At 49.0% G+C, this 49,526-nt stretch carries 49 protein-coding genes; 28 read left to right on the plus strand and 21 right to left on the minus strand.

Features of this window, described 5'->3' with window-relative positions; genetic code table 11:
- A partial coding sequence (locus tag ACXLDX_RS03685) for a hypothetical protein (RefSeq protein WP_457575840.1) occupies positions 1 to 402 on the plus strand: 402 nt, incomplete at its 5' end.
- A gap of 179 nt (positions 403 to 581) precedes the next feature.
- The gene (locus ACXLDX_RS03690) at positions 582 to 1,832 is read left to right on the plus strand and encodes a 3-deoxy-D-manno-octulosonic acid transferase (protein ID WP_457575841.1); all 1,251 of its coding nucleotides are present in this window, start codon (positions 582 to 584) and stop codon (positions 1,830 to 1,832) included.
- 4 nt (positions 1,833 to 1,836) lie between these two features.
- Here ACXLDX_RS03690 and ACXLDX_RS03695 read toward each other — a convergent pair whose 3' ends face one another.
- Together ACXLDX_RS03695 and ACXLDX_RS03700 are read right to left on the minus strand one after the other, a co-directional pair.
- Positions 1,837 to 2,910, minus strand: a complete 1,074-nt coding sequence (locus ACXLDX_RS03695; RefSeq protein ID WP_457575842.1) for an O-antigen ligase family protein — start codon at positions 2,908 to 2,910, stop codon at positions 1,837 to 1,839.
- Between the two features lie 128 nt (positions 2,911 to 3,038).
- On the minus strand, positions 3,039 to 4,241 hold the full coding sequence (locus tag ACXLDX_RS03700) for an iron-containing alcohol dehydrogenase (RefSeq protein ID WP_457575843.1): 1,203 nt from the start codon (positions 4,239 to 4,241) through the stop codon (positions 3,039 to 3,041).
- A 135-nt stretch (positions 4,242 to 4,376) separates the two neighbouring features.
- On the opposite strand from ACXLDX_RS03700, the gene ACXLDX_RS03705 reads away from it, so the two are divergent.
- From ACXLDX_RS03705 to ACXLDX_RS03725, 5 genes are all read left to right on the plus strand, one after another.
- Complete coding sequence (locus tag ACXLDX_RS03705) at positions 4,377 to 4,610, plus strand: hypothetical protein (protein WP_457575844.1); 234 nt, start codon at positions 4,377 to 4,379, stop codon at positions 4,608 to 4,610.
- A 116-nt stretch (positions 4,611 to 4,726) separates the two neighbouring features.
- Positions 4,727 to 6,415, plus strand: coding sequence for an acetolactate synthase large subunit (gene ilvB, locus ACXLDX_RS03710; protein WP_457575845.1), 1,689 nt, complete (start codon positions 4,727 to 4,729; stop codon positions 6,413 to 6,415).
- Positions 6,416 to 6,433: 18 nt separating this feature from the next.
- The gene (locus ACXLDX_RS03715) at positions 6,434 to 6,712 is read left to right on the plus strand and encodes an ACT domain-containing protein (RefSeq protein WP_457575846.1); all 279 of its coding nucleotides are present in this window, start codon (positions 6,434 to 6,436) and stop codon (positions 6,710 to 6,712) included.
- Between the two features lie 274 nt (positions 6,713 to 6,986).
- The gene (locus ACXLDX_RS03720; protein WP_457575847.1) at positions 6,987 to 7,112 is read left to right on the plus strand and encodes a hypothetical protein; all 126 of its coding nucleotides are present in this window, start codon (positions 6,987 to 6,989) and stop codon (positions 7,110 to 7,112) included.
- Between the two features lie 77 nt (positions 7,113 to 7,189).
- A complete protein-coding gene (locus tag ACXLDX_RS03725) occupies positions 7,190 to 9,826 on the plus strand; it encodes a PEGA domain-containing protein (protein WP_457575848.1) in 2,637 nt (878 codons plus the stop codon).
- Here the strand turns inward: ACXLDX_RS03725 and ACXLDX_RS03730 are convergent.
- Positions 9,815 to 10,012, minus strand: a complete 198-nt coding sequence (locus tag ACXLDX_RS03730; RefSeq protein ID WP_457575849.1) for a hypothetical protein — start codon at positions 10,010 to 10,012, stop codon at positions 9,815 to 9,817. The genes ACXLDX_RS03725 and ACXLDX_RS03730 overlap by 12 nt on opposite strands.
- 277 nt (positions 10,013 to 10,289) lie before the next feature.
- Between ACXLDX_RS03730 and ACXLDX_RS03735 the strand changes: the two genes are divergently transcribed.
- The 19 genes from ACXLDX_RS03735 (at position 10,290) to ACXLDX_RS03825 (ending at position 27,657) form a co-directional block, all read left to right on the plus strand.
- Positions 10,290 to 10,568: a hypothetical protein gene (locus ACXLDX_RS03735; RefSeq protein ID WP_457575850.1), complete on the plus strand. Its 279-nt coding sequence runs from the start codon at positions 10,290 to 10,292 to the stop codon at positions 10,566 to 10,568.
- Positions 10,569 to 10,577: 9 nt separating this feature from the next.
- A complete protein-coding gene (locus tag ACXLDX_RS03740) occupies positions 10,578 to 10,790 on the plus strand; it encodes an HRDC domain-containing protein (RefSeq protein ID WP_457575885.1) in 213 nt (70 codons plus the stop codon).
- Complete coding sequence (locus ACXLDX_RS03745) at positions 10,774 to 11,817, plus strand: reverse transcriptase domain-containing protein (protein WP_457575851.1); 1,044 nt, start codon at positions 10,774 to 10,776, stop codon at positions 11,815 to 11,817. The genes ACXLDX_RS03740 and ACXLDX_RS03745 overlap by 17 nt, the downstream gene beginning before the upstream one ends.
- A gap of 5 nt (positions 11,818 to 11,822) precedes the next feature.
- On the plus strand, positions 11,823 to 12,017 hold the full coding sequence (locus tag ACXLDX_RS03750) for an SUMF1/EgtB/PvdO family nonheme iron enzyme (protein WP_457575886.1): 195 nt from the start codon (positions 11,823 to 11,825) through the stop codon (positions 12,015 to 12,017).
- Between the two features lie 162 nt (positions 12,018 to 12,179).
- Entirely contained in the window at positions 12,180 to 12,707 is a 528-nt protein-coding gene (locus ACXLDX_RS03755) for an REP-associated tyrosine transposase (RefSeq protein ID WP_457575852.1), read from the plus strand.
- A 4-nt stretch (positions 12,708 to 12,711) separates the two neighbouring features.
- Complete coding sequence (locus tag ACXLDX_RS03760) at positions 12,712 to 12,837, plus strand: hypothetical protein (RefSeq protein WP_457575853.1); 126 nt, start codon at positions 12,712 to 12,714, stop codon at positions 12,835 to 12,837.
- Positions 12,838 to 12,876: 39 nt separating this feature from the next.
- Positions 12,877 to 14,505 carry a caspase family protein gene (locus ACXLDX_RS03765; protein ID WP_457575854.1) on the plus strand — a complete coding sequence of 543 codons (1,629 nt, stop codon included), beginning with the start codon at positions 12,877 to 12,879 and terminating at the stop codon, positions 14,503 to 14,505.
- The gene (locus ACXLDX_RS03770) at positions 14,502 to 15,254 is read left to right on the plus strand and encodes a PP2C family protein-serine/threonine phosphatase (RefSeq protein ID WP_457575855.1); all 753 of its coding nucleotides are present in this window, start codon (positions 14,502 to 14,504) and stop codon (positions 15,252 to 15,254) included. Before ACXLDX_RS03765 ends, ACXLDX_RS03770 begins: the two co-directional genes overlap by 4 nt.
- A 13-nt stretch (positions 15,255 to 15,267) precedes the next feature.
- Complete coding sequence (locus tag ACXLDX_RS03775; protein ID WP_457575856.1) at positions 15,268 to 16,215, plus strand: DUF4384 domain-containing protein; 948 nt, start codon at positions 15,268 to 15,270, stop codon at positions 16,213 to 16,215.
- Between the two features lie 4 nt (positions 16,216 to 16,219).
- Positions 16,220 to 16,828 (plus strand): OmpA family protein, encoded by a 609-nt coding sequence (locus ACXLDX_RS03780; protein WP_457575857.1) that lies wholly within the window; start codon positions 16,220 to 16,222, stop codon positions 16,826 to 16,828.
- Between the two features lie 48 nt (positions 16,829 to 16,876).
- Positions 16,877 to 18,130: a DNA cytosine methyltransferase gene (locus tag ACXLDX_RS03785; protein WP_457575858.1), complete on the plus strand. Its 1,254-nt coding sequence runs from the start codon at positions 16,877 to 16,879 to the stop codon at positions 18,128 to 18,130.
- On the plus strand, positions 18,120 to 19,034 hold the full coding sequence (locus ACXLDX_RS03790; protein WP_457575859.1) for an HNH endonuclease: 915 nt from the start codon (positions 18,120 to 18,122) through the stop codon (positions 19,032 to 19,034). The genes ACXLDX_RS03785 and ACXLDX_RS03790 overlap by 11 nt, the downstream gene beginning before the upstream one ends.
- Positions 19,035 to 19,515: 481 nt before the next feature.
- A complete protein-coding gene (locus tag ACXLDX_RS03795) occupies positions 19,516 to 20,685 on the plus strand; it encodes an ABC transporter substrate-binding protein (protein WP_457575860.1) in 1,170 nt (389 codons plus the stop codon).
- Positions 20,686 to 20,865: 180 nt separating this feature from the next.
- Entirely contained in the window at positions 20,866 to 21,777 is a 912-nt protein-coding gene (locus tag ACXLDX_RS03800) for a branched-chain amino acid ABC transporter permease (protein WP_457575861.1), read from the plus strand.
- 12 nt (positions 21,778 to 21,789) lie between these two features.
- Complete coding sequence (locus tag ACXLDX_RS03805) at positions 21,790 to 22,815, plus strand: branched-chain amino acid ABC transporter permease (protein ID WP_457575862.1); 1,026 nt, start codon at positions 21,790 to 21,792, stop codon at positions 22,813 to 22,815.
- Positions 22,816 to 22,817: 2 nt separating this feature from the next.
- Positions 22,818 to 23,612, plus strand: a complete 795-nt coding sequence (locus ACXLDX_RS03810; protein ID WP_457575863.1) for an ABC transporter ATP-binding protein — start codon at positions 22,818 to 22,820, stop codon at positions 23,610 to 23,612.
- A complete protein-coding gene (locus tag ACXLDX_RS03815; RefSeq protein ID WP_457575864.1) occupies positions 23,612 to 24,337 on the plus strand; it encodes an ABC transporter ATP-binding protein in 726 nt (241 codons plus the stop codon). The genes ACXLDX_RS03810 and ACXLDX_RS03815 overlap by 1 nt, the downstream gene beginning before the upstream one ends.
- Positions 24,338 to 24,356: 19 nt before the next feature.
- Positions 24,357 to 25,958, plus strand: coding sequence for a sigma 54-interacting transcriptional regulator (locus tag ACXLDX_RS03820; RefSeq protein ID WP_457575865.1), 1,602 nt, complete (start codon positions 24,357 to 24,359; stop codon positions 25,956 to 25,958).
- A 352-nt stretch (positions 25,959 to 26,310) separates the two neighbouring features.
- A complete protein-coding gene (locus ACXLDX_RS03825; RefSeq protein WP_457575887.1) occupies positions 26,311 to 27,657 on the plus strand; it encodes an alanine/glycine:cation symporter family protein in 1,347 nt (448 codons plus the stop codon).
- A 263-nt stretch (positions 27,658 to 27,920) separates the two neighbouring features.
- Here the strand turns inward: ACXLDX_RS03825 and ACXLDX_RS03830 are convergent, their stop codons facing one another.
- From ACXLDX_RS03830 to ACXLDX_RS03915, 18 genes are all read right to left on the minus strand, one after another.
- Positions 27,921 to 28,361: a CBS domain-containing protein gene (locus tag ACXLDX_RS03830; RefSeq protein WP_457575866.1), complete on the minus strand. Its 441-nt coding sequence runs from the start codon at positions 28,359 to 28,361 to the stop codon at positions 27,921 to 27,923.
- Positions 28,362 to 28,576: 215 nt separating this feature from the next.
- Complete coding sequence (locus ACXLDX_RS03835; protein ID WP_457575867.1) at positions 28,577 to 29,986, minus strand: NADH-quinone oxidoreductase subunit N; 1,410 nt, start codon at positions 29,984 to 29,986, stop codon at positions 28,577 to 28,579.
- Between the two features lie 17 nt (positions 29,987 to 30,003).
- Positions 30,004 to 31,533, minus strand: coding sequence for a complex I subunit 4 family protein (locus ACXLDX_RS03840; protein WP_457575868.1), 1,530 nt, complete (start codon positions 31,531 to 31,533; stop codon positions 30,004 to 30,006).
- A gap of 13 nt (positions 31,534 to 31,546) precedes the next feature.
- Complete coding sequence (gene nuoL, locus ACXLDX_RS03845; RefSeq protein ID WP_457575869.1) at positions 31,547 to 33,466, minus strand: NADH-quinone oxidoreductase subunit L; 1,920 nt, start codon at positions 33,464 to 33,466, stop codon at positions 31,547 to 31,549.
- A 4-nt stretch (positions 33,467 to 33,470) separates the two neighbouring features.
- The gene (gene nuoK / locus ACXLDX_RS03850) at positions 33,471 to 33,767 is read right to left on the minus strand and encodes an NADH-quinone oxidoreductase subunit NuoK (RefSeq protein WP_457575870.1); all 297 of its coding nucleotides are present in this window, start codon (positions 33,765 to 33,767) and stop codon (positions 33,471 to 33,473) included.
- The gene (locus tag ACXLDX_RS03855; RefSeq protein WP_457575871.1) at positions 33,764 to 34,318 is read right to left on the minus strand and encodes an NADH-quinone oxidoreductase subunit J family protein; all 555 of its coding nucleotides are present in this window, start codon (positions 34,316 to 34,318) and stop codon (positions 33,764 to 33,766) included. The genes nuoK and ACXLDX_RS03855 overlap by 4 nt, the downstream gene beginning before the upstream one ends.
- A complete protein-coding gene (locus ACXLDX_RS03860) occupies positions 34,278 to 34,802 on the minus strand; it encodes a NuoI/complex I 23 kDa subunit family protein (RefSeq protein WP_457575872.1) in 525 nt (174 codons plus the stop codon). The genes ACXLDX_RS03855 and ACXLDX_RS03860 overlap by 41 nt, the downstream gene beginning before the upstream one ends.
- A gap of 14 nt (positions 34,803 to 34,816) precedes the next feature.
- The gene (locus tag ACXLDX_RS03865; protein ID WP_457575873.1) at positions 34,817 to 36,103 is read right to left on the minus strand and encodes a complex I subunit 1/NuoH family protein; all 1,287 of its coding nucleotides are present in this window, start codon (positions 36,101 to 36,103) and stop codon (positions 34,817 to 34,819) included.
- A complete protein-coding gene (locus tag ACXLDX_RS03870; protein ID WP_457575874.1) occupies positions 36,090 to 37,652 on the minus strand; it encodes an NADH-quinone oxidoreductase subunit G in 1,563 nt (520 codons plus the stop codon). The genes ACXLDX_RS03865 and ACXLDX_RS03870 overlap by 14 nt, the downstream gene beginning before the upstream one ends.
- Positions 37,645 to 37,806: a hypothetical protein gene (locus tag ACXLDX_RS03875; protein ID WP_457575875.1), complete on the minus strand. Its 162-nt coding sequence runs from the start codon at positions 37,804 to 37,806 to the stop codon at positions 37,645 to 37,647. The genes ACXLDX_RS03870 and ACXLDX_RS03875 overlap by 8 nt, the downstream gene beginning before the upstream one ends.
- A 133-nt stretch (positions 37,807 to 37,939) precedes the next feature.
- Positions 37,940 to 39,187: an NADH-quinone oxidoreductase subunit NuoF gene (gene nuoF, locus ACXLDX_RS03880; RefSeq protein ID WP_457575876.1), complete on the minus strand. Its 1,248-nt coding sequence runs from the start codon at positions 39,185 to 39,187 to the stop codon at positions 37,940 to 37,942.
- A gap of 87 nt (positions 39,188 to 39,274) precedes the next feature.
- A complete protein-coding gene (locus ACXLDX_RS03885) occupies positions 39,275 to 39,781 on the minus strand; it encodes an NADH-quinone oxidoreductase subunit NuoE family protein (RefSeq protein ID WP_457575877.1) in 507 nt (168 codons plus the stop codon).
- Entirely contained in the window at positions 39,778 to 41,493 is a 1,716-nt protein-coding gene (locus ACXLDX_RS03890) for an NADH-quinone oxidoreductase subunit D (protein ID WP_457575878.1), read from the minus strand. Before ACXLDX_RS03890 ends, ACXLDX_RS03885 begins: the two co-directional genes overlap by 4 nt.
- A gap of 1 nt (position 41,494) precedes the next feature.
- On the minus strand, positions 41,495 to 42,007 hold the full coding sequence (locus tag ACXLDX_RS03895; protein ID WP_457575879.1) for an NADH-quinone oxidoreductase subunit B: 513 nt from the start codon (positions 42,005 to 42,007) through the stop codon (positions 41,495 to 41,497).
- Entirely contained in the window at positions 41,998 to 42,357 is a 360-nt protein-coding gene (ndhC, locus tag ACXLDX_RS03900; RefSeq protein ID WP_228854913.1) for an NADH-quinone oxidoreductase subunit A, read from the minus strand. Before ndhC ends, ACXLDX_RS03895 begins: the two co-directional genes overlap by 10 nt.
- Positions 42,358 to 42,981: 624 nt before the next feature.
- Complete coding sequence (locus tag ACXLDX_RS03905) at positions 42,982 to 43,737, minus strand: enoyl-CoA hydratase/isomerase family protein (protein WP_457575880.1); 756 nt, start codon at positions 43,735 to 43,737, stop codon at positions 42,982 to 42,984.
- Between the two features lie 243 nt (positions 43,738 to 43,980).
- Positions 43,981 to 45,393 carry an NADPH-dependent glutamate synthase gene (gene gltA, locus ACXLDX_RS03910; RefSeq protein ID WP_457575881.1) on the minus strand — a complete coding sequence of 471 codons (1,413 nt, stop codon included), beginning with the start codon at positions 45,391 to 45,393 and terminating at the stop codon, positions 43,981 to 43,983.
- A gap of 132 nt (positions 45,394 to 45,525) precedes the next feature.
- Positions 45,526 to 46,362 (minus strand): sulfide/dihydroorotate dehydrogenase-like FAD/NAD-binding protein, encoded by an 837-nt coding sequence (locus ACXLDX_RS03915; protein WP_457575882.1) that lies wholly within the window; start codon positions 46,360 to 46,362, stop codon positions 45,526 to 45,528.
- Positions 46,363 to 46,665: 303 nt separating this feature from the next.
- On the opposite strand from ACXLDX_RS03915, the gene ACXLDX_RS03920 reads away from it, so the two are divergent.
- Positions 46,666 to 47,550: a class I SAM-dependent methyltransferase gene (locus ACXLDX_RS03920; RefSeq protein ID WP_457575883.1), complete on the plus strand. Its 885-nt coding sequence runs from the start codon at positions 46,666 to 46,668 to the stop codon at positions 47,548 to 47,550.
- Between the two features lie 177 nt (positions 47,551 to 47,727).
- On the plus strand, positions 47,728 to 49,305 hold the full coding sequence (locus ACXLDX_RS03925) for an MBL fold metallo-hydrolase RNA specificity domain-containing protein (protein WP_457575884.1): 1,578 nt from the start codon (positions 47,728 to 47,730) through the stop codon (positions 49,303 to 49,305).
- Positions 49,306 to 49,526: the final 221 nt, after the last annotated feature.

Below are 49,526 nucleotides of genomic sequence, written 5' to 3' on the forward strand. Positions count from 1 at the left end.
AATAACAGGCTCCAGTTCCGGTGTCCCGGCTGTGGGACAAAGAAAAATATAACAGTTCCGCCCAGTTTGCGAAGAAGAAATATTCGTTGTCACAGGTGTGGAGAAATCACCAGGTGTGTGTTTAACAGGAGAGCCCTTCTGCGGGAACTGCAGAGCGGAAAGGCTGTTCTGGTAACGAATTCCGGGAGAGAACTGGATATAAATCTTTTTGATATTTCGCCAAGGGGAATCGGTTTTGAACTGGCAATAGGGGCGGTCCGAACCAGGGCAGTATCCGTGGGGGACCAGATCCGCCTGCGGTGCAGCTGGAACCAGAGATTACTGGGAGGGGGTCGATTTGTGGTCCAGAATATCAGGGGGCAGCGGGTCGGGGTGAAAAAGATGATGGTTAACATAATATAACCTGAATCCGGCACCTCAGAAAATGGGAAATGATCACACCTGACTTATGCTGAGTCTTTTATTATCCGGTTACCTGTTTTGCAGGAAATTACTCAATTCCGGATGGGCACTGACTATTCACAGGATCCGGCAACTTTATCATTTTATTTCCTGTGAGTAGCTCAAAATAATCGAATTGTATGAGAGAAACATTTCTATTTCGTCTGGTTTTCCTGCTGTACCGATTTCTGTGGAGTTGTGCCATTCCCTTTCTCCTTCATTCGCGTCGCCTGAAGGAGGGGAGTGCGGAGCGTACCCTGAAAAATGTGCTTTTTTCCAGGGTGGATCTCTGGATTCACGCAGCTTCTGCCGGAGAAGCCTATCTGGCCGGGCAACTGGTTGGTGGACTCGAGGTCGGGCGGACGCTGGATATCCTCATCACAACCAATACGTTTCAGGGCAAGGAAATCCTTAAAAAAGTTGCTGCTGACCGGAATCACAGGGTTACCGTCGCCTACATGGTTTTTGATAGTCCGGCACTGGTTCGCAGGGCAGTAAAAATTGCCGACCCCAAACTTCTTATATTGATTGAGCTGGAGATCTGGCCGGCACTTCTGGCGGAAATAGTACGTGTCGGCAGGAAATATATCATTGTCAATGGTCGAATGACTGAAAAGAGTTACGGTGGGTATAAAAGGATCGGTTTCCTCTGGAAAAGACTCAAGCCTGCAGCAGTTCTGGCCATTTCGGAAAATGACAGAGCACGGTTTGCAGACCTTTTTGACCTTGGTCCAGAAAGGGCGCTTCATGTGCCTAACCTTAAATTTGATCGCATCGGAACTTGTCGCTGTCCGGTTGAACATACTGAAAAGCAGAAGATGTCCCTGGTGTTGGCCTCGGTTGGTCGGGATGAGGAGGAGGATATTCTTTTTCTGATCAAAGCGCTGCTGGAAAAATTTCCCGGCCTTCTAATCCATCTCTTTCCCCGTCATATGCACCGTGTTCAGGGATGGATGGAGCGGCTGGAGGAGAATAATATCAGTTGGGTCCTGCAGTCTTCCAAAGAGGATACGGACAATTTTTCTGTAGTGATCCGTGATGTATTCGGGGAACTGGTGGAGGAGTACAGGAGGGCGAACAGTGTTTTTGTCGGTGGCAGCCTTGCCCCCATAGGCGGGCAGAATTTCATGGAAGCCTTTATGAACGGGGTTGTGCCGGTGACCGGTCCGTTTCTTTCTGATTTTTCCTGGGTTGGGGAGGAGGTTTTCAGGGAGGGGCTGGTAAAAATGGGAAACAACCGCGAAGATGTTCTGGATCTGCTGGTGGAGTCCCTTGAAAATCCGGTGGACAAGGCTGCTTTTGCAAAAAAGGTGAATCGTTATATTGTCGGGAAACAGGGGGGGACTGAAAAAACCTGTGAATTTATCAAAAATTTTCTGAAAGAATCATGAACTCTCAAGTTTTCATGATCACGTCATGTTTTGAAAACGTTAATGAATGATGCTGGGTAGTAGCCAGAAGAGCGGCGGCCATAAAGGCAAAAAAATGACCCTGCTGGGAATCGTAGAGAAACGAATTGAGCAGGCATCCTGTAGCCATACTGATGATAACACCCTGCAACAGCCAGCCATCCGGTCTGGGCATTTTTGATGATTTCAGCAGGGCGAGGAAGAAAAGAAGCAGAAACAGCAGGAGTCCAACGCTTCCCAGTTGAACTGCAATGAAAAGATATTCGTTATGGGGATTGTCGGTTCGCTTGACTCCGGTTCCCTTGATCAGTTTGTCATGAGCCACCCCGAAGCCACCTGTTCCATATCCGAAAAGCGGTCTGTCCTGGAAAAGTGTTATGCAGTCAATATACCAGTCGAGCCGCATACCCATTGATGTTCGCGAGCATCCGTGTTCATGTTCGTAGGCACGGACTTCGGCAATGGCCTTGTTTATTCTTGAAGAAATATTTGCCGAAGAAAAATAGAGTGCCGAACAGAGGCCGACCAGCATGAGCATGGCTGCAGCCTGCATCCTGAAAGAGAAACGCTGGGTGCAGAAAAGCAGGCCGAGAACGATCAGGACCAGCATGCCGATTCTGCCCGGGGCGACATAGCCGATATTGGCCAGGGCCGCAAAAGTGATAATAAGCCAGAAATACCTGTATTGTTTTGAATCGGCTGTTCTATGGGCAGACCAGAAAGCCAGCACAGCCATGAAAAATGAGTGTGTAATATGATAGACCAGAGAATTACCGTATCTGTCCGAAGGGATGACTCCAAATTTCATGAAAAATGAAACGATCATCAGGACAATACAACCTGCGACAAAACTGTTTATGGCGTTTATTCGTGCTCCCGGCCTGCCGTCGAGGAGTGAAACAACAATGGGCAGCAGGATCAGTTCCCGGTATTTCTTCAGGTTGGCAAGACCATCAGACAGTTCTGCCGGTGAGTAGAGCAGCCCTATGATAAAGAGGAGAAAGAGGAGTAGCGAGACCAGTGCTGCCGGGTAGTTCCTCAGTATTTTCGGTAAGTTCATGAACCTTCCTGACAGAAACCAGAAGAGTACGGCCATGATGGAGAAAAGTGCGGTAAAGGCTGTGGATAGAGGTATGAAAAAGCAGGTTGCGGTGAGCGAAAAGATACTTGCCCGGGTGAAAAAGGAAATCATTGTAATCTGGAGGAGAGAATGTGCAGAAGATCTTCACGGGTCAGCTGCACAGGATTAAATTTGTTGTTCGAGGCGGAGATTATTCTTTCTAGATCATTGGAATTCATGCCGAAGATATTGAATGTCGGCAGTTTGAACAGTTCGGTCAGCCGAACCAGCTCATCTATGAAGAAGTCCTGGAACCAGTTGTCGGTCTTTTGGGATTTTTTACTGAAAATTTTACCCAGGTTCGAGTATTTCCGCAGGCCATTCTCCTCAATATCCGTTTTTTCTGCAGACGCTCTCAATGCGTAAAGTGTGGTTTGGTTGGTTGTCGCCATCAGAGAGCCGCAGACTGTTCCGTGGGGAATATTAAAAAAACCGCCGATGGTTCCCGCCAGCCCATGAACGGTTCCCAGGCCGGCATTGCTCAGAACAATACCGGAAAGCAGGGCTGCATAAGCCATGTCTGATCTGGCCTGAAGGTTGGAACCATTGAGAAACGCAGTTTCCAGGGACCTGGCAATGGCATGGAGACCATCAAGGGCCAGGCAATCCGTCATGGATGATGCACGGGTGGAGAGATATGCTTCAACCAGCTGGCTGAAACAATCCATGCCGCAGGAGGCAGTAAGAGATGGCGGGCAGGTGATGGCGAGTTCCGGATCCACAAGGGCAAGGTCAGGAAAATAGTTTGAATGACGTAAAGATTTTTTAAAACCGTTTTGGCCGGGAGATCGGATCACCGCGTTATTTGTCGTTTCACTTCCTGTTCCGGCTGTTGTCGGGATGGCAATAAAGGGCAGTTTTCGACCGGTGGGCTGTCTGTTGCCTACTCCTTCAAGAAAGAGGGTAATGGGCTCCTGTTCAACCAGCATGGCGGAAATGGCTTTACCCGCGTCAAGAACACTACCGCCTCCGACCGCGATAACCATATCAACAGGGGAATCCTGAAGTCGGGAGACGGCTTCGTCTACCAGGTCCGGCGTGGGTTCTGAGGAAATCCGAATGACAGGTGTTTCCCCGGATCCGGTATAGTCACTCATTCTGTCCATGACTTTTTGCCAGGTGCTGTTGTTTTCCAGAGATGCGGAGCCGAGGACAAAAATCGGTTTCATGCCAAAAGAATCATACAGATCAGGCAGTTCAGATATTTTTCCCGGACCGAATGAAACAGGAGGGATTGCTGTAAAATGAAAAGGAGAAACCATTTTTCTCATAACCTGTCGAAGGATTTTGGTATGAATTGTTCTACAATACCTTTTGCGATTCTTTTCGCAACCGTAATCTCCTCGTGGCCTGAATCCAATCTGAATGACTGCTTGGTCGAAAAGGCCCTTTTGGTACAATAAGTAATGAAAGTTTCCTATGCCGTATACTTCCGGCCACCTGAATTTATACTTAAGAAAAAGCTTGACTGGCACGGATTCTTCTGCTATCAGAAAATCATAGACGACTGTTTCGTCATTTTTATCTTACTTACGGCGTATATGATTTCACCTCTTTCCACCATCAGCGTTTTTATTCTCGCAGTGCTGGTCCTCAGCGTGGTGGTCGTGGTCCGAAAGGTTGAAGGCGGAGTGCCGTGAGGGGATAAAATCCAGTAAAATAAATCACTTAAACCCCTGTTGGCGCTCCGCCGGCGGGGGTTTTTCTTTTCCTCCGTGCAGAAAACCAACGGGATAAACAACAGGAGGAGAAAATCATGGAAACGATGAATGGAGCTCAGCTTATCATCAAAATGCTGGAGCGTCAGGGAATCAATATAATTGCCGGTATTCCAGGCGGTGCCAATCTTCCCCTTTATGATGCGTTGCAGAAAAGTAAAAGTATCAGGCATATTCTCTGTCGGCATGAACAGGGGGCCGGCTTTCTGGCTCAGGGAATCGCACGATCCACCGGGAAGGCCGGTGTCTGTTTTGCCACGTCAGGGCCCGGAGCCACCAATATTCTGACAGCCATTGCCGATGCCTATCTCGATTCTATTCCGGTTGTCTGTATAACCGGGCAGGTTCCGGCATCCCTTATTGGTACGGATGCCTTTCAGGAGGTTGATACCTATGGCATGAGTATTCCCATCACCAAGCACAACTATCTGGTGAGAGAGGTTGAAGAACTTCTGGAGATTATACCGAAGGCTTTTGAACTTGCCCTCTCCGGTCGTCCCGGACCGGTATTGATTGATGTGCCGAAGGATGTTCAGACTGCATCAATCAGTTTCTCTGATTTACCGAAACCTGGCCGAAGGGCCGCGGGGCCGAGGGCGGAAGATTGGCAGCTTCGGGCGGCGGCAACCCTCATAAACAGGGCAAAACGGCCGATTCTCTGTCTGGGTGGAGGTGTTATTCTGGGAGAAGCTGCAGTTGAAGCGCGGGCACTGCTGGAAAAAAATTCTCTGCCTGCCACCATGACCCTTCTGGGACTGGGCAGTCTGCCGGAGAATCATCCCCTCTCCCTTGGAATGCTCGGTATGCACGCGGCCCGCTCAACCAACATGGCCCTGCAGGAGTGTGATCTTTTTATTGCCGCCGGAGCCAGGTTTGACGATCGGGCCACCGGCAGGATTGTCGAGTTCTGTCCGGACGCCCATGTTATCCATATGGACATTGATCCCAGTGAAGTTTCCAAATTAAAAAGCGCCAATGTTGGCCTGGTTGGTGATGTGAAGGAATCTCTTAAGGCATTGCTGCCGCTGGTAGAACGCAACGAAAGGACAATCTGGCGAAACCAGATCGAGGTCCTGCAGGAGATGTATCCCATGACGTCACCCGATGCCATTGTTCCGGAAAAACCCTACGGTCTGATTCTGAAAATTTCAGAACTGATGGGGAAAAACTGTTTTGTGGCGACGGACGTGGGCAAGCATCAGATGTGGACTGCCCAGGTCTATCCGTTAGAGAGGCCGCGTCAGCTTCTGACATCGGGCGGGCTGGGCACCATGGGATTTGGGCTGCCGGCGGCTATCGGAGCGGCCCTTGCAAATCCTGACAGTCAGGTGGTCCTTTTTACCGGAGACGGCAGTTTGCAGATGAATATTCAGGAACTGGCGACCGCTGTTGAGCAGCAGGTGAACATCAAAATAATCGTCATGAACAACAAATCTCTGGGGCTCGTACGTCAGCAGCAGAACCTGTTCTATGACCGGAATTGTTTCGCTTCGGATTTTCAGATCGATGTTGATTTTGCGGCCATAGCCAAGGGGTTCGGCATGAAGGCTTTTCATACCGGTCCCGGATGTGATCTTCCCTACCTTCTGTCGAGAATATTGAATGAAGAGGGACCGTGTCTGATCAATGTTCCTGTTGCCGTGGAGGAGGAGGTTTACCCGATGGTGCCTCCGGGGGCGGCCAACAGTGAGATGCTGGGCGGATACAATGCTGAAAAATGTGAATAGTAAAGCGAGGAAAAACCGATGAAAGAAGCAATTACCGTATTGGAGCTGACAGTGAACAATCATCCGGGAGTCATGTCCCATATCTGTGGTCTTTTTTCACGCAGGGCATACAATCTTGAGGGAATAGTCTGTGTTCCTGAAAAGAGCGGGAAAACGAGTCGGATGTGGCTGCAGGTTGTGGAACAGGTGAAACTGGATCAGGTTATCAAGCAAATTCAAAAACTGCCAGATGTGCTGCTGGTTGAAAAGCACGGGGCGGAACATGAGGCCTTTGCCGGAGTCAAGTCTCTGGTCTGACAGTTCGAGAGAAAATTCTGATTGTCCGTGAAACTCAGCTGGAGTGGTGTCAGGCTGAGTTTTGTCCGTGATTGGAAAAAACTTGCGTCCTGCTCGGTGGCAGGTGATTTTTATGGTTTCATAGTTACCATGCTCCAGCGTGGGAACCTGGCCGGAACGCTCCGCGTGCCAAAGCCCGCAACGGCAGGAAACTGTAAATACAGTGTGGCTGCCAGTATGCAATGTTGGGCATTTTGAGACACGAAACATCCGGTATTTGTTCCCACGCCGGAGCATGGGAACTATGGTGGTGCCGGAGCATGGGAACTATGGAGGTGCCGGAGCATGGAGACTATGCTGGTGCCGGAGCAGGGATACTGCCTTTGCCGGAGTCAGGTCTCTGGCCCGACAGGAGACTTGACGTGGGGTTGATTTGGTGTTAGGTGTCATTTTTAAAATTTAAAATTTAAAAATTTCCCTAAACCCAGTCGGAGAACTATGCAGACATGTTGGAAATGCAGCAAGGAAATTCCCGAAGGCAGCCCCTCCTGCCCGCACTGTAAAGCCCCTTTAAGCCGGGACGCGGTAGACAATATGGCAACCATCGGCCCCGGCGGGGCGCCGGATATCCAGATAGTGGTCGGTGTTGTTGTTAAAGAGCGTTACGAGATACAAAGAGAGATAGGCCGTGGCGGTATGGGGATCGTCTATCTCGCCCATGACCGGATGATGGACAAACAGGTAGCTCTCAAGGTTATCCCCCAGGAGCTCTGCATGGATCCGCGCGCGGTTGGTGACCTCAAGCGGGAAACGGGTATAGCCATGGGACTGACCCATGAAAATATCGTCCGCCTGCATACCCTCGATACCTGGGAAGGCCAGGCCTTTGTGGTAATGGAATACGTGGGCGGTGGTACCCTGGCCCATCTCCAGGCCGGAGTTACTCTCGGCCTTGAAGAAATACTGCCTGTTGTCCGGCAGATTGCCAAAGCCCTTGACTACTCCCATTCCGCGAGTCCCGCGGTGATCCATCGTGACCTGAAACCGCTCAATATCCTGCTGACCGAAGACGGTACACCCAAGATAGCCGATTTCGGCCTTGCCCGGGTAATGCGTGACTCCGCCACCCGCATTTCCGGCCATGACAGTGCCGGCACCCTTGCCTATATGGCGCCGGAACAGTTGCGTGGCAAGGGTATTGGCAAGGCAACGGATATCTACGCCTTTGCGGCTATAATCTACGAGCTGCTGTCGGGTAACCCGCCCTTTTATACCGGTGACCTGCGCTGGCAGATAATGCATGAGGAAGTTGAACCGATTGCAGGCCTGCCGGATTATGTCAACGCAGCGCTTTTGGCAGGGCTTGCAAAAGAGCGTGAAGATCGTCCGCAGTCCGCCGGGGAGCTTGTGGGGATGTTGACCGGTGAAAAGCAAGTGGTGCAGGGCAGAAAAAGGCAGCAGAAGAAAAAGAAAAAACCGGCAGGACGCAAGCAGGCAGGACGCAGCAAATATCTCTTTGCCGGTTTGGGCTTTCTGCTGGTGGCTGCTCTGGCCGTGGGGGGCTATTACTATTCTTTCGATGTTGGGCAACTTGTTCGGGGCGGGCCGATCCTCAGTGTGGAAAGTGAGCCACCCGGAGCCCTGCTCTTTGTCGATGACGGCCGGGTGGAAAAAACACCCACAGCCGTCTCCGATCTGGCCAACGGCACCCATACCGTTCGTCTGGAACTGGAGAAATATCTGGTTCACACGGAAAAGATCTTTATTCAGCAGGATAAACCCATCCACCTGACTGCAAAACTTGTTCCCGAACCCTTTGGTGATCTCCGCTTTGAGAGCACACCGGCTGGTGCGGAGATATTTATTGAAAAGAAAGCAGTTGGCACCACACCAGCAACAGTGGAACATATTGATGCCGGTAACCATCTAATAGAATTGAAAAAGAAAGGTTTTGACCCGTGGCAGCGTAAGGTGGAAGTCAAACCGCTTGTAACCGGTGAGGTTGTTGCCGATCTGGTTTCCATTTATGGCGGCCTGCAGATTACAAGTAAACCTGCCGGGGCAACTGTGCTGCTTGACGGCCAAAAACTGGGGAAAACACCCTACGGTTTTTCCCAGGTTCTTAAAGGACAATATAAGCTTGGTCTGCAACTGAAAAAATATAAGCCCTGGCAGAAAAACATAGAAGTAGAAGCCTCGCAGACAGTAATCCAACATGTTGAACTTGATGAACTAAAGCAGGGTCAGGTTAAATTGAGTTCTGTACCTTCCGGGGCAAGAGTTTCGGTGGATGGAAAACCTGTTGGCACAACACCGCTGGTAGTAGATCATTTGCCGGGTCGGATTGATGTCGCAATGACATTGCCTATGTACAAACCGTGGCAAAAACAGGTCAAGGTCCTGGCTGGTGAAACGGTATCCGCCCATGCTGGTTTGGCGCGGGTAACACAGTTTAAAGATACAGTAACCGGTATGGAGTTCACATGGGTAAAAGGCGGCTGTTACCGGATGGGTGATACCTTTGGCGGTGGATACAGCGATGAAAAGCCCGTCCATAAAGTGTGTGTGGATGGTTTTTATATAGGGAAATACGAAGTAACCCAGGGAGAGTACAAGAAGATTATGGGGGGCAATCCATCCAGATTCAAAAAAGGTGATCGCTATCCGGTGGAAAGAGTGAGTTGGAACGATGCCCAGGCGTTTATTAAAAAGCTGAACAACCGAACAGGCAAAAAATACAGACTGCCAACGGAAGCCGAGTGGGAATATGCGGCCAGAAGCGGAGGCAAAAACGAGAAATACGCAGGTGCAAACAGGCCGGAATCTGTTGCCTGGTTTGATGATAACAGCGGCAGCTCAACCCATAGGGTAGGCACGAAATCCGCCAACGGTTTGGGTCTTTATGATATGTCCGGCAATGTCTGGGAATGGTGTCAGGACTGGTACGACAGTGGTTACTATGGTAAGAGTCCAGAGAATAACCCCGGGGGGCCATCGTCAGGCTCGAACCGCGTGAATCGCGGCGGCAGTTGGAACTACGCGGCCAGGGGCGTGCGTACTGCGAACCGTGACAGGGATTCGCCGGGCAATCGGATCGGCAATCTGGGTTTCCGTCTTGTTCTTTCAGGACAGTAGTGTGCCGGGTACGGCAAGGACCATCGCCATCCGGCCGGGGCTGCCGGGGCGGCCTGGCGTCACCCGACGGGTCGGGTGCGTCGGTCCGTCACGCTGCTCCGGACGCATGGCGATGAAAAGGGGAGGGGGGGGGAATAGTTCCCACGCTCCAGCGTGGGAACCTGCTAAGGACGCTCTGCGTCCCAAAGTCCACAATGACAGGCAACCGCATTCCCTGCATGTACAATGTAGAGTGGTGGCCAATGTTCAATGTTGGCATCCTTTTGGAAGCATGACGTTACCATGGTGAGGTTATGACGCGGAGCGTCCGATATATGTTCCCACGCCGGAGCATGGGAACAATGTTGGCGCCGGAGTGTGGAAACAATGCTGTGTACCCACGCCGTAGTGTGGGTACAATGTATGCCTGGCGTTTATGGTTCCCACGCTCCAGCGTGGGAACTAAAGTGAACAGTGAAGAATAATGATGGGCATTGGATATCGTTTTTTTACCATAAATACTCGTGACAGCGAGATTGGCGAGGAGAGGCTGAACAATTTTTTATGCACTGTTACCGTAGTGTCGGTACGAAGAGAATTTGTTGCCGACGGCGGCAATTCCTTCTGGTCTGTCTCTGTTGAGTATATGGAGTCTGCAAAAAATGATGGAGAAGGGAAAAGGAAGTCTGTCAAGTCAAGGGTGGATTATAAAAAAATCCTGTCTCCGGATGATTTTACTCTTTTTGCAAAGCTGAGAGACTGACGGCGTGAGATTGCCGATAAAACCGGGTTGCCCCTTTATAACATAATGAATAATGAACAGTTGGCCGGGCTTGCGAAACGGCGGCCCGCCAACAGGGCGGAACTGACGGCTATCGACGGTATCGGTGAGGGCAGGGCGGATAAATACGGTGAAACCGTTATTGCAATAGTGGCAGAATATAATCAAGGCAGAGAAGTCGAACAGGATGAAAAGAGCAGGTAATCTCTATGACCTGGTACATACTTACGAAAATATATGTCTTGCCTATGTAAAAGCCAGGAAGGGTAAACAGAGCAGGCAGTATGTCGTCGAGTATGCAAAACATTTACAAAAAAACCTGCAGGCACTGCGACAGCAGTTGCTGGAAGAGAACTGTTCGGTTGGCAATTACCGTTTTTTTTACGTGTTTGATCCCAAGAAACGGCTGATCTGCGCAGCACCCTTTGCCGAGAGGGTACTGCACCATGCAATTATGAATATCTGCGAACCTGTTCTGGAGCAGAGTGCGATCCATGATTCCTACGCCTGTCGCAGGGGCAAAGGATTGTACGCAGCCATTGAGAGATGTCAAAAATTTTCCAGGCGCTATCACTATTATTTACAAATTGACATCAAACACTATTTTGATACCATAGATCATGACACCCTGCTGGAGCTTTTACAGAGAAAAATTAAAGACAGGCGATTATTGGACCTTTTCGGGAAGATTTTTGCCACCTATTCCATCACACCGGGAACTGGTTTACCGATCGGCAACCTGATTTCCCAGCATTGTGCCAATTTTTATCTTGCTGTCTTTGATCACTGGATAAAAGAACAGCGGAAAATACCTGGGTATATACGGTATATGGATGATTGCCTGTTGTTCAGTGACAGTCGTGAAGTTTTGCGCGGAGAGTTGAAGAATTTACGTATTTACCTGGCTGAGACACTTGGTCTTACTGTGAAAAACTCCGTTCAGCTTCATCGATGTTCACTTGGAATTGCGTTTTTAGGGTATGTTATATTTCCAGGGCGTATCCTGCTTGGCAAACGGAGTCGAAGGAGGTTTGCAGCCAGGCTTGATGAGTATGAGCAGCAATGGCTGGCGGGTAAGTGGGATACACCCACATTGGTCGCCCATGTTGAGCCGTTGATTGCGTTTACCCGGCAGGCGGATGCTCTTGGCTTTCGGCAGAAATTTTTTGCCGGGAGACAGAATATGGTAGAACAGATTATGGAGAGAGATTTTACCGGTTACGATCGGTGAAGAGGGTGCAGCCCATAAGCTCGAACCGCGTGAATCGCGGCGGCAGTTGGAACAACACGGCCAGGAACGTGCGTACAGCGAACCGTAACAGGAATTCGCCGGGCAATCGGAACAACAATCTGGGTTTCCGTCTTGTTCTTTTCAGCACACAGGGAGGCGGAGTCTCCCGATGTCCAGGGTTGTATCCTGCTCAGATGTGAGCGAAAACAGCAGTAAGCCTTCCGGGGCTGGTAGCACCGCAGTCGGATGACAGGTGCGAAGGTCCCGGTTGAGGTTTGAATACTGTATAATTATAATTGTTCCCATGCTCCGGCGTGGGAACCCGCTGCGGACGCTCCGCGTCAAAAAAGCAATCAACCACAATGGGAAGAAGCCGCTACCTGATAACCGAACCTGACAAACCGCACTTCCTGACGTGTACGGTTGTAGAGTGGTTGCCGGTGTTCACCCGCCCGGAAACGGTGGACATTCTTCTGGAAACATGGCGCTATCAGAGGCAGAACGGGTTGAAGTTGTACGGTTATGTTATCCTGGAGAACCATTGTCATTTTATTGCCCGGGCGGAGAGGCTGGATAAATGTGTTAGCAGCTTCAAGTCATTTACGGCTCGCAAGATTATTGATGCTCTGCACTCACGACGGGTGGAGATACTGCTGTCTCGTCTGCGTGGTGCAAAAAAGAAGCATAAGCACGATCGGCAATACCAGTTCTGGCAGGAAGGAAGTCATGCTGAATTGATTCTTGACGAGAAAATGATGCGTGCAAAACTTGATTATATCCATGGTAACCCGGTTAAACGCGGCTATGTTGGACAGGCTGAACATTGGCGCTATTCGAGTGCCGGGAATTACTTTCGTGGAGAGGGTTTGCTAGATATTGACTGCTGGTGAGTTTGTGACGCGGAGCGTCCGGGGTTGTGTTCCCACGCTGGAGCGTGGGAACAATGCTGATGCTGGAGCGTGGGAACAATGTCAGGCCGAAGCATGGGGAACAATGCTGGAGCAACAGGTAGTCGGCTGACGGATAAAAAGTAGTTGTCAACAACTTTATGAAAAAAGGATGAAACTGAAAAAAATATTTATTTCTGTTATTCTGTTTCTTGTTACTCCCTGTATTGTCGCCGCTGCAGACCAGGGGACCTGGAAGGCCCTGATTATTGGTATAGGTGATTACCAGGACAGGCGTGTAACCGATCTGCGCACGCCGGTGTCGGATGGCCGGGAGTTGGCAAAAATATTGTCGGAGGGATATGGTTTTGAGGTAACCACCCTGTTTGATCGGCAGGCCACCTGGGACAATATTGATACCGCTCTGCGCAAACTGATTGTTGAAAGCACTGAGGACGATTCGGTGCTGATATACTATGGCGGCCATGGTGATCTTGACGAGGAGCTTGGTGAGGGCTGGTGGTATCCGGTTGACGCGGTGCCCGGCAAAAGACAGACCTATCTAAAGAACAGTGATCTGAGAGAGCTCATCAAGAGAATGCCCGCCAGGCATGTACTGCTTGTTTCCGACTCCTGCTTTGCCGGTTCCCTGTTCGGGGATTACCGGTCTTTTTCCGCGAAGATTGATGATCGATATCACCAGCGTCTCTACCGGAGCAAAAGTCGCCAGGGCCTGACCTCCGGCGGCAAGGAGCCGGTGCTGGACGGGGGCAGTGAGGGCCATTCCATCTTTGCCTATCATTTTCTGAAATTTCTGCGAACCACAGACCGGGATATCTTCTCGGTTGGAGAGTTGTTTACGCAGATCGCTCCAGTGGTCACCAATAATTCCATCCAGAAACCGGAATGTCTGCCCATTCTCTTTACCGGCCATGAGCAGGGTGAGTTTGTTTTTGTCCGCAGCGGCGCGGATATTAAAAATTATGTTTCCAGTACAGTTGTTACATCGCTTCCCCGGGTGAAGCAGGCAGGTAATGGTCTTAAACAGCTCCGGTTTGGTTCTGGTCTGGCTGTCGGTTTTGTGCTGCTTTCACTGTTTCTTCTGCCCCGGGTGTCTTCCCGCAGGAAGGAAAAGCATTTGGCCAGGGCCATTGCCAAAAGAGACGGCGGGGAAATTATGCGGATGCTTAAAAGCAAATCCTGTAGAAATGAAGATCTGCTGGCTGAAGCAAAGGAGCTTGTCCGCCCGGCTGCCGGTTTGATGCTTGAAGGGATCAGGCAGGTTATTGTTATTGCGCCCGGCCCCAGGCAGGGTGTCGGGCGGGGAGAACGCTGGCCTCTTTCCGTCAGTGACCCGCATGTGTCGAGAAAACCCCACGGGTGGCTGCTGCTGAGTGATGGCGGATTTTCCATCAACAGTGATGGAGGGGAAATAATGGTGAATGATGAGCCTGTGTCAACATCGCCACTAAAGGAAAAGGATTGTATCGCAATCGGTCCGGTAACTGTTCTGGTTGTCGAAAGGGCTGTTCATGGTAAAGGAATGGTACTGGCAGTTCGGAGCGGACCGGAAAAAGGAAAAAGGCTGGTTTTGCTTGGCGGTTCTGCGCCCCTGCACTGGATAACCGGACAGCGGGAAAGCAGCGGAAGTCTGAGCTGGCGGCAGGGACGGCCGTGTATCAGTGTGAAGGAGAATGATAGTCACCCTCTGGCTGCCGGAACCGGGTGCTCGGAATTTTTACTGGCAGTTGGAGATGTATTGAGGGTTGATGAACAGGACTGGATGGTGAAGATTCTATGATTTTGAACAGACTGGCCGGGTTATTTTTTCGCGGTGGGTCACGTGGGGAAATAACACCAATAGCAGCCGGCAGAAGCGATATCGGCAGGTTGCGGAAGAATAATGAAGACAGTCTGCTGATCGCGGAGGAGATCGGGTTATACCTGGTCAGTGATGGTATGGGCGGGCACAGAGGTGGAGAAACTGCCAGCAAATGTGCGGCGGATACCATTGCCGCTGAAATCCGGGCCGGAAAAACGCTGAAGGATTCTCTGCTTGCCGCACACAGGGAAATTGCCGGGCTGGGAACGGGAAAGGAGGATACGCATTCAAGGCCGGGCAGCACGGTTGTGGCATTACTGCTAACGTGTAACTCCTGGCAACTGTGCTGGGTTGGTGACTCCAGGGGCTGGTTATTGCACAAGGGGAACCTGCAGCAGCTCAGTGTTGATCATACCGTGGTGCAGCAGATGGTGAACTGGGGGGATATCAGTGAGAAAGAGGCCCTGACACACCCTGATCGAAATCAACTCAGCCAGGCGCTCGGTTCCCGTGATGTGCCCCCTGTGGTTGGTTGTGTTGACGGCCGCCTGGAGCGGGGAATGCGTTTTTTACTGGCAACCGACGGTATGGCCTTGTGGAATGAGCCCGGGAAACTGGCAGAAATACTTGGTTCCGGTGATGGGAATACTGTTGTTGATCGGTTGATTGAGTTGAGCCTGGCTGAAGGTGGCAGGGATAATGTGAGTTGTGTGGTGGTGAGCTGTTAAGAGGAATAAAAATATGAAAACAAAAAACCGTATTGTGCGGCTGATTATACTGATTTTTCTGGCGTTGCCGGCAATATTCTTTCCGGCTGCCGGTTGTCTGGCCAGACAGACGTTTTATGGCGCAGCCGAACGGCTGTTTCAGGGTGTGGAACAGGGCAGGGTGGTAGGTTTCGTTGAGCTGACCGGAAGCAACGGTGAGAGCTCGAAACTTTCTGCCGAAATATTTCAGCAGATTGAACCTGTTCTTATCCGTGTGGGCATGAAGAGGAAGTTGTCATTTATAGAGAAAAAGAATCTGAAACTGATTTTCGATGAATGGGCGCTTAATTTATCGGGTGCCACTGCCGATGCCGGGGCGGGAACACTGCTCGGTACCGATTATATCATTACCGGTAAGGTTCGGCTTGATGGCGGTTTTGTTCAGTGCAGTCTGAAACTTATCGACCTCAAAAACGGGAAGATAGTTGCGGTGGCAGAAGGGTATTTAAAGGCGCAGCCGTATTATTATCAGTGGGAAGACCTGGAAAAAGACATGGTGGCCGGGGACTCGCGGACGGCATCGAACAGAGGGGAAAGTTCCGATGGTATGCTGCGTTTCTGGACGGACAAAGAACAGTATTTTCCGGGTGACACCATTAAGATATTTTTCGAGGTCACTGAGCCGTTGTTTGTGCAGATTATCGATGTAACTCCGGATGGTGAGGTAACGGTAATTTATCCCAATGTGTATCAGCCCGGCAGGCTTTGTGAGCCCGGCAGGATATACCGTGTTCCACCGGAGAATGGAGAATTTATCCTGGAAGTTACACCTCCTGCCGGAGTTGACAGGCTTAAGGCACTGGCGAGCACTTCACCTTTTCCGAAAAATTTTACTGCCGGGACACGGGGAATCCGCTTGACGAAAAAAATTGTCGATTCCGCAGCGGTCAGGGCCGCATTATCATTTAAGATTGGGGAGTAGTGACATGCGATCATTGATTGTGATGATGTTCATCCTGATATTTTCTTTTGTTACGGTCTGTCTGGCTGAAGATGCTGGTTTTGTCGACAACAGCGATGCGATGGTTCGGCAGATGCTGGGAGGTAAAAAACGGTACGGTCTTACCCGCAGTTTTGTAGTGAAACAGGTACCCACACGGGGTATTCGGATACGGGCCAGAAATAAGCAGGGTGAGGAGGTAACCGTAGATGTGGAAGTGGCAGTGGCCGAAGAGAAAAACGCAGCCCGGTTGAAGGTGGAATTTGATGTGAACTCGGCTGTCCTGCGCCCTTCAGCCTATCCACTTCTGGCAGAACTTGGCAAAGCCCTGGGAGATGAACGTGTGGCGGGAAGCACAGTGTGCATAAAAGGGCACACCGACAGTGACGGGGAGGCTGATTATAATCTCAAGCTGAGTTTTGACAGAGCCAGGGCCGTACTTGGCTACATCCAGGGTGTCATAGGGTTGGACGCAGATAGAATCAGAATTTTTGGTTACGGTGAAAGCATGCCGCTGGTGGCCAATGACAGCAGGCAGCACAAACAGTCCAACCGCAGGGTTGAAGTCTCGCTTAATTGTCCTGAAATGGAGTAATTATCTTTTTCGTTTCTTGATCACCCATGAAACACAGCCGAATTGACTATGTACCGACTTGAAAACACTATAAAAATCAACAAAGCATTTATTGTAAATGAAGATGAAGTGACTTATCATTTGCGTTGTTCTGGTGAGTTGCTGCAAAATCCAAGACGTTATCGCCTCATAGATTTATTTTCCGGTGCTGGCGGCATGTCATTGGGATTCTCAGAAGTTTTCGGTCAACCATTTCAATCTGTCTGGGCAAACGACTTTAATCAATTCTGTGTTGATACATACAATGAAAATTTCGGCCCACATTGTGTTGGAGGAGACATTGTTGAGATATTGGCACAGGACAAAATCGAAATACCGGGAGCTGATGTTGTGATTGGCGGCCCCCCTTGCCAGGGGTTCAGTCTTTTAAATAAAAATCGTAAAAACGACTCTCGTAAAGAGTTGTGGCGGCCATATTTAGATGTTGTCGAGAGATCCGGAGCCTCAATTTTTGTCATGGAGAATGTTCCACAGTTACTAGGAACATCCGAACATCGTGAAATTGTTCGAGCTGCAAAATCTCTTGGTTTTCAAGTATGGCAAACTAAATTAACGGCCGCGGATTACGGAGTCCCGCAAACTCGTACCAGAGCTTTTATCATAGGGTGTAAATTTGCAGACCCTTCCGTTTTGTTTCCTCCACGAAAAACTCATTTTAATCCAAATAGTAATGGAAAGCTGTTGACTCTCCCTTCTCTCAGGGAAGAGTATTTATCAACACCTGCGAGATGGAAAACCGTTAGAGACGCTATTGCCGACCTGCCTCCTCCTGCAGGAACGGAAATCAGAAAGATTGATCCACCACTGGATTTACATTTTGGGAGAAATCCAACGGAACTCAGCCGCAAACGATATAGAGCAATACCGTTTGAAGGAATGAATCGTTTTGACTTGCAACGTATTGCGCCTGAGTTAACGCCGAAATGCTGGATAAGAAAGAAGTCAGGGGGCACTGATCTGTTCGGCCGGCTTTGGTGGAACAAGCCTTCCGTTACGATACGCACAGAATTTTTTAAACCGGAAAAAGGCCGTTATTTACATCCGGAACAGCATCGGCCCATTACACACAGGGAAGCCGCGCGGTTCCAAAGTTTTCCTGACAGTTTCAGATTTATAGGTTCAAAAATTGAAATTGCCAAACAAATAGGGAATGCTGTGCCACCTCTTCTTGCGGCAAGAGTGGCAGATGTAGTCAGAATGCTACTCGATCAAGAAGATGGACAATGGACGTCTTCACAAGAGAAAACTGAATATGGAATCTGAAGAAATCAGAAAAGAATTACAGAAATTATTAACCAACTTTAAGCTGGAATTAAAATCAGACGATTTACGAACTAAAGTTCTTTCTCTTGTCCCTTGTTTTCACCAGTTACGAGAGTTGGGGAAATCTTTAATACCATCCACCACAGCAAGAAGCGCCAGAGATCGAATCCTTCATTATTTTTTAAAATACCCAGCTGCTATTATAAGTGGCGATGAGTTGCTTGTCGTTTCAGGTATCCAGGAATACGCCCGAAGGGTTCGAGAGCTGAAAGTACAGTTCGGATGGTCAATTGCAAGCGGTCTGACAGCTGGACAAATGGCGGAAGAAAACGAATTTTCTCTTCCGGATATTGATGTAACATCAATGGGGCCTTCCGATTATATATTACTTTCTCAACAGCAAGATAGAGATGCGGCCCATCGTTGGAACCTTGCCAATGAAATCAGAAGGGAAAATATTTCCGTCAGGGATAAAATACTAAAATATTTAAGGAGAAACGTCGGCCAAAAAGTGACAGGTGAGGAATTGAAATACCTGGCAAAAGACAGGTCGGAATGGGCAAGAAGGGTTAGAGAGTTGCGCACTGAATATGGCTGGCCCGTTGTTACGCAAAATACCGGCCGTCCTGATCTTGAAGTAGGTGTTTATTTGCTTGAGGCTGAGCGCCGGAGTCCTGAGCATGACAGACATATTCCAGATCCGGTTAAAAGAGAGGTACTTCGAAGGGACAATTACAAATGTACTGTTTGTAAATGGTCGCACGAAGAATGGAATAAATCTGATCCCCGTCATTTGGAGTTACATCATAAAAAATACCATGCAAAGGGTGGCGACAACACGGAAAGCAACCTTATTACTGTCTGTACGGTTTGCCACGATGAGATTCACCGTAAAACAAAGTGACCGGCAAGGCCGAACAAAATAATTATCCTGCCCGGAAATCTTCGGAGAAATGTGTTTAGATTCGGAGTGATAGGATGTCACTAAACTGTCGCGGTTTCCGGACAAGCTTGCAGGCTGCAGGGTTTTAGTAAAAAATAAATTCTTTTTCTAAAAACTGTTTTGAATTACGGAACAATTACAGGTATAAGTAGTTTGTTCGGATGGACGCCACTTTACGTCCGTCCGGAAACTGGTTTTTTACCGGAGACCTGAGTTGATTCACTGTTTCCGCTTTTGCCTTGTTTTACGCAGGTAGCGGAAAATCCGGTTGGTCCGGATTGATGTAATTGCTCACAGGTGTCCCAGATTTTTGCAGGCTCTTTTGTCCGCTATAACCTACTTATACGGATAAAAGAGACCGTGAAAAGCTGGGGTGCCTGTGAGCAATTACGGGTTTATGGGCGATCGGGGCTGACTATAAAACGTAAAGGAGGAGGAGTTTATGAAGAAGAGGTTAATCGCCGCAATTGTATCCTGTTCCGCCCTGTTTGTTGCAGGTGCGGCCCTGTCTGCCGATACGATCAAGATCGGTTACAATATTCCATTGACTGGAGATATCCCCAAGGTCGGTGAGTCTTCCAAATTTTCGGCAGAGATGCTGAAGGCTGATATCAATGGTGCCGGCGGACTGGAAGTTGGTGGAAAAAAATATATGCTCGAGTTCATCTACGAGGATAATGAAGCAAAGGCGGAATCCGCTGTAACCACAGCTCTCAAACTTATCGATAAGGATCAGGTTCTGGCAATGATTGGACCCAATTCCAGTAAACAGGCGGTTCCGGCCGGGCAGGTTGCCGATGACAACCAGACGGTAATGGTCTCTCCCTGGTCCACCAATCCGGACACCACTCTGGATCGCCCCTGGGTTTTCCGGGCAGCATTCCTGGATCCTTTCCAGGGACCTGTTGCTGTGAATTTTGCTGTAAAGACTTTTAATGCCAAAACTGCAGCGGTTCTCTATGACCTTTCCAATGACTATTCAAAAGGTCTGGCAGAAATCTTCCGTGATGTTTTTGAGAAAAAAATCGGTAAAGGTTCCGTCGTGGCTTTTGAAAGTCATGGAACCAAGGATCAGGACTTTTCAGCGCAGCTGACCAAAATCATCAGCGCCAAACCTGATTTTATCTTCCTGCCTGACAATTATAATCAGGTGGCTCTCATTGTGAAGCAGGCCCATCAGCTCGGTTATAAAGGTGAGTTCATGGGTTCTGACGCCTGGGGTTCTTCCGAGCTTATGACCCTTTGCGGGGATGACTGTAAAGGCCTTCATTTCTCCACTCATTATGCGGCTGCGGGAGCTACCGGCGCCACTAAGGAGTTCATTGACCGGTATACAAAAAAATACGGTTATGTGCCCGACGATGTTGCGGCTCTCACCTGGGACGCGACCCGAATTGTTCTCAAGGCTATTCAGAACACCGGCGGTCTTACCGGTAAATTGAGAAAAGATCGTAAAGCTGTACGGAAAGCCATGGCGGCTATTCCCACTTTTGACGGTATAACCGGCAGCATGAAGTTTGATGACCAGGGAGATCCGGTAAAATGTGCTGTTGTCGTTAAGATCAGTGACTCCGGTGCGTTCGAATTCGCCGAATCTGTATGTCCTGAATAATCGATATCTTTTCTGGTTGTGGTTTTTTGAATACTTCATACAGGGAAAAGATCCGGCAGGTACGGTTTTCTACGTATCTGCCGGATTGTGTTTTCTGTGCTCAGTGATGCAGCTGCTGTCACAGCCCGATCTTTTACTGCCCGCAATACGGCAGGAACAACAAAGTGCAAGAGGCGCTTCATGCTAGAAAGTATTATTCAAAATTTAATCAATGCATTGCAGTGGGGAAGTTTTTATGCCTTGATTGCCCTCGGGTATACCATGGTTTACGGAGTACTGACTCTGATAAACTTTGCCCATGGCGATGTTTTTATGGTCGGGGCGTATATTGCCTTTTTTCTGGTCACCTTTATGCTGGGTGTTGTCGGGTTGCCCGGGTGGGTTGCCCTGGCCCTGGCTATTCCGCTGACCATGATCCTGACTGCCGCAGTGGGGGTTTCCCTTGAGCGGATAGCCTACAGACCGTTGAGACGGAAAGGGGCGCACAGGCTTTATGTGGTTATTACCGCGTTGATGTGCGGTCTTATTCTTGAAAATGCCAATCTCGCCATTTTCGGGGCAAGCAGAAAGGCTTTCCCTGAGCTTATTCCGGTGCAGGTTTATACTGTCGGTGGAGTGAGTTTCACCAATCTGAAAATAGCGGTTATCGTTACCGCTGTTCTCTCCTTTTTCATTCTGCAGTGGATTGTGACCAGGACCAAAGTGGGTATGGCCATGCGCGCTATTTCCTATGATAAATTTGCGGTACCGCTCATGGGCATCCCCATTGATAATATTATTGTTATCACCTTTATCCTCGGCTCGGCTTTTGCCGGTCTGGCCGGTCTGCTCTTCGCCATGAGTTATCCCATTCTTGAACCGTATATGGGTGCGCTTATCGGATGGAAGGCGTTTATTGCCGCTGTGGTTGGCGGGATTGGAGATATCAGGGGAGCATTTCTCGGAGGATTTCTCCTTGGGGCTGTGGAGATTCTGGTGGTGGCGGTTTTTCCATCCACTTATCGAGACCTGCTCGCCTTTACCGTACTGCTTGTTATTTTGTCAATAAAACCGACCGGTCTCTTTGGCATTGCCAAAACCACCAAGATATAAAAGGAGATGCCAATGAAATCAATATTGCAACGATATTCCGTGCATCTGCTGCTGGTCCTTTTCGGTGGAACCATAACATATTTTGCCTACCAGGAAGCCATAGGTCTTTATGTGCTGTCGGTAATGATGTTCATGGGAGTCAATATCATTCTCTCCACCAGTCTCAATCTGGTGAACGGCAATATGGGGGAATTTTCCTGTGGTCATGCCGGATTCATGTGTGTGGGGGCTTATGTCTCTTCCATTCTCGGTGTTCTGCTGTTTTCCAAGGATAAGGTATTTGGGGCGCCACTTCTGGATCCCGGGCTTGCCATCTATTGTTTTCCTCTTCTTATTCTGGTTGGCGGGATTGCAGCCGCTGTTGCGGGCCTGCTTGTTGCTCTGCCTTCCTATAAGACCAGGGGGGATTATCTTGCCATTATTACTATCGCGGCAAACTATATTATTATCAGTCTCATTGAAAACCTGGGTGTTATCGGTGGTTCCCGTGGATTCATGGGGATGAAGAAGGTTGTTAATGCCATGGGGGATACGATTGATCTGCCATGGATGGTTATCTGGGTTTTTCTCTTTACAGTTTTCACTGTCTGGATTCTGCGACGATACAATTCCTCTACTTTCGGCAAGGGTGTCTCCGCCATCTGTCAGGATGAGGTGGCCGCGGAAATCATGAGTGTGAATACCAATAAAATGAAGACGATCACATTCATGCTTTCTTCAGGTCTGGCCGGGATTGCCGGTGGACTGTTTGCCTATATTATCGGTTATGTCAATCCGGGCAGTTTTAATATCCTGAAATCGACGGAAGTTCTGGTCATGGTTTATCTCGGGGGGATGGCTTCCCTTTCAGGAGCCGTCATCTCTGCGATATTTTTCACCATTTTACTGGAATTGCTTCGTCCGCTGCAGATTCTGAAGTGGGTTATCATCCCGCTTATTCTGATAATAGTCATGCAGTTTCGTCCGGAAGGCATCATGGGGAATCGGGAACTTTCCGATATTTTTCCAAGGCTGAAACGTTTCTATCGGTTTAAATAACTATGCAGACAAATACTACTACACAGGAACCACCGGTTCTTGAAATTCGCAATATGACCCAGCGTTTTGGCGGACTGACGGCTGTATCCGATTTTAATGTCAGCCTCGGCTCAAACGGTATGGCAGGTTTGATCGGACCCAACGGAGCCGGTAAAACAACGGTATTCAACCTGGTCAGCGGTTTTTATCAGGCGACCGAGGGGGAGATCTTCATCTGTGGCAAGTCAACAGCGGGATTAAAACCCCATAAAGTGACGGCTCTTGGAGTTGCCCGGACCTTCCAGAATATCAGGCTGTGGAACCAGATGACCGTGCTCGATAATATCCGGGTGGCCCAGCATGGAAAGCTGGAGTACGGTTTTTTCAAAGCCATTCTTCGCAGCCGTGATTATTTTGAGTGTGAAGAACGTATTGAGCAAGAAGCTCGGGAACTACTGAAAATATTTGAGCTGGATAAATACACGGAAGAGTACCCCACCAATCTGCCATATGGGCTGCAGCGCAAACTTGAAATTGTGCGGGCCCTCTCCGAAAAGCCAAAGCTGCTGCTGCTGGATGAACCGGCTGCCGGATTGAATTCCGCCGATGTGCAGGAGTTGATCAGGCTTATACAGTGGATTCACAAGACGTTCGATGTGACCATCTGGTTGATAGAGCATCATATGGATGTGGTGATGGAGCTCTGTGACGATATAAAGGTAATTGACTTTGGACAGACGATAGCGGAAGGTACCGCTGAACATGTCCGCAATCATCCCGCGGTTATCTCCGCCTACCTGGGAGACGATAATATATAATGTTGCTCTCTGTTGAAAATCTCAAAGTAAAATACGGCAATATACAGGCCCTGCACGGCATCAGCTTTCATGTGAATGAGGGTGAAATTGTGACCCTGATCGGGGCAAATGGTGCAGGAAAAACAACGAGTCTTTACTCCGTTACCAGGCTGCCGCCGCCGGAAGCACCCAGGGTTGTTGAGGGTGATATCAAATTCAAGGGTGAATCGATCCTGAAAACCCAGGCATCGTCAGTTGTCAAAGATCTCCAGCTTGCACTGGTTCCCGAAGGGCGGCATATTTTCGGAAATCTTACGGTGATGGAAAATCTTATTCTTGCCACCTACGCAAGGGACAAAGACACTGATTTCTCTACCGAATACCAGAGAGTCTTTGATCTTTTTCCAAGGCTGGAGGAGAGAAAAAATCAGCGAAGCGAATCCCTTTCCGGCGGTGAGCAGCAGATGCTGGCCGTTGGCAGGGCACTGATGACCGGGTGTACTTTTCTTCTTCTGGATGAGCCGTCCATGGGGCTGGCTCCGGTGCTGAAGTATGAGCTTTTCCGCACCCTCAAGCGTCTCAATGAAGAGGGTATGACGATCCTGCTGATCGAGCAGAACGCCAGCCTTGCCCTTCATCTTGCCCATCGGGGGTATGTTCTTGATACGGGCGAAATTACGGCTGAAGGCACTTCAGAAGAACTGCTTGATAATCCTGATGTGAAAAAGGCATACCTGGGCGGTTGATTCAGGAAAATGGTGCCATATGTCCGGCAATTTAAAGTTTGAACTGAAATTTAAGGACAGAATAGGCCTGGTTTTTGATGTTGCCAGGCTCATGACTGAGCAGAGCCTTAACATTGTGACCATGGAACTGCAGCAGAAGCAGGGTCTGGCAACCATTTCACTCGAGATTGAAAAACCGGATTATTATTTTGATGATTCTGTGCTTCTCGAGCTTTTTCCCGCACTTCCTGGTATCCGGGAATGGAGGCGGATACGGTGGCTCCCCCATGAAACGAGGGAGGAATGGTTTCGTACTCTCTTTGACGGGATGAGCGAGGGTATAATTTCAGTTGATGAGAGTGGTAGAATCAATACCATCAACAGTGTCGCCTGTAATATTTTCGGTTTGATCTATGAGCAGGTTATCGGAAGTCATATCAGCGAGCTTGCCCTGGAAAATTCAATCCTTCTTGAATGTCTGAAAAAAGGGATTCAGGTCAGCCGGAGAAAGAGTGTCATTACAAACCGGGGACGGATCGAATTCTACGGTTCAGCCAAACCAATTAATGATTCTTCCGGTAATCGTGTCGGTGCCGTCTTGCTTCTACAGGATCTTAAAGAGGTCAAGGAGATGGTTGATGCCGTTTCCCGACCACTGCAGGTGACTTTTGACGATTTCATTGGTCAAAGCCCTGTGGTACGAAATCTGATCCAGTTCACCAGGAAGATTGCAGATACGGATGCGATCATTTCTATTTCCGGTGAAAGTGGTACCGGTAAAGAACTTTTCGCCAGGGCAATTCATTTCGAAAGTGGCCGCTCAGGCCCGTTTATTCCCATAAATTGTGCGGCCATTCCCGAATCTCTTATCGAAAGTGAACTCTTCGGTTATGCCCGCGGGGCCTTTACCGGCGCAAGGAAAAAAGGTAAACCCGGTCTGTTTGAGGCCGCAGCCGGCGGGACAATATTTCTTGATGAGATTGGTGATATGCCGCCCGGACCCCAGGCAAAAATTCTCAGGGTCCTTCAGGAGGGTGTTGTCAGGAGAATCGGCGGTTATGATGAAATACCCGTCGATGCCAAGGTGATCACTGCAACAAATATGGACCTGAAAAAACTCATCCGTGAAAAGCGTTTCAGGGAGGATCTTTATTATCGAATCAATGGGTTTACCATTCAAATTCCCCCTCTGCGTGAACGATTGATCGATATTCCTCTCCTGGCAGCAGCCTTTCTTCATCGGTTCAATGCGAGACTTGGCAAAAAAGACCAGGTTCTCAGCAAGGCTGCCCTGGCAAAACTGTTGAAATACACCTGGCCCGGAAATGTCAGGGAGCTGAAAAGTGTGATTGAACGGGGCGCAATATTGAGTGATTCAGACATGGTGGATGTGGATTCCATTCTTATCAGCAGCGAAGTGGATACCTTCGTTCATCGAGATGAGGGATTGAATGTTCAGAGCGGCATGGGGCTCAAGAGTCTCATGGGCCAATATGAAATGCAGATTATTGTAGAAAGTCTCAACAGGGCACGCAGTATTCGTCAGGCTGCCAGGGCACTAAACATTTCCCATACCGCATTGATCAGGAAAATTGCGAAATACAAACTTCGTAAAGGTGATAAAGGTTTCCACTGGAATTAAAAAGTACCATACGGTATAGTTGCTTTAATATTAATAGAATAGACGTTGTTTTGAAACTAATGGTATGAAATAGTTCCAATTCCCGCTATTTTTAAACCTCCTGTCTTCCCGTTATATTCCATTTGTTTTTTCATAATCTTTTTCTTTTTTCTATCTCTTTGATATTACAACTGATAGTAGTAGAAATCCCCAGGTTTTCCCCGGATAATTCAAATTAAGTTGTATGGAAGAATGGCAAGCCTATTGCACTGGTATCGCAGGGAAGTGGGAAACCCTGCTTTCTGTTGGTCTCGGCTGCGGTTCTATACTGGAACTGCTTATTATTCCAGATTCAGTTAAAAGGAGAGAAGATATGGATTTTTTGAATTCGCTTGATGCGATTGTTGGTAAAATCGGTGCATTTGCATGGGGGCCGCCCATGCTGATCCTCCTGGTCGGTACCGGATTCTGGCTGACTTTCGCCCTTCGTGGACTGCAGTTTACCAAACTGGGCCATGCACTTTATCTTGCTCTCATAAAGAGAAAGGAAGACAGTGATGAACCAGGGGATATCACCCATTTCCAGGCATTGATGACGGCCCTGTCGGCTACAGTGGGTACCGGTAATATTGCGGGGGTTGCTACCGCAATTGCTGTTGGTGGTCCAGGCGCTCTTTTCTGGATGTGGATAACAGGCCTCGTGGGAATGGCGACAAAGTACGCGGAGGCGGTTCTGGCAGTAAAATACAGGGAGATTGACGAAAATGGGGAGATGAGTGGCGGACCCATGTACTATATCTCCAAAGGATTGAAAATGCCGTGGCTTGGGACCGTTTTTGCAGTTTTTGCGGCGGTTGCAGCTTTTGGTATTGGCAATATGGTTCAATCAAATTCTGTTGCCGATGCTGTGGAAGCCACCTATTCGATTTCACCATTGATAACCGGAATAGTCCTGATGGTCTGTACAGCTGCGGTTGTGCTGGGCGGAATTAAAAATATCGGTCGGGTGACAGGTTTTCTTGTGCCGATCATGATTCTTTTTTATGTTGCAGGTGCAGGGTATATCATTCTCGTGAACATTGCAGAGGTGCCGGCTGCACTTGTTTTCATAGTCAAGCAGGCTTTCAATCCGACCGCGGCCGTAGGCGGGTTCGCAGGGGCCTCAATAATGCTGGCTATTCGAATGGGTGTTGCCAGGGGTGTTTTTTCCAATGAATCTGGCTTGGGGAGTGCGCCGATTGCGGCAGCGGCAGCCCAGACCAAATCTCCGATCAGTCAGGCTCTGGTTTCCATGACCCAGACCTTTATCGACACGATAATCGTCTGTACAATGACCGGCCTGGTATTGATCCTTACAGGACTCTGGTCCAGTGGAGATACAGGAGCGGAGCTGACAACGAAAGCATTTGCTGCCGGAATGCCGGGGGGAGCTCATGTGGTGACCTTGGGTATTGTCCTTTTTGCCTATTCAACCATTCTCGGATGGTGCTATTATGGTGAAAAGTCAATGGAATTTCTGTTCGGTGTCAAATCAATTCTGCCTTACAGGATTGTCTTTGTCTGTTTTGTTGGGGTTGGTGCAATGGCCAAATTAAGTCTTGTTTGGAATATCTCTGATACATTGAACGGATTAATGGCTGTTCCAAACCTTATTGGTTTGATTTTTCTTACTCCGGTGGTCGTTTCTGAAACAAAAAAATATTTTGGTCGGAAAGAATAACGCCGCCCCGGTGAGTAAATAATGATTACGAAGTTTACACCGAGTTGTTTTCATAAATTTAAACCTGCAGTGATACGGTATTACAGATTTTCACCGGCTTTTTGTGGTTGAGCCATAGCATCCGGCCACGCCAGTTTATCTGAAGAAAAGAGACCGTAAAAAGAGGTGGTGCTCGGGAGTGCCTGCCGCGTAAGGATGGCAGAACAAAAAAGCCCCTCAGGAAAAATCCTGAGGGGCTTTTCGGGTTGAGAAAGGAAAAACTGTTATCCCGGATATTTATCGGCAATGTAATCCTTAAGATATTTGTTTTCCACATCCTTTTTCTTCAATTGGGCTTTAACAACATCCCCAATGGAAATAAGCCCCCTGAGATCACTTCCCTCAATAACGGGAATGTGCCGGATACGGTTTTCTGTCATGATAGCCTGTACATAATCGACATCATCATTTTCTGTGGCGACAATGAGTTCCCTGGTCATGATCTCTTTAACCGGCAGCTCGGTGATTCTGTCCAGGTCATTCAGGACAGCCATCAGTACATCCCGGGCTGCGATGATGCCGAGGATGGCATCGTTTTTATCGACAACCAGAAGCGAACCAACCCTGTTTGCGGAGAAAATCGACATTGCGTCAATAACTGAGATATCTTCGTGAACCGTTCTGACCTGACTGCCTTTAACAGCTAATATGTCCTTTACTTTCATATGGCTGACTCCCGGTTTATATAGTGATGTGATGGCTCACAGGTGCCCCTGCTATTCATTGTCTCTTTTGTCCGCATCGGTACGGTAGGCTATAGCGAAGAACAATCTGCAAAAATCCAGGGAAAATATGAGTAATTACGTTGTTCTCTGTTTACTGTAATACAATTCCAAAAAAATGCCACAATGTGGTGTGGTTGTAAAAGCCATCAGAGAGATTAAATAACGATGGGGTAGAGTCCTATTGCAAAAACGCAGACTGCCAGAATAAAGGTGCAGACTGGAGCAAAGGGAGATTTCTCAATCTCGAAACTGTCTTCAGCTTCATTGAAATACATGGAGATTATGAGTCTCAGATAGTACCACATGGACAGGATACTGCTGATGACACCGAAAACGGCAAGGGCAATCTGACCTTCGGAAATGGCACTGGTAATAATATAAAATTTACCCATAAAACCGGCCGTAGGTGGAATACCTGCCATGGAGAGCAGGAAGACCGTAATCGCGGCAGCGGAATAGGGGCGGACTTTTGCAAGGCCTTTGAAATCGTCAAAACATACTCTGCTCTCATTTTTCCCCCCAAGATAAGAGAGGGCGGCAAAAATCCCAAGTGTGCCGACAGCATAAGCCGCAAGATAATAGGCAATTACCGACCCTGTGAAACTCCTGGTGCTGATGGCAACCAGCCCTATAAGAAGATACCCGGAATGAACAATACCGGAGGCTGCAAGCATACGCTTGATATTTGACTGGCCTATGGCAATCAGGTTTCCTCCGAACATTGTAAACAAAGCGATATAAAAGAGAAAAGTTATCCATTCCTTCTGCAGGGCTCCGTTGATGGCAAGAAAATTGGCAAAAACAGTGAATACGGCCGCCTTCAGGGCTGTGGCCATAAAGCCGGTTACAGGAGTAGCCGCGCCATCATAGACATCAATGACCCAGGCGTGGAAAGGGAAAGCGGCGACCTTGAAAAGAAAGGCTACCAGAATAAAAAAGGCACCACCAATAAAAAGTGGCGTTCCCGCAGAGTTTGCAGAGATGTAATTGCTGATTTGCAGAAATCTGGTGGAACCGGCTCCACCATAGATCAGGGCTGTTCCCATGGTAAAAAAGGCTCCGGCAAAGGCCCCGAGCATGAGATACTTGAGCAGAGCTTCCGTGCTGGTTACACGTTTTCGGTCATACCCGACCAGGATATAGATAGCAAGGGACATGATTTCCAGGGAGATGAAGGCGGTAATCAGTTCTCTGGCCAGGGTCAGCAGGATCATTCCGCAACTTGCAAAGAGAAGAAGAGAATAGAATTCAACCGTGCAGACCTTGTTTTGTTGAAAATAAGTATGACAACTCATAGCCGTGAAAAAACCTGCACCCAAGATAACAAGTCCGGCAACCCTGGTGAAGGAATTGGCCACCAGCATCGAATTGAATGTTCCGGCGAAAAGATCAGCCGCCGGGGAACAGACAATGAGAAATTGAACAAAAAAAGCAATTCCAAAGAAACCAAGGCTTATATAGGAGGCGGTTTCCGTTTTCATGGTTTCAAGAACGGAGAGGAGCATCAATACAATACCGCCTGAACAGATTATAATAAGAGGGAGCAATGAAAGAAAATCATTCATAATAATTTATCCTGGCCTTAATTCTTGTGTTGGGTGTCGTGTTCCTGGCTGGGGACGACAGTTTCGGCGACAGTTTCTGTTGCCGTTATGGTTGTAAAACCGGCAACATGATTTCGGGCGGCCGGTTCAATTTTTTGCAGAAATGGTTGTGGATAGATGCCCATGAAGAGAATGAGAAGAATGACCGGCAGAAAGGTCACAGTCTCAAGAAGACTCAAATCTTTAAAGCCTTCGGTTTTTGTATTGCTCTTTTCAAAAAAGAGCCGCTGAAACATCCACAGCATATAGCAGACACCTATAATAAGGGCAGTTCCAGCGAGAAAACCGATGAAGGCGTTGAATTTAACAGCACCGAGAATAATCAGGAATTCACCAATAAATCCACTGGTTCCGGGCAGGCCTACAGACGCAAGCATTGCCACACCGAAGAAGGTCGCAAAGATTGGCGCCCGATAAGCGATACCACCGAGATCACCGATATTCCGTGTATGCATTCTCTCTTCGATAAGACCGGCGAAGACGAAAAGAATGCCGGTACTTGTAGCGTGGGCCACGATTTGAAAAAGGCTGCCACTCAGCGCCTGAATATTCATACAGAAAACCCCGAGGGCAATGATACCCATATGGGATGCGGACGAAAAGGCAAGCAGTCGTTTGAAATCCTTCTGGGTGATTGCGGCCAGACCGCAATACATCATGCCGACCACACCTGCCAGGGAAAGAAGCAGGGCAAACCGGGCGAATTCAATTTCAAAAATCGGTATGACAAAGCGAATAACCGCGTAGACACCGATTTTTGCCATGATGGCCGAAAGAACAAAGGTTGTTGAAGTCGGCGCCTCGGTATAAGCATCAGGCAACCAGGTATGAAAGGGAAACAGGGGGATTTTAATGGCAAAAGCCAGCATGAACATGATGAATGCTGTAACCGCAAAGCCACCGGAAAGATCAAGATTTCTCAGGTCGGATATATTGAAACTCCAGGCTCCAAACTGGGAATGGTATGAAACCCCGACGTATATGAGGGCCGCCAGCATGAGCAGGGATCCTGCAATGGTGTAGATGGTTATTTTCAGGGTTGCGGCCAACCGCTTTTCTCCGCCCCAGAGGCCTATCATGAAAAAAATCGGCAGGAGCATGATTTCCCAGAAGATGTAAAACAGTACAATATCAGTGGCACAGATGGCTCCGAGCATAGCTCCCTGGGCAATAAGAAGATTTGCGTAGTACCCTTTGGTTTTACCTGAGTAAACAGCAAAAATCAGGGGGAAAAGAAGAGAACATGCCAGGAGAACAAGGAGGCTGATACCGTCAATGCCAAGGCTGTAGTTGATGCCGAGGGAGTCAATCCAGGGCCGATTCACCACATATTCCATGGAGCCATGACCTGTAAAATCCAGGAATAATTCTATGCCGAACATGAAAATAACAACGGAGACAATGAATCCGGTGAGCCTGGAACCGCTTTTCCCAACCGGAAACAGGAGGAGCGCCAGACCCGCAAGGATCGGCAGAAAGATCATGACTGAAAGGACATTTTCAAACATTATTGCACCTTACCTAATTGAGCGATTGAGAGAGAAGCAGGCTCATAAGGCTCAAACCTATGACCATATAAATAGCGTATACCCGGACAAAGCCGTTCTGGAATACCTTGAAGGCGCTGCCTCCTTTGCGGTACAGCCAGGTGGATAATTTCACATGAATATCTGTGACATTGGGTTCCAGGTTTTTCCAGATCACGGTACCGACAGCCTTGTACGGCTGAACAAAGACAGCATTATAAATTTCATCCACATAAAATTTATTGTAGCCGAATTTGGCAAATCCTGTATATTCCGGCTCTTTTGCTCCCTGGCTGAATTTTTTCCAGGCGATACTGATACCGATCCCAAAGGCGATAATACTGGTGGCAATGGCCAGTATCTCCACGCTGACACCCACGTGGGGATGATGTTCAACAAGACTGGGCGCAAGCCAGTGTGAGACTTTGAGATGTCCACCGAAGATTGCGGGGAAGTTGAGAAAACCGGCAAAAAGAGCACCGACGGCCAGAATAATCAGGGGAATTGTCATGACTGCCGGAGCTTCCTCCGCATGGTCAAAGGCTTCCCTGTCGCGGGGAGTACCGTGAAAGACAAGAAATATCATCCGAAAAGTATAATAGGCCGTCATTCCGGCAACGGCAACACCGATAATCCATATTCCGGTATGGCCGGTGGCCAGGGCGGAAAATAGAATTTCGTCCTTGGAAAAGAAACCGGCAAAAGGCGGACATCCGGCAAGTGCAAGGGCACCGATCATCATGGTCCAGTATGTCCTGGGCATTTTATCTTTCAGGCCTCCCATTTTCCAGATATCCTGTTCATGGTGCAGGGCATAGATGACCGCGCCGGCTCCGAGAAAGAGCAGTGCCTTGAAAAAGGCGTGGGTGAAGACGTGGAAAATTCCGGCGGAGTAAGCGGCGACACCGACGCCGGCAAACATGTAGCCGAGCTGGCTGACCGTGGAATAGGCAAGTATTTTTTTTATGTCACGCTGGAACATGCCGAAGATGGCAGCCAGCAGGGCAGTCAGGATGCCGATCCAGGCGACAACCGTTCCGGCGACGGGTACATGGGCATAAATAAAGCTGAAACGGGCAACCATGTAGACACCGGCGGTAACCATTGTAGCAGCATGGATAAGTGCGGAAACGGGAGTAGGCCCGGCCATGGCGTCAGGCAGCCAGACATAGAGGGGAATCTGTGCCGATTTACCGCAGGCGCCGACAAAAAGGAGAAGACAGACGGCAAGGCCGACGGCCGGAGTAAGCTGATGGGCATTTTCCCTCAGGGAAAGATAGTCAAATCCCCCCGCTCCAATAGCCCAGAAGAGAAAAGCTATCCCAAGGACAAAGCCTAGATCGCCAATCCTGTTGACTATAAAGGCCTTGTTTCCTGCGATAACATTATCCGTGTCCTCACTGTAGAAGCTGATCAGGAGATAGGAGCAGAGTCCCACACCTTCCCAGCCGACGAACATGACAACAGGGCCGCTGCCAAGTACCAGGATGAGCATGGAACCAAGAAAGAGATTGAGGTAGGCAAAAAACTTCCCGTAATTCCTGTCACCCGCCATATAGCCTATGGAGTAAATATGGATTAACGAGCCGATAAAGGTTACAAAGAGCAGCATCAGGGAGCTGAGAGGATCGGCAAGAAAACCCATTTTGACACTGAGATCACCAACACTGAACCAGGTGAAGGCGTCATGGCTGAGATATCTTGCTTCCGGGGCCATGCCCTTGAGCTGAAAGAAAACCAGCAGGGCGAACAGAAAAGAAATAACGGGACCGACACAAGCCAGCACACCGTAGAGTTTTTCAGAAAAAGGACTTTTTTCTTCTGTGCAGGTGAGCACATGCATCACCCCCAGCACAACAGCACCCAGAAGGGGAAAAAGCGGGATAAAACCGAGATAGTTTACTGTATGTTCCATGAAATCACCCTTTTAACAAGCTGAATACATTGGTGTCCAGTTTGCCTTTGTGCTTGTGCAGCAGAATGACAACCGCAAGTGCAAGAGCCGCTTCCGCTGCGGCCACCGCCATGACCATCATTGCCAGGACATGACCGTCCATGCTCTCGTGAAATCTGGAGAAGGCGATAAAGGCGAGATTGGCGGCATTGAGCATGAGCTCAATCGACATGAAAACGGTGAGGACGTTTCGTCTGGAAACAACACCAAGAATGCCGATACAAAAGAGAATGACACTTAAGATGAGGTAGTTCTGGATCATTTGCTCATCCTCCTTTTTCCTGCAAGTACAATGGCGCCCACAAGGGCCACAAGCAGAAGAATTGATACAATTTCAAAGGGGAGGAGCCAGTCGTTGAAGAGAACAAGGCCAACCTCCTTTACCCCGCCAAAGCCGTTTCCGATAATGGTGGTTTCAGTGTCCGGCAGACTCTTTATAACCTTGAGAAGGAAGGTGAAAACCGGCACGAGAACAACCACACCACCCAGCAGGTAGAGAAACCGTCCTTTTTCCTCGGGAAGGTCTTCCGTCTGAATATTGAGAAACATTATAATAAAGAGGATAAGGGACATGATGGCCCCGGCGTAGACAATGAGCTGAATCGCAAAGATCAGTTTGGCGGACAGCAGCGCATAGAGTCCGGCAAGAGAGATCAGGGTGACAATCAGGCTCATTGCGCCGTTCATTGGGTGTCGAAATGTGACCAGGCCAATGGCGCCAAGAACCGACAGGATAGAAAAACCGGTAAATAACCACTCGGCAAACATGATATCAAGCGCCCCCTTTTTTGTATTCTTCTTCGGAAAATGCACCAGGGGTTTGCAGCAACTCCTCGAGACCGAGAACGAAACTTTCCCTGTTGTAATCGGTAACGGAGAATATACCCGTATCCATGCGGATAGCATCCAGAGGGCAGGCCTCCACGCAATAACCGCAGTAAATGCATTCCAGCAGATCAATGGTGAATTTTACAGGCATCTTTTCAGTTTTTCCGTCAAGTCTCTCTCCCGCCTCTATACTGATGCAGTTGGCGGGGCAGTTGGTCTGACACATGAAGCAGGCAACGCATTTGACCGTACCATCTTCGTGGGTGGTGAGCCTGTGACGACCACGCCAGCGGACCGGTATTTCCGGTTGCACTTCCGGATAGTGACGGACATAAAGTTTTGAGTTATCGAGCAGGTTTCTGAGGAAATGGCGAAAGGTGGTGGCCATTCCCTTGCAGATTTCTATCAGGTAGATTCGCTCGGTCCAGGTTGCGCCCCTGCGCTCCATAGTTTTAACTTTAGCACCCATGGAAAAAGCCTCCTTTAGCTGAGCGCAACGACAAACGCGCTTGTAATGAAGATGTTCAGAAGTGCCAGTGGAAGGAGCACCTGCCATCCCAGTTTCTGTAATTGATCATAGCGAAAACGGGGCAGGGTCCAGCGAACCCAGATATACACAAAGATCATCATCGTAACTTTCAGAAGAAAGGTTGTAACCTGCAGCAGGGTCACAAAAACGTGGGCTGCATCGCCCCCTGATTTGAGGAGCAGTATTGCGAGCAGTGCCAGTTCCAGGATGATCACCAGTCCCCAGAAGCATTTGATGTACACATTGGCTTCATAAACCCGGGGGTCATTTTCCCGGGGGTAGTGGCTGATATTGCTTCTTCTGATCCAACCAGCGAAGTAATACATCACGACGGGGAGAATGATCATGAGAAGAAAGGCCACGGGCTTTGCAAAACTGACCAGAGTCTCAGTGGCGAGAAAGGGTACCTGGTATCCACCGAAATAGAGAGTGACGATTATCGCACTTGAGGCAAAGAGGGCCACATATTCCCCCATGAAGAATACGGCAAATTTCATGGCGCTGTATTCCACGTGGAATCCAGCTACAATTTCACTTTCACCTTCGGCCAGATCAAATGGTGTCCGGTTGGTTTCTGCAAAGGCGGCAACCAGGAAAATTATGAACCCCAGGGGCTGAAGGACAACACCCCACATCGGGATAAAACCGAAAAGGAGCTGTCCCTGAAAACGGGCCATCTCGTTGAGATTGACCGTGCCGTATACTACCAGCAGACTGACAATGGCCAGACCCATGGGGATTTCGTAGCTGATGACCTGGGCAGCCGAGCGGAGTCCACCGAGAACACCGTATTTGTTGGTGGAGGACCAGCCCGCGAGGATAATGCCGTAGACACTGAATCCGGCCAGGGCCAGGAACCAGAGAATACCAAGATCAACGGGAATGGCCTGCATGATATAGCTTTTGCCGTTAAGCACCAGGGTGTCGGCAAAAGGTACCACAGCAAAGGAAACCACCGCGGTAAAAAATACGATGAGCGGCGCCAGGACAAAATAGAACTTGTGTTTGATATGACCGGAAATCACATCTTCCTTGAAGATGAGTTTAGCCGCGTCCGCGAGATTCTGTACCAGTCCTGCAGCCCTGAATCCGAAAATATTGGCACGGTTCGGGCCGGCCCGGTCCTGGAAGAAGCCGGCACCTCTGCGTTCCATCCAGACGCAGACGGCAATGAAACAGAGCGGAATAAACGCCCCGAAGGCAACTCGTATGGCAATCAGTAGAATATCAAGCCGGGACATTGTCAGCCTCACTATCGGTTAATTTCAATCCCGCGGACGGGATATTGTCTGGGTCAACGTTTTTTAACAGGTCGCTGGTTTTTTTCAATTCTTCCCACAGTTGACTTTCATCGGCAAGGGGCCCTCCCAGGAGGGAAACCAGTTGACCGGTTTCCACTGGTTCTCTGTTTTTGCTGACGGCTTTTTCAAAGGATTGCAGAATCCAGTCGCAGTTGATGATACTGCCGCCGTACTCGGTGAAAGAGGCAACGGGAAGCAGCAGGTTTGCCTGTCGACACCAGCCGCTTTCATGGCTGGAGAACCCGATAACGCGGGTATCTTTCAACAGTTTTTTCAATTCTGTCTCACTGTAAGTGAGGAGCAGATCATTGTTGAAATTCAGGAGCAGATCAGCTTTCTTCAGGGCTGTTTCAAAAGCCTCCCTGGAACTGTCAATTCCCAGGAGTTCAAGACCTCTCCGGTTGGAGGATTTATCATCCCGGATGAGATAATCGTCACCGTCACCCTTTTTGATATATCCATCACTGAATCCCGAGAGGGTTGCGCCGATTTTTTCTCCAAAGGATTTGATGGCCATCATCTGCTCAAGTGTACTGTCCGGAGAAAGCAGGAAAAGAATATCGTCATGTTTTTCCATTTCCCTGAGAGTGGCGGTGACAGCGTCATCAAAGGAGAGAGGACTGCGGCTCAGCCTTGCCTGTCCCATCCTGTTTTCATTTTCCCCGTGATAGCTGAGTCTCCCTTCGTCGCACATGAAATAACCATTGACCTGCTCATTCAGGAGGGGACGAAAACGATAGATCATATCGTCGCGATCTTTTTCCCGGTTATGGTCGACGGTAATATTGCAGCCTCTGGCGCAGCCATGGCAGATGCTTCTGTTTTTCTTCAGAAACCAGACCCGTTGTTTGAATCGGAAATCGGCACTGGTCATGGCACCCACGGGGCAGAGATCCACGACATTGAGGGCATATCTGTTATCAAGAGGTCGGCCGGGAAAGATCGTGACCCGGGCGGCATCAGTGCGGTTTACTATTCCGAGCTCTCCGGTCTTGGTGATCTGGCGGCAGAACCGAACACATCGGCCGCAGACCACACAGCGTTCCTGATCGTGGACGACACCGCAACCGAAATCCAGCTTCTTGGCTTTTTTGACCTGGGGAACATTCATCCGACTTTCTTCCCTGCCGTAGGTCATGTAATAATCCTGCAGGGAGCATTCTCCGGCCTGGTCACAGATGGGGCAGTCAGTTGGATGGTTTATCAGTTCCAGTTCCAGCACATCTTTCTGTATTTTCTTAATATGCTCAGCATCAAGGAGCACTTTCATTCCTTCCTGCGCCGGTGTCTTGCATGCCGGTACAAGGGGCGGTCTGCCGTCTTCTATACCGACAAGGCACATACGGCAGTTTCCGTCGGCACCAAGTGCTGGATGGTAACAGAGGTGAGGGATTTCGATACCGACAGCACCAATGGCGTCTATCAGGTTCTTGCCTGCCTCAACTTCGACTTCACATCCATTCACAAAAAGCTTAATTGTTTCAGCCATGGGGTATTTCCTGATAATCGTTCACCTTGGGAGTGCGGTAAACCCGCATTTCCCGCCGGCGTGTTAACTCTCTTGCTGTTCTGTTTCCTGTTTTGATCAATTTTATCTGAAAATCCTCGGCTGATGGTTGTGTTGCCGCAGTCGAGATTTTCATTGGTTTTTTGTGACCGGGCCATAGAGTCCGGTCATGCCGGTTTATCTGAAAATCAGCGGCTGCAGGTCAGATTGCCGCAGTCGGGATTTTCATTGGTTTTTGTGGCTGGGCCATAGAGTCCGGCCATGCCGGTTTATCCGGCAACACAGGCCTCGAATTCGTGTCTGAATTTGTCAAGGTAGCTGCGAACAGGCATGGTGCAGGCGGCCGACAGGACACAAACAGTCTTCATTTCGATATTGTCACAAAGTTCCCGGAGCAGCTCTACGTCGGAAAGCTGTCCTTTTCCGGCAACGATCTTATTGATGATTTTCAGCATCCATCCCAGCCCTTCACGGCAGGGAGTACACTGTCCGCAGGATTCATGGTGGTAAAAATAGATCAGGTTCTGCACGAGTTTGACCATGTCTACGGTTTCATCAAGGACGACGATGCCACCGGAGCCGAACATTGTTTTATGTTCGGCCATCGATTCATAGTCCAGGGTTACAGTTTTTGCCTCTTCGGGGGTGAGTACCGGGGTGGAGCTTCCCCCGGGAATGACACCCTTGAGTTTCCGACCCTTCCAGACTCCGCCGGCCACCTTGTCGATAACCTCCAGAAGCGGTAACCCAAGAGGAAGCTCGTACATGCCTGGTTTTTCCACATGTCCGGAGATGCCGAAAAGATGAGTGCCGGGGCTTTTTTCCGTGCCGTATTTCTTATAGGCGTCAGCCCCGTTTTCAATAATGAACGGCAGTGAAGCTATACTCTGCACATTATTAATGATGGTCGGGCAGTCGTACAGTCCGGCAACCGCAGGGAAAGGCGGTTTGGAGCGTGGCTGGCCTTTTTTTCCCTCAATGGATTCGAGGAGTGCCGTTTCTTCACCGCAGACATAGGCACCGGCACCTCGGTGGACGGTGACATTAAGCTTGAAATCATGACCGGCGACCTTGTCGCCGAGATAGCCCGCCTCATAGGCCTCGTCAATGGCCGCCTGGAGTACCTTGACCTGACTGGTGTATTCTCCACGGATATAAATATAGGTGTCGTGGGAGCCTATGGCGTAACTGCAGATGATAATGCCTTCAATCAGCATATGAGGGTCGCGGACCAGAATATATCGGTCCTTGAAGGTTGCCGGTTCCGATTCATCGGAGTTGACAGCCAGGTAGACGGGTTTGCCTGTATCCTTTGGAAGAAAGCCCCATTTTACCCCGGCGGGAAACCCTGCTCCACCACGCCCCCGGAGTCCGCTGTCTCTCACCTCGGCTATAACATCTTCCGGTTTCATGGAGAAGAGTTTGTCAAGGGTAGCATAGGCGCCATGCTGCTTTGCCACTTCAAGCCTGTTGGCGTCCTCCATATCGAACTTGGCACTGAGTATTTTTACTTCCATATCTGTTCGCTCACATTGTATCTGAAAATCATATCCCGCATGATGCTGATGATGTCGGATGGGTGATTCTCATTCTTCTTTATGGCTTCAATCCAGCCCGGCCAGCAGTGCTTTCAGTTTGTCCACATCCATCTCTTCATGGAATTCGCCGTTGATTTGAACCACGGGAGCCGTGCCGCAGTGGCCCAGACACTCAACTTCTTCAAGGCTGAACCTGCCGTCCTCACTTATCTGACCCGGCTCGATACCAATTTCATCCCTGAGGTAATCGACTATCGCCTGCTTGTCCCGCAGCCAGCAGGATAATGTCCGGCAGACGCAGATATGATATTTGCCCATGGGCTGAAGGTGATACATGGTGTAAAACGTTGCACATTCAAAGACCCTGCTGGCAAAGGTGCCGATCCTGTCGGCAATATAAGCTATGGCCTCAGCGCTGATCCAGCCTTCCTGCTCCTGGGTCAGCCAGAGGGCTGGAAGGATCAAGGATTCCCTTGTCGGGTAGCGTTTGATGAGACGCTCGAATTCGGCATCTCTCTCTTTGTCGAACTGGAATGGTTTTCCTGTAGATATCAGTTGCGAACGGTCACTCATCTGTCCAACTCCCCGCCGATAATATTGATGCTTCCCAGGTTGATAACTGCATCGGCAATCATGTTCCCTTCGATCATTTTATGGAATCCTCCCATGATATAAAAACAGGGAGGGCGAACCTTCAGTTTATAAGGTTGGCCTGAACCGTCGGAGACAAAATGAAACCCCAGTTCTCCATTTGCCGCCTCAAAGGAATCGTACCATTCTCCAGCTGGTGTCCTGACACCCTCGAAAATCAGTTTGAAATGATTGGCCAGTCCTTCAATATTGCTGTAGACAGCCTCTTTGGGCGGAAGAACAACCCGGGAATCCTTGATGAAGACAGGACCATCGGGGATGGACTTCATTGCCTGGCGGATAATACTGATACTCTGGAACATTTCCTCGAAACGGATCATTACCCGGTCGTAGATATCCCCTTTGCTGCCCACGGGAACTTCGAAGTCGAACGATTCGTAGTTGTAATACGGCGCGTCCTTTCTCAGGTCAAAGGGAACTCCGCTTGCCCTCAGGGTCGGGCCGGTAAAACCGTAGGAAAGGGCTGTTTCAGCCGGCAGTATACATACGTCCTGTGTCCTGTCATGGACAATCCGGTTGGTTTCTATCAGGGAAAGCGAATCTCCGATACCCTTTTCAATATCGCGCAGCTGGAGTTCCAGGTCGGTTTCCCATCCTTCATAAAAATCCCGGTACATACCGCCTATGCGGGTAAAGGAACTGGTCAGTCTGGCACCGGTGAGGCGGCTGATGAAATCATAGGCTGCTTCTTTTTCATTATAGAGGTACCAGTAGTTGGTCAGTCCACCCATATCAACCAGGTTTGCGGCAATGCACACCAGATGATCCAGGACCCTGTAAAATTCAGTCAGGACTACGCGCATGAACTGAGCACGTTCAGTAATCTCAACTCCGAGCCACGATTCAACCGCTTTGACATAGGCGATATTGTTCATCATGGAGGAACAGTAGTTCAGCCTGTCAGTGAGGGGGACTATCTGGTTGTAGGTGCGGTTTTCTGCGGTTTTTTCAAAACCCCTGTGCAGATAGCCGATTTCGTTGACATTGGCCATGACCGTTTCTCCATCCAGCGCGGTGAGAATCCGGATGGCGCCGTGGGTGGCGGGGTGGGATGGACCGAGGTTCAGAAACATGATTTCGGTATTGATGTCCTGCATGGTGGACTCTTCAATACCGTTTTCAGCAAGTCTTGCCCTGATTTCTTTTTCCAAACGATCACTGTCCGTACAGATCTGGCCTTTTTCTATGTCATAATCCTTGCGCAGAGGATGACCCTTGAACTGCCAGTGATTGAGAATGCGCCTCAGGTCCGGGTGATTCTGGAAAGTAATACCATATTGATCCCAGGTTTCCCGTTCTCCCCAGTTTGCAGAACCCCAGAGATGGGTTGCGGAAGCGACTCCCTTTTCCGGGTCTTCCACCGGACAGCGCACCTGAACAAGAAAATTGTCCTGCCAGTTTCGCAGGGTGTAGACTACGGCAAAGCGTGTCCGGGTCGGTTCAGGATAGTCTTTATAATCAATTCCGGTAACATCAAGAAGGAGGCCACAGTTCAATGCGGGATCAGTCTTCAGTGTGGAAAGCGTGCTTTCCAGCCTGTCCGGCTCCACGTCAATCACCACAGTATCCAGAACAACTTTGCAGGTCGCGTCCGGAAATGCGGCTTGAAATTTTTCTAACGCCGTCGCACTCATATCAGTCGAGAATCCCTTTAAAGTCTTTATGGCGGTCTTTTAATACACTTTCGCCTTTAATCTGGTCCTGGATTTTCATCAACCCATCCAGAATCGCTTCAGGTCGTGGCGGGCAGCCGGAGATATAAACGTCAACTGGAATCACCGTATCAATTCCCTGGACGGTGCAGTAATTGTCATATATGCCGCCGGAACTTGCACAGGCACCAATGGCCATGACCCATTTGGGTTCGGCAATCTGTTCGTAGATTCTTTTCAGAATCGGAGCCTGTTTATAGCTGATGGTTCCGCAGACAAGCATGAGATCCGCCTGCCGGGGCGAGAACCTGACGACCTCCGCACCATATCTGGAGATGTCATGCTGGCTTGCCGCCGCACTCATGAATTCAATGGCACAGCAGGCTGTTCCAAACACGAATGGCCACAGGGAATACTGCCTGCCCCAGTTGACTATTTCGTCAAGCCTGGTCGTGATAACCGTGTCGCCGAGATTTGCTTCCAATCCTAACGCCAATTGAGCACCCCTTTCTTTAAGATATAGATGAGTCCGGTTAGCAGAAGCAGCATGAAGACAACCATTTCAGTAAAACCGAACCACCCGAGTTCCCGGACGGATACAGCCCATGGATACATAAATACCGCTTCAATATCGAAGATCAAAAAGAGAATTGCCAGCAGGTAGAATTTGACGCTGAACTTCTGATCGGCTCCGCCAATCATGGATCCGATACCGCTTTCGTAGGCTTCGTTTTTTACTTTTCCTTTGGAACGGGGTCCAAGTACTGCCGTGAGGACCATCATGACAGGGACAAGAACGGCTATCCCGATCAGAGCTGTTGCCGAAAGAACAAGTTCAGTTGACATCTGTTTTTCTCCTGCCGGTGTATAAAAAATTTACTCCCCAAGCCGGGAAGCCTGATAGACAAGTGTATTTTGAAAAATCCCGTGAGCCGCACTCAAAAAATGAACACTCATTCATTAACAGGCAGTATTATTCTGTGTCAAGAAAATATTTTTCCTGCCCTGTCGGTAGGTTACGGTCTGCATTTTTGAATTATATTGTGCGAATCCGGCTTGGCCGCTGTGCTTTTTGTGCCCAGTATTTTTTCAATTTCTTCCCTTCTTCGGGTTTTTTTGTGTTCGGGTATAGGGCAGTATTATGGTTTTCACTATCATTAACTTCTTGATTATAACAGGTTATGTTTTCTCAATCCGGAATTGCGGTTTTTTCCGGAATTTAAAGCTGAGAATAAAATGCACAACATGCACATGGGCGATTGGGCGCATAGGTGTTGCCTGCACCATCAAATGGTGTGGAATTCGTTGATTTCTGTTATTAAGCTCTGTCTTAAATATCGTTATTTCAGCAAGATATACGATAATGAACAGGTATTCATTTGTTTGAATATAAAGTTCAAATAAAGTTATAAGGGCGGTCGGCCACGGCCTTTTGCCCATTGCTGTAAAAGACAGTTTTGTCGAGACCGGTCACTGGTATTTTTTAATTCGTGCCTGGGTTTCTTCGGAGAGGGCCAGTTGCAGAAAAAGTTCAAGTTCGTCATGTACGATTCGGGAAATGTCAGGCGACTGGTGTCTGCGTAAAATGGATTTTGTGGCAAGGATGGCCGCCGGAGGTTGTTCTGCAATGGATCGGGCATATTCCATAGCCTTTGCTAAAGAATCTCCTTTTTGTGTTATGGCGTTGATCAGTCCATATTTCAAAGCTTCATCCGCTGAGAAAAACCTGCCTGTCAGGAGCAGTTCATTTGCGGCCTTTATCCCTGCAGATTCCGGTAGAAGTGCAGAAGATCCACCCTCGGGGCAGACACCAAGGTTTGCAAAGGGAAGGCGGAAGCGAGTATCCGTTGAAGCGACAGCAAGGTCACAATGGAGAAGCAAGGTTGTTCCGATACCTACTGCTACACCTTCAACGGCAGCAATTAATGGTTTTTTCAGGGTGGTCACGGTATCAAAAAGAGCCTGGACTGCCTCCATAACCTTTTCGGCTCTGTCACCGATGAGATCGGAGAGGTCATTTCCGGCAGTAAATTTTCCTCCGGCCCCTGTAATGATAATGCACCTGCACTCGCTGGAATCATCGGCACTTTTCAGTCCATGGATAATATCACTGTACGTCCGGAGGCGGATGGCATTGAGTTTTTCCGGTCGGTTAAGGGTGAGCAGTCCAATCTTGTTTTCTATGGTAAAGAGTATGTCTGAATCTACTGTTTTAGCATTTTTCATTTGTTGACACGCCGGATTTAGGGGGAAAAAGAAACAAGCCTGCCGGTGCAGACACCAGCAGGCTTGTTTGTGCGCCAGAAAATTTTCTTTTAGCCCGATTTCTGTTGTCACAGGAAAATGCTGACACCTGGATGGTATGCAACCTGAATCCTGCCCTTCAGGTGCAACACTTTTCTGTCCTGTTCCTTGATTTTGAGCGAAAAATCTAATTTTTCAAGACACCCACAACTGACAAACAGAAGGTTACCAGCCAAGCGTCAGGTAATCATGGATTGAGTTGGCGGCATCTCTGCCGGCACCCATTGCCAGGATGACAGTGGCGGCACCGGTGACGATGTCCCCTCCTGCCCAGACTGCCTTCTTGGTGGTTTTACCGGTGGACGGATCAGTGACCACATTACCCCACTTGTTCAGTTTCATATCGGGAGTTTCGCTGGTCAGCAGCGGATTGGCACCTGAGCCGACGGCAACAATACAGAGGTCGCAGTCAACTGTGAATTCGGAACCGACTACGGCAACGGGGCGGCGTCTGCCGGATTCATCAGGTTCGCCGAGCTCCATGCGCAGGCATTCCATACCCACCAGGCGGCCGTTTTCATCTCCGAGATATTTTGTCGGGTTGGTGAGGAGAAAAAGCTCAATACCCTCTTCCTCGGCATGATGGATTTCAGCTTTTCTGGCGGGCATTTCATCCCGGGAGCGACGATAGACAATTTTAACACTGTCGGCGCCCAGCCGCATGGCGGTTCTGGCGGAGTCCATGGCGACATTGCCGGCTCCGAGGACAACAACATTCTTGCCTTTTGGAATGGGGGTGTCTACTTCGGGATATTTATATGCCTTCATCAGGTTGGCCCGGGTCAGGTACTCGTTGGCCGAGAGGATACCCACAAGATTCTCACCGGGGATATTCATGAAGCGTGGCAGGCCGGCACCAACGCCGACATAAATGGCATCAAATCCCTGCTCGAAGAGCTCGTCCAGAGAGACAGTTCTGCCGACCACGGCATTGCATTCAACTTTGACGCCCTGTCTTTCGAGAAAATGAACTTCCTGGGCAACAATGTCCTTCGGCAGTCTGAATTCGGGAATCCCGTAGACAAGAACTCCGCCGGGTTTATGAAAGGCCTCGAAAATTGTTACATCATGACCTTTGGTAATCAGGTCGCCCGCAACCGTCAGGCCGGAAGGCCCGGCACCGACAACGGCTACTTTTTTGCCGGTTGGTTCTGCTCTGGGGGGCAATTCTCCCGTGCCGTGTTCTCTTTCATAATCAGCACAGAAGCGTTCAAGATTGCCGATGGCAACAGGTTCACCCTTGCGGCCGACAATGCATTTTCCTTCACATTGAATTTCCTGGGGACAGACGCGACCGCATACCGCAGGAAGGGCGTTTTTGGTCCAGAGATTGCGGATGGCACCGGTCATGTCACCCTGGGCGATAAGGTCGATAAAACCAGGGATATCAACACCGACCGGGCAACCTTCAACACAGCCCGGCTTTCTGCACTGCAGGCACCGTGAGGCTTCTTCCTGGGCCATTTTCATGGTGTAGCCGGTGGGTACTTCAAGGAAATTTCGCGCCCTTACCTTGGGTTCCTGCTCGGGCATTGCCACTCTGGGGGTTTTTGTTTTTTTTGCTGCTTTTTCCGCCATAATATCCTCCGTAGAAATCGTATCCACGTTTTAGAAATCATAAAAGAGTCTGCCGGAGTTTTGTTGATATCCTGCCAGTTTCACTGGAAAAACAAAAAATCCGGTTCAACACTGATAAAAACGAGTTTTGCCCTATTTGGCATCACGAATCGTGCAGTAATCCTGATGGCATTTCTGCTCTTCTTCCTTGTAGGCATTCAGCCGGAGCATGAGTTCGTCGTAATCTACTTTGTGTCCGTCAAATTCAGGGCCGTCTACGCAGGCAAATTTTGTTTCGCCACCAATGGTCACTCGGCAGCCGCCGCACATTCCGGTGCCGTCAACCATGATGGGGTTCAGACTGACAAGGGTTTCCACGTTGTATTCTTTCGTGATATTTGAAACAGCTTTCATCATCGGTACGGGACCAATAGCCACAACCAGTTTGACATCACCTTCGTCAAGGATTTCTTTCATGACATCGGTGACAAAACCGTGATGGCCGTAGGAGCCGTCATCGGTACAGACCCGGAGGTCGTGGGAGGCGGCTCGCATCTGGTCTTCGATGATCAGCAGGTCTTTGGTTCGGGCTCCGATGATACAGGTGACATCATTACCGATTTCTTTGAGGCCACGGGTGATGGGGTGGAGGACGGCCACACCGGTTCCGCCGCCGACACAGATCACCTTGCCGACTTTTTCAAGATGGGTGGCTTTGCCGAGAGGACCGATTACATCCTGGTAGCTGTCTCCGACCTGGAGTTCCTTGAACAGGGCTGTCGATTTGCCAACTACCATATAAATAATGGTGATGGTTCCTTTTTCCGGATCAGTTTCAGCCATTGTCAGCGGGATTCGTTCTCCCTCTTCATTGGCCTTGAGAATGACAAACTGACCGGGTTTTGCCTTTTTGGCTATAAGTGGTGCCTCTATCTCGTTGAGGATCACTGTACCCTTTGACATTTCCTCTCGTTTCACAATTTTAAACATTTTTCCCTCCGCAGTGAAAAACCATTGAATTATATAGGTAAAAAAAATTGTGTTTCGATAAATTTTCTATGGTAAGTAAGCACAAAGTCATCATTAAATCAACCTCTATATGTGTGTGATGTGAATGAAGCAGTGAAAGCTATCTTTTTGTAGTTCTGTAAAAAACGGTGCGCAGACATGGGCAAAATATGCTGATTGTGCATTTCTTGTGTTGTGTGCTGACTTGTCCTGTCTGGTTTTTCCCTGTTCTGGCATGTCGGCCGACTACTTTGACCGCATCGCACAATTGCCTGTTGGCGGTCAATGGCATGCTCGGAAGGGGTTGAAGGGAGTGAAAGAGAGATGGGCCGGAGACTGAAACAACTGCTGGCGGGTCGGTTTTCGCCGGAAGAATTGCGGCAGCTTGTGGGTGGATATGATCTCGTGGGAGACATCGCCATTGTAATTATACCGGAAGTCCTTGAGGCCAGGGAAAAGGAAATTGCGGAAGCAATACTTGCCGATAACAGAAGAATCAGAGTAGTGGCCAGACGTGTCGCCCATTACGGTGGAGAATTTCGGACCCTGCCGGTGAAAATTATCGGAGGGGAGAATCGTCTGGAAACGGAAGTCATCGAGTTTGGCATCCGGCTTCGTCTGAATATCGAACAGGTCTATTTTTCCATCAGAAGTGGAGGTGAGCGGCACCGTATTGCCTCTCTTGTCCGCCCGGGAGAGGAGGTGCTGGTGCTTTTTTCCGGAATTGCGCCGTATCCATTGATGATTTCCAGGTACAGCCGGGCCGGAGAAATTGTGGCAGTGGAAAAAAATCCGGTTGCCCATCGTTATGCTGAAATAAATGTAAAGTTGAATAAAAAGGAGAATAGTATAAAACTGATCAATGGAGATGTTGAGGATATTGTGCCTTCGTTTTCCCGTCGTTTCGACAGACTGGTCATGGTGCATCCAACAGGTGGAGAAAGATTCCTGCATACGGCTCTGGGGGCCTTGAAGCCGGGAGGAACTCTTCATTTTTACGATATGCAGCATCTTGATGCCCTGGAGCAGTCCTTTGACAAAGTGAGATCTGTCTGCATGAAAAGAGGACTGGATCTTCTGCATTCGGCATTTACCGTCTGCGGACATTGTGCACCGCATACCCACAGGATCTGTGTGGACTGCCTGACAGGTGACTGTTCACAGGGATAATAACTCTGTGTTTTATTGCCTCTGATTAAATGATTTCCCGATGATCCATGAAACTCAGCCAGGTTGCCTGCCGGGTTTTGTACGTGATTAAAAATGATTTACAGGGGCAGGAAAACAAGGCTGGACCCGAAACCTGAATCCATTTGGGGTTCAGGAGAAAAGAAAAAAGGAGCAGATATGCACGTTTCATTTTATGGAGCTACACGGGAAGTCACTGGATCGTTTCACACGCTGACAACGGAGAGTGATACGATTCTCCTGGATTGCGGTATGTTTCAGGGAAAAAGAAAAGAAGCGGAAATCAAGAACAGGGTCCTGCCTGTCAATCCGAAAGTATTGACCAATGCCGTGCTGTCCCATGCTCATATTGATCATTCGGGTCGTCTGCCCCTGTTGACCAGTGACGGATTTAACGGCAGGATCTTCTGTACCAGGGCAACCGCCCATGCCTGCGAGTATCTGCTGAAAGATTCCGCGAAGATTCAGGAAGGTGATGCCTCGTATCTCAACTATAAAACCGCCAAGCATTTTCTTGGGAAACTGAAAACAGGAAACGGCAGAAAAAAAGTATCGAAGGAGGAGCTCAAAGAGATCAGGTCATTGTTGAAGTCCGGCGGACACAGGTTGAAGACGGATGCTATAGAAGCACTTCTCAGAAAACATCAACTGGAGATCATTGAACCGATTTACACCATGGAAGAGGCCGAAGAAGCTCTGGATTACTTTAACGGTGTTCCCTACCAGGATACTGTCACTGTAGGAAAAGACCTGACCTGCACCTTTTATGAGGCCGGGCATATTCTCGGCTCCGCCATGTCAGTACTGCAGTATAAAAACAGTTCATCCACTAAAACGGTTTTATACAGTGGGGATCTCGGCCGTTTCGATAAACCGATTATCGAGGACCCGACGCTCGAGTTCGCCGAGGAACACCGCGATATTGACCTGATGATCATGGAATCCACCTATGGTGACAGGCTTCATGACCCGGTGATTAACATGAAACCTCTTTTAAAAGAGGTGCTCAGGGAAACATTTGCTCGAGGGGGTTCGGTTATTATTCCCAGTTTTTCTTACGGTCGCACCCAGGAGCTGATCTATTTTCTCCATGAGCTCTACCTGAAAAAGGAAGTGCCACCCATGCCTGTTTATGTGGACAGTCCCCTGGCAACTCATATTACCCATGTTTTCGGAGAACATCCGGAGACCTTCGACAAGGAAACCCACCAGGTCTTTCTTGAGCGCGGTATCAATCCCTTCAGTTTTGAGCAGTTGAAATTCGTGCAGACTGTGGAGGAATCGATGGCCCTGAACCGGGACAATCGGTCACATATTGTTCTGGCAGGCTCCGGAATGTGTGAGGGAGGGCGTATTCTGCACCATCTCAGGTACAAGATTCATGATCATCGCAATACAGTACTCATCGTCGGTTATATGGGTGAAAATACTTTCGGTCGCCATCTCCAGAGAAAGGGAGAAGAGTTCGAGGCCTCGGGCCGTCAGGGAAAGGCGCCGATGGTTCGCTTTTACAACAAAGAATATCCTCTTAACGCCCATGTGGTAACCCTTGGTGGGTTCAGTGCCCATGGGGACAGGAATGAACTGCTTCGTGTACTGAAGGACTCCAACCTGCGCATCAGAAAGATTGCTCTGGTTCATGGTGAAGAAGAGCAGTCACTGGCTTTTGCTGAGTTTCTCAGGAAAGAAAATTTCAATGTTGTCGTACCCCATCACGGCCAGAGTGTACTTGTTTGAAGCGTAAATCGTAATTGCTCACAGGCACCCCAGCTTTCCACGGTCTCTTTTGTCCGCATAGGTTGGGGTTGGCTATAGCGAAGAAGAGCCTGCAAAAATCACTGGAAATCTCAATTGATAAGGAATTCAAATGAAAAAGTGTCAGTCCAGATCATTTTATAATCAGTCTAATGTGATTTTTGAAATACGCCTGATAAAACAGGCCCAATCCCCAGGCTCAC

The sequence above is a fragment of the Desulfomarina sp. genome (assembly GCF_054039375.1).

Excerpts from the sequence above, each read along its gene's own strand:
- ACXLDX_RS03690 (WP_457575841.1), top strand. The coding sequence starts at position 582 with ATGAGAGAAACATTTCTATTTCGTCTGGTTTTCCTGCTGTACCGATTT.
- ACXLDX_RS03695 (WP_457575842.1), bottom strand. The coding sequence starts at position 2,910 with ATGAACTTACCGAAAATACTGAGGAACTACCCGGCAGCACTGGTCTCG.
- ACXLDX_RS03700 (WP_457575843.1), bottom strand. The coding sequence starts at position 4,241 with ATGAGAAAAATGGTTTCTCCTTTTCATTTTACAGCAATCCCTCCTGTT.
- ACXLDX_RS03705 (WP_457575844.1), top strand. The coding sequence starts at position 4,377 with ATGAAAGTTTCCTATGCCGTATACTTCCGGCCACCTGAATTTATACTT.
- ilvB (WP_457575845.1), top strand. The coding sequence starts at position 4,727 with ATGGAAACGATGAATGGAGCTCAGCTTATCATCAAAATGCTGGAGCGT.
- ACXLDX_RS03715 (WP_457575846.1), top strand. The coding sequence starts at position 6,434 with ATGAAAGAAGCAATTACCGTATTGGAGCTGACAGTGAACAATCATCCG.
- ACXLDX_RS03720 (WP_457575847.1), top strand. The coding sequence starts at position 6,987 with ATGGGAACTATGGTGGTGCCGGAGCATGGGAACTATGGAGGTGCCGGA.
- ACXLDX_RS03725 (WP_457575848.1), top strand. The coding sequence starts at position 7,190 with ATGCAGACATGTTGGAAATGCAGCAAGGAAATTCCCGAAGGCAGCCCC.
- ACXLDX_RS03735 (WP_457575850.1), top strand. The coding sequence starts at position 10,290 with ATGATGGGCATTGGATATCGTTTTTTTACCATAAATACTCGTGACAGC.
- ACXLDX_RS03745 (WP_457575851.1), top strand. The coding sequence starts at position 10,774 with ATGAAAAGAGCAGGTAATCTCTATGACCTGGTACATACTTACGAAAAT.
- ACXLDX_RS03755 (WP_457575852.1), top strand. The coding sequence starts at position 12,180 with ATGGGAAGAAGCCGCTACCTGATAACCGAACCTGACAAACCGCACTTC.
- ACXLDX_RS03765 (WP_457575854.1), top strand. The coding sequence starts at position 12,877 with ATGAAACTGAAAAAAATATTTATTTCTGTTATTCTGTTTCTTGTTACT.
- ACXLDX_RS03770 (WP_457575855.1), top strand. The coding sequence starts at position 14,502 with ATGATTTTGAACAGACTGGCCGGGTTATTTTTTCGCGGTGGGTCACGT.
- ACXLDX_RS03775 (WP_457575856.1), top strand. The coding sequence starts at position 15,268 with ATGAAAACAAAAAACCGTATTGTGCGGCTGATTATACTGATTTTTCTG.
- ACXLDX_RS03780 (WP_457575857.1), top strand. The coding sequence starts at position 16,220 with ATGCGATCATTGATTGTGATGATGTTCATCCTGATATTTTCTTTTGTT.
- ACXLDX_RS03785 (WP_457575858.1), top strand. The coding sequence starts at position 16,877 with ATGTACCGACTTGAAAACACTATAAAAATCAACAAAGCATTTATTGTA.
- ACXLDX_RS03790 (WP_457575859.1), top strand. The coding sequence starts at position 18,120 with ATGGAATCTGAAGAAATCAGAAAAGAATTACAGAAATTATTAACCAAC.
- ACXLDX_RS03795 (WP_457575860.1), top strand. The coding sequence starts at position 19,516 with ATGAAGAAGAGGTTAATCGCCGCAATTGTATCCTGTTCCGCCCTGTTT.
- ACXLDX_RS03800 (WP_457575861.1), top strand. The coding sequence starts at position 20,866 with ATGCTAGAAAGTATTATTCAAAATTTAATCAATGCATTGCAGTGGGGA.
- ACXLDX_RS03805 (WP_457575862.1), top strand. The coding sequence starts at position 21,790 with ATGAAATCAATATTGCAACGATATTCCGTGCATCTGCTGCTGGTCCTT.
- ACXLDX_RS03810 (WP_457575863.1), top strand. The coding sequence starts at position 22,818 with ATGCAGACAAATACTACTACACAGGAACCACCGGTTCTTGAAATTCGC.
- ACXLDX_RS03815 (WP_457575864.1), top strand. The coding sequence starts at position 23,612 with ATGTTGCTCTCTGTTGAAAATCTCAAAGTAAAATACGGCAATATACAG.
- ACXLDX_RS03820 (WP_457575865.1), top strand. The coding sequence starts at position 24,357 with ATGTCCGGCAATTTAAAGTTTGAACTGAAATTTAAGGACAGAATAGGC.
- ACXLDX_RS03825 (WP_457575887.1), top strand. The coding sequence starts at position 26,311 with ATGGATTTTTTGAATTCGCTTGATGCGATTGTTGGTAAAATCGGTGCA.
- ACXLDX_RS03830 (WP_457575866.1), bottom strand. The coding sequence starts at position 28,361 with ATGAAAGTAAAGGACATATTAGCTGTTAAAGGCAGTCAGGTCAGAACG.
- ACXLDX_RS03835 (WP_457575867.1), bottom strand. The coding sequence starts at position 29,986 with ATGAATGATTTTCTTTCATTGCTCCCTCTTATTATAATCTGTTCAGGC.
- ACXLDX_RS03840 (WP_457575868.1), bottom strand. The coding sequence starts at position 31,533 with ATGTTTGAAAATGTCCTTTCAGTCATGATCTTTCTGCCGATCCTTGCG.
- nuoL (WP_457575869.1), bottom strand. The coding sequence starts at position 33,466 with ATGGAACATACAGTAAACTATCTCGGTTTTATCCCGCTTTTTCCCCTT.
- nuoK (WP_457575870.1), bottom strand. The coding sequence starts at position 33,767 with ATGATCCAGAACTACCTCATCTTAAGTGTCATTCTCTTTTGTATCGGC.
- ACXLDX_RS03860 (WP_457575872.1), bottom strand. The coding sequence starts at position 34,802 with ATGGGTGCTAAAGTTAAAACTATGGAGCGCAGGGGCGCAACCTGGACC.
- ACXLDX_RS03865 (WP_457575873.1), bottom strand. The coding sequence starts at position 36,103 with ATGTCCCGGCTTGATATTCTACTGATTGCCATACGAGTTGCCTTCGGG.
- ACXLDX_RS03870 (WP_457575874.1), bottom strand. The coding sequence starts at position 37,652 with ATGGCTGAAACAATTAAGCTTTTTGTGAATGGATGTGAAGTCGAAGTT.
- ACXLDX_RS03875 (WP_457575875.1), bottom strand. The coding sequence starts at position 37,806 with ATGAAAATCTCGACTGCGGCAACACAACCATCAGCCGAGGATTTTCAG.
- nuoF (WP_457575876.1), bottom strand. The coding sequence starts at position 39,187 with ATGGAAGTAAAAATACTCAGTGCCAAGTTCGATATGGAGGACGCCAAC.
- ACXLDX_RS03885 (WP_457575877.1), bottom strand. The coding sequence starts at position 39,781 with ATGAGTGACCGTTCGCAACTGATATCTACAGGAAAACCATTCCAGTTC.
- ACXLDX_RS03890 (WP_457575878.1), bottom strand. The coding sequence starts at position 41,493 with ATGAGTGCGACGGCGTTAGAAAAATTTCAAGCCGCATTTCCGGACGCG.
- ndhC (WP_228854913.1), bottom strand. The coding sequence starts at position 42,357 with ATGTCAACTGAACTTGTTCTTTCGGCAACAGCTCTGATCGGGATAGCC.
- ACXLDX_RS03905 (WP_457575880.1), bottom strand. The coding sequence starts at position 43,737 with ATGAAAAATGCTAAAACAGTAGATTCAGACATACTCTTTACCATAGAA.
- gltA (WP_457575881.1), bottom strand. The coding sequence starts at position 45,393 with ATGGCGGAAAAAGCAGCAAAAAAAACAAAAACCCCCAGAGTGGCAATG.
- ACXLDX_RS03915 (WP_457575882.1), bottom strand. The coding sequence starts at position 46,362 with ATGTTTAAAATTGTGAAACGAGAGGAAATGTCAAAGGGTACAGTGATC.
- ACXLDX_RS03920 (WP_457575883.1), top strand. The coding sequence starts at position 46,666 with ATGGCATGCTCGGAAGGGGTTGAAGGGAGTGAAAGAGAGATGGGCCGG.
- ACXLDX_RS03925 (WP_457575884.1), top strand. The coding sequence starts at position 47,728 with ATGCACGTTTCATTTTATGGAGCTACACGGGAAGTCACTGGATCGTTT.